This window comes from Rhizobium aethiopicum, assembly GCF_900094625.1.
Taxonomy (GTDB): Bacteria; Pseudomonadota; Alphaproteobacteria; order Rhizobiales; family Rhizobiaceae; genus Rhizobium; species Rhizobium aethiopicum.
Genome location: NZ_FMAJ01000001.1, coordinates 54583 through 110525 on the forward strand (window position 1 = coordinate 54583; position 55943 = coordinate 110525).

Below are 55943 nucleotides of genomic sequence, written 5' to 3' on the forward strand. Positions count from 1 at the left end.
GCGGCAGCTCCTCTGTGCCCTGATGAAAGCGGAGGCTGATGCTGCCGCAGAATTCGCCATCCCAGATCCAGAAGAGAAGAACCGCCAGTGGCGACCCGGACACAGTGCGCTGCCTGTCGCCTGGACTAAGATCGTCGAGAAATTTCGATTTGTCCTGGCGCAGCCGCTGGAGTTCTCCACGGATATAGGCCTGGTCGCCGCTACGACGCGGGTCGGGAGACCAACCGGCCGCAAGCGCCGCTTCGAAGCCCGACAGGTTTTCCAGATCCGGTGTTAGTAGGACCACGCGGTCGGAGGGTGTCGGGTCGTCTCCCGATGTCATAGGTCACCTTGCAAATGCAGCCGCTCGGAAGCGCGATCCTGGCTAAACAAGCACGACCGGGAGCCGCTGGGAAGCGGTTTGCGACAGCAAAACGCCCCGCACGGTGATGCGGGGCTGAGTGCAGTGCCGCGGGCTGGATTTAGCGGCACTGACGGCGCGGGCCGTAATTCGGCTGGTAGGTGTTGTCCCAGGCGCGGTATGACCGGTAGCGCGCGTAGCAATATTCGGCATGCGAGCTATAGGCACGCGAACGATAGGCGGCGCGCGGCTGGGAGGCGATGATGCTGCCGATGATGGCGCCGGCCGCCAGGCCGCCAATAATGGCGCCCGTATTATCGTGCCGCCGCCATCTGCGATCATAGCGGCGGTCCCACCCATAGCGGTCATCTCGATAATAGTGGCGGTCGCGGTAGTAGCGCCTGTCACCGTAATATCTGCGACGATCGCCGTAGCGCGAGCAAACGATCGAGAACCTGCTGCACCCGACAGTCATGATCCGGGCATCGGCATTTGCCGGCGCCGGTGCGGCGGCCGATTGAACGGGGCTCGGCACAAATGTCGGGCCTGCCGCAGCCGGCATTCCGGAAAAGGCTGTGGTTATCGACAGGGCGATGATGGCGAATCTGTTCATGTCATTCACCTTGAATCGGATGTACTGGGGGTAACGCTTATCAAGAAAATAGGTTCATTTTGGAGCGAAGGGGGCGGATCTATGTGCGTCTTCACTAACCCAAGCGAGACTCGAGCCCCGGCTCTGACGATTTCAATATATTCATGGCTGCGGGTTTGGCAGGGATCGAGATTTACTGAGGGCGCGCGCGGGAAGGGTGACGTCACGATATTTCCCTCAAAAGATGCGGTTAGCGTAGCCTCCGGCTCTTCGCCAGTGTCGAACGACCCCGGATTCCGCAGGAAGTTCAAATTGCAAATAGATCTTAAACTGGTTCTTATGGAGCTGCTGCTTCAATGCCTGACAGATAACGGCGTCACCTCTAATGTCAGAAAGACTACCATGCAGCTCTCCAGAATTATCGGCCTTCTCTGTCTCTCCACGACCCTGGCGCTTGCGCCCCTGAACATCGTCCTTACCGATACTTCGCCAGCCTTCGCAAAGGGCGGTGGCGGCGGTGGCGGCAACGGAGGTGGCGGTGGCGGCGGTGGCGGCGGCGGGAACGGTGGCGGCAACGGCGGCGGGAATGGAGGCGGAAATAGCAGCGGCAGCCAAAGCAGCGGCGGCGGCAAAGGAAATTCCAGCTCGGGAGGAAAGGCTGAAAGCGGCCGCGGTGCAAACAAGTCCACCGGCAAGAGCGGCAAAGCGAATACGACCAAGCAGGGAGCCACCACGAAGGGCGCCGCCAAGAAGACGACCTCCGTCAAAGCGCCGGCGGAAAAGCTGGCAAAGAAACCCGCAGCGCAGCTTGCCGGTCTCAATTCCTTGAAACGCAATTTCCATGCCCTCATGAAGACGGCGGATCCGCGCATGGCTGCGATCGCGGCGTTCAGTACCGCTTACGCCCAGTATGAGCTGACCAACGGGGTGGCTCCGCCAGCCGACGATCCGCTGCTGGGTGATGCGGCGCTGTCGGCAGCGCTTGCCGCCGCGACCAAGACGGGCACGCTCACTCCGGAAACTTTGAGCTGGGCAAAGGACACACTCGGAGTCGGAACGGCCGTTGGCACGATTGACCGGATGAGGGAAACCATGGCGGCGCAGGCGCCGACGGAGGAGACCCCTGCAACGGAAACTACGACCGGCGATACCGTCGAGCCGGGCGAGACGACAGATCCTGCCACGACTGCGGAAACGGTTGAAACCGGCACGGGCAGCACGGAAGAAGCATCGGCAACCACCGAGCCCACGCCGGCTGTCGATCCAACCGAAACCTCCGCCGCAGCGACGAGCACCGAGGAAACCGGTCTCTGAGTCAACGGAAGGCGTGAATGACTACGCCGATCGTGAAGAGGATTAGGGCAGGTGCGGCTAAGGGAAGAAAGCCACGGAGGGTCTGACGCGCGCCGTCAGACTCGCTTCCCGCCGGCAAGCAGACGAAGCTGGTTTTCATCATGCACGCCCTGCCGATAAAGCTCGATGATCAGGGCGCCGAGCCGGTCGGCTTCCCCGCCTGATCTATCGATATTGAGTCCGCTGCACAGGGTTTCGTGCACACGCCTGCAAATATCGAGATCTTCGGAGGCGAGTGGTTCGTCACGTGTACTGAACAGCTTGTCTGACATCGCAACCAGCCCTTTTTGGGATGCCGTGAATCGCTATTGATTGGGCAAAAAGATAATTTCGCTGCCTTTGCTCTGCAAGATGGGCGAACGTCCGAAATCAAAACAATATGGGACCGGCACCAAGACGCGGGGCCAGGGGGATGGGGTGGTCAGTGCCTCAGCCCGAAGGAACAGGCGGGGCGGAGATCTATTTGGCCGCGGGATCCTTGCCGCCCTGCTGCGACAGGCGCAGCTCTTTCAGCCGTTTGGTTTTCTCCCGGCGAGCCCGCTGCTCCGCCTCGATCGTTTCCTTTGCGGCTCGCTCGGTATTTTCGAAACGATCCTGCCGGTAAGCCTTTGATGAGGGTTCACGTTCTCTTTTCATGGCCGCTAAACGCAAATCGACGAAAACGGTTTCATATTAAAGCGGTTTTCACGGAAAGCGGCGCGGCCGGCGGGCGCCTCGTAGCGCCCGGCGACCTGTCAGATCAGCCCTTGATAAAGGCAAGGATGTCCGGGTTTATGATGTCGGCATGGGTGGTGCACATGCCATGCGGGAATTTCTCGTAGACCTTCAGCGTCGCATTCTGCAGGAGCTTGGACGAAAGCAGCGCGGAGTCGGCGATCGGCACGATCTGATCGTCGTCGCCATGCATGACGAGGGTCGGGACGGTGATGATCTTCAGGTCTTCGGTGAAGTCGGTTTCCGAGAAGGCCTTGATACCGTCGTAATGCGCCTTGGCGCCGCCGATCATGCCCTGGCGCCACCAATTGTTGATGACCGGCTCCGACACTTTCGCATCCGGCCGGTTGAAGCTGTAGAAGGGGCCGGCCGGCAGGTCATGATAGAACTGGGCGCGGTTGGCGGCGAGCTGCCTGCGCAGGTCGTCGAAGACCTCGATCGGCAGGCCGCCCGGATTGGCTTCGGTTTTCACCATGATCGGCGGTACGGCGCCAATGATGACGAGCTTGGCGACCCGGCCCTGTGGCTGGCCGTGGCGGGCGACATAGTGGGTCGCTTCGCCGCCGCCGGTGGAATGGCCAACATGGACGGTATTCCTGAGATCGAGCTGCTCGACGACAGCGGCGGCATCGGCAGCGTAATGATCCATGTCATGGCCGTCGGCCACCTGGGTGGAGCGGCCGTGACCACGCCGATCATGGGCGACGACCCGGTAACCCTTGTCGAGGAAGAACAGCATCTGCGCGTCCCAGTCGTCGGAACACAGCGGCCAGCCGTGATGGAACATGATCGGCTGGGCAGTCTTCGACCCCCAATCCTTGTAGAAGATCTCGACGCCGTCCTTAGTTGTGACTGTGCTCATCTCATGGCTCCTTGTGGGTTGCGCTGACTAAACAGGCTGCTACAGGCGGGATTGGTCGCGCCACGAGCGCTGACGCCGATGGCGGGCATAGGAAAGTCGCGCCTGGGGGATGGAATCAACAATATGATGATGTGCTTATTAAATGCCTCGTTCTACTCTATTGATATGACAGAAAAATCGGCTAGCAGGAGGCTCAGTGCCCTGTTAACCGGTAACGGCGACGCAATATGGTGAGGATTTACCCGACTGCTTCGCACTGCGACATTCCTTGATCACGGTACCTCGGCAGCGCAGTGAAGGCGGCCGAGCTAACGGGCAATGTCCGCAATGAGCCACGTTATTCCCGTTTGTGCAATCTATACGTTCGGCTAGGTGTGTTTCTCCTTCGATTATGTTGTGCCGGACGCAGCGCGCTGGCGCTCACTTGAACGGGGATCGACGCCCAACCATCTATCCCTCACAACAACGTCATGGCGACGATCGCATCCGCGATTGCTTTGCCGGCGGTGGGACGGCCGTCTGCCGCCTGAGGATCAAATCATGGGTTACATGGATAAGGATATAGTGCCCCAGAATGATGGGGCGTTGATCGATGCCTATTCGCTATCGATCGCAGCAGCAGTCGACACGGTCGGGCCGGCGGTCAGCCGGATCGAGCGGGTGGGAGGTCGGCAGGGGCACGGGTCAGGCTTTGCCATCTCGCCCGACGGCCTGATCATTACCAACAGCCACGTCGTCGACGACGCCAAGCTTGTTCGCATCACGACGCCTGATGGGCTCATCACCGAAGGCCGGGTGCTCGGCCGGGATGTCGATACCGATATCGCTCTTATCCGCGCCAATTCCAGCACCGGCGCGTGGGCGAGGCTCGGCGATTCCCAGCGTCTGCGCAGGGGCCATATCGCAATCGCGATCGGAAATCCGCTGGGCTTCGAATGGACTGTCACTGCTGGTATCGTCTCGGCGCTCGGCCGCTCGATGCGGGCGGCCAGCGGCCGGCTGATGGAGGATGTCATCCAGACTGACGCCGCGCTTAATCCCGGCAATTCGGGCGGGCCGCTGGTGTCTTCCGGCGGCGAGGTCATCGGCGTCAACACCGCCGTCATCCAGGGCGCACAGAGCATCGCCTTTGCCGTCGCGTCGAACACGGCCAATTTCGTGGTGTCGGAGATCCTTCGCTATGGCCAGGTCAGACGCGCCTTCATCGGTATTTCAGGCGACACGATCGTGTTGCCGCGCCGGGTGGCGCTTGCGGCAGGCACGGTTCAGACGACTTCCGTTCGCATCCGGCGTGTCGAACCGGAAGGCCCGGCGGCAAAGGGGGGATTGCAGGAGGGCGATTACATCCTCGCCATCGACGCCAGCCCGGTCGGCGGCGTCGACGATATCGTCAGGTTGATGGATGGCAGCAGGATCGGCAGAGAGACGGAAATCCTGGTGTTCTCGGTGGCCGGCCGCATCGAAAAGAAGATGCTGCTGCCGATGGCGCGGTCATAATGGCTGTTGCCATGACAGGTGCTGACAGCTGCGACTTACCGAATGAGTGCGCCAGCCATGACTTGCATGCTTCTGCCGGCGTAAGGAGAGCCGAATTCCCCTACGTCAGGCGCTGACCGCCTCCGGCTCCGTTCCGGAAAAATCCACTGCGGCAAAGGCGGCCGCCAGAACTTCCGGTCCGGCGCCGCTTTTTGCCGCGTCGGTGGAGAGGATCTGACGATAGCGCCGGGCGCCGGGCAGGCCGGTGAACAGGCCGACCATGTGGCGTGCCACATGCTGCAGCCGGCCGCCGGCGGCGATATGGCGCTCGGCATAGGCCATCATCCTGTCACACAACGCCTGCCAGTCGGGTTCGGCCGCCGCCGCACCGAAGAAGCGGCGGTCGACGTCAGAAAGGATCGCAGCATTCTGATAGGCGGCCCGGCCGAGCATGACACCGTCGACATGGGCGAGATGAGAGTCGGCCTCGTCGAGCGTGCGGATGCCGCCGTTAATGCCGACAAACACATCCGGCCAGCGCTGTTTCATTCGGTAGACGATCTCGTAATCGAGCGGCGGGATCTCACGGTTTTCTTTAGGGCTCAGGCCCTTCAGCCAGGCCTTGCGCGCATGGATCCAGATGGCGTCGGCGCCTGAATCGAGGACGCGGGCGATGAGCGCGGGCAGCGCCTCTTCCGGCTCCTGCTCGTCGACGCCGATCCGGCATTTCACCGTCACCGGCATGGTGGCGACCGCCTTCATTGCCGCGACGCATGCGGCCACCGTCTCCGGCGTCAGCATCAGGCAGGCGCCGAAGGTTCCCGACTGTACACGGTCGGAGGGGCAGCCGACATTGAGGTTGATTTCGTCATAGCCATAGGGTCCGGCGAGCTTCACCGCCTCGGCGAGTTTGGCCGGGTCCGAACCGCCGAGCTGCAGCGCAAGCGGATGTTCCGCGGCGTCATGGCCGAGCAGGCGTTCCCGCGGTCCGTGGATGATCGCGTCAGCCACCACCATCTCTGTATAGAGCAGCGCCTGCCGGCTGATCTGGCGGTGGAAATAGCGGCAATGCCGATCCGTCCAGTCGATCATCGGGGCCACCGCAAATATCGGCCTCTTCTCTGTCATCGACGGTTTCATTTGTCCTTGTAGCCGTGGCGCCCAATGGCGGCGCCGCATCGCCCGGCGGGCGAGATCATCATTAAGGGTGCATATAACACCTGGCCGTGCGATCGACAAATGCAAGCGCCGCAAACAAAAACGGCGCCCCTTTCGGAGCGCCGTTCCTGCCGCCGAAGCGATAATCTAGCTTACGAAGCCGAGATGTTGACAGCCTTCGGGCCCTTGCCCATGCGGTCCGGCTCGGTGTCGAAGGTAACCTGCTGGCCTTCGCGCAGCGACTGGATGCCAGAGGCCTGCAGCGCAGAAATGTGGACGAAAACGTCCTTCGCGCCGCCGTCCGGCGTGATGAAACCAAAACCCTTGTCCTGGTTGAAGAATTTTACAGTGCCTTTGGTGGCCATTGGGAGCGTCCTTTTCCCTTAGTCTGTGTAGTATCCGCGCCCCCGAGAGGAAGCGGACGGCTTTAGCTTTCGCCCCGAATCGATGGGACGAAGGGTCAGTCGGAGAAGTCACGTACGGGGAAAGAACGTCTACGCAGGCGGGTATTCCCGCGCCCCTTCCATAAAGGAAGAGATACCACATCAGTCCAGTCACCGGCATGCAAATGCCCGAGTAGGTGGATTGGTGCCATCATTTCGGTCAAAATGCAAGCGACATTATTGTGGCATGTCCTTTATCGCGACAGGAAATGCCGAAGATTCAGATACTTGACCAAAAGTTAGCAGATACTTTCACAGGTGTTCCAAATCGGGATTGTGTGCCGAAATGGGATGAGAGGCCGGAGCTAGGGGAGAAAGGGTCGGACTGTCTCCTACCGGGCCTCATCCAGCAGTCCACTCAGGCTCCAGGGATTGTCGCCCTGCTGATTGGCGATATCGTCGACCTTCCAGCCGCCGTGCTCGCGTACCAGGCTGTAGAAAAGCGTCACCTCTTGGCCGTTTTCGAACTGCACCTCCACCTCGGCCTTGCCGTCCAGCAGGATCGGCTGGCCGATCCTGACGTTGCTCGCTTCACCATCCTGGCCTGATATAACCGGATCGAAGTCGACCGCGCCGACATCGCCCTCCGGCGTGTTGTCGAGGTCGGCCTGGAGAAGCTTGTTCAAACGGTCGGAAAAGAAGACTGAGTAGGGCGAGGGCGCCTCGGCGTCGCTCCTGTCGGTGTCGTAGCTGTAAAGCGCCTTGAGCAGCGCCTTCGGTGTCTTGTAGGTCTCGGCCAAGGCGGGCAGAGCCGCGAACGCCGAGATGGCAAGGGCGAGGATGACAGTGGGCAGGCGCATGCAGACTCTCCTCGGATAAGCAGGGAATCATAGCCGAAACAAGCGTCGAGGTGGAGCGGCATTTTATGCGGTGGCCGACGTAGCTGCCGGCCCCGCCATCTCCCGCGGGTCCTCTAGGCGTCGCCAAAAAATTGCCGCCGGTGGGCTTGCAAGACCGCAAGCCCACCGGCGCTGAAGATCGATCATGACGCATCTCGGCGTCCGTCAGCAGTGCTGCCGCGACTAGATCAGAGTGTCATGCAGCAGACTAGAAGACGACAGCTCGAACACGTCCTTCACGGCAAGGGTGAAGTCGCGGCTGGTGGTGTTTCCGGCCGCGTCATAGGCCTCGGCGGTGAAGGTCAGGCTGTGGGTGCTTTCGTAGTCGATCGCAGCCTTGGTCTGGATCTTGTTGCCGACGAGCTTGAAGATGCCGTCGGCATCATCCGTCAGCCGCCACTTCACCGTGCCGCCTTCCGGATCGACGGCGGAGAGAAGGCCGACCGAGGTGCCGATCGCGACATTCTCGGAGATCGAACTGCGCGAGAAGGAGAGCTTGATCGGCGCCTGGTCGACCGGGGCTTCGTTGACGTCGAGCACGTTGATCGTGATGTCCTTTTCGACCGTGACCTTACCGTCGGAGACGGCCACCTTGATCGTGTGCGACTTGGCCGTCTCATAATCCAGCGCCTTCGAGGTGACGATGCGATTGCCCTTCAGCCGGAAGTGATCATCGGCACCCTCGAGCAACGTGTAGGTGAGGGTGTCGCCGTCGGCGTCCTTGGCGCTGAGCAGACCGACCGTGGTCCAGATCGGCGTGTCCTCGGAGAGGGCGGTTTTCGACAGCTGGATATTGGTCGGGGCGGAATTGTTGGGTTTAAAGGTCTCCGTGGCGAAATCATAGACGCCATCGGCAAACCGTGCGAATTCGACGTCTGTCAGCGTATCCGTCCCGTCCTCGGCGCTCGTCAGGATGTGATCGCCATTGTCCAGAGCGAGGGAATAGGTGGCGAAATTGCCGGAGAAGACGGCAGTGTCGTCTCCTGCGCTGCCGTCGAAAATGTCGTTGCCGCCAGTGCCTGTAAAGACGTCATTGCCGCCACCGGTCTTGACGTCGATGCCGAAAACGGTGCCGCTGATGGAGGCCGAGCGGTTTGCCAGTTCGTCTGATAGATCCGCATGGGCCGAGTCAGCCAATCTCAAGGATATGACCTCGCCCTCAGAGGCTGTTCCATTGGAAACGACGATCTGCTCGAAATCTTCGAACTGAGCGGCGGAACCTACAGCATAGGCTCCCAGCGTAGCCAGGATTTCGAAATTCTTGACCGTAAGCCCGACAAGGATGCCGGATTGCAGCGTATCGATGTCGGCGCCGCCGTCGATCGTTCCTGAGGAGGTAAAGCTGGCTCCGGTGATGTTCACCGTATCGTCGCCGCTGCCCGCGTCAATATCGAAGACTTCAACGTGGGTGCGCAAGTCGCCATCGGTTATGGTATCGTCGCCTGTGCCGCTTTTGATGATGTCGTTGCCGGCAGCGGCATAGATCCAGTCGTTGCCAGCGCCACTGTCAAAGACGTCGTTGCCATCGGTGCCTTGAAGGTCGTCGTTCCCGCTGCCGGTCTTGACGTCGATGCTGGACCCGTTGCCAACGATGTAGGCCGAGCGGCTTCCCAACTCGTCGGAAAGATCGGCATGCGCACTATCCGTCAGTACCAAATTGACGCGATAGTCTTCATGGCCTGGTTCATTGTCGACGACGATCCTCTCAAAGCTCTCGAATTGCGCTGCAGTACCAACCACGTTGGCTAGACGCGTTTCAAGGATTTCGAAGTTTTGGATCATTATGCCAGCAAGGTTATAGGCCTGCAGCGTGTCGGTGCCGGCGCCGCCGTCGACTATTCCTGAATTCTCGAAATCGTTAGCATTGGCCAAAGTTACGGTATCATTGCCGTCGCCCGCGTCGATATTAAAGACTTCCGTGTCGGCGTAAAAGTCATTGCCATCCACTATCGCATCATCGCCTGCGCCGCCCGTGATGACGTCGTTGCCGATATCGTCATAGATTTTGTCGTTGCCTTCGCCACCAATCAACATGTCATTGCCGGCATGGCCGTAGATCGTATCGTTGCCGGCGTTGCCGTCAAAAATGTCGTCGCCGTCGGTCCCAGTCAGTTGGTCGTCGCCGCTGCCGGTCGCGACGTCGATGCCAGATGCGGTTCCCGTGATGTAGACCTCCCGGGTCGCCAGCTCGTCGGAGAGATCGACATGAACACTGTCCGTCAAAGTCAAGGAGATGTGGTAGGCCGGATCGTCATAGGTGACGATCCTGTCAAAGCTTTCGAACTGGGCAGCCGAACCCGCAACGTCGCCCCCCTGCGTTTCAAGGGTCTCGAAATTCTGGATCGTCAGACCGGTCAGATTGTAGGCTTGCAATATGTCGTCGTCGGCGCCGCCGTCGATTGTTCCGGTGTCCTGCGCAGCGTAACCATTGTCCAGAGTCACGATGTCATTGCCGTCGCCCGCATCGATAGCGAAGACTTCGGTGTCGGTGTAAAAATAATCGCCGTCGAGGATCGTGTCGTTGCCCGCTCCGCCCTCGATGACGTCGTTCCCGACGGCGCCGTAGACTCGGTCGTTACCTTCGCCGCCGATTAACTGGTCATTTCCGGCATTGCCACGGAACGTGTCGTCGCCGGCGCCGCCGTCAAAAATGTCGTTACCATCGGTGCCATCGAACCGGTCGTCACCGCCTCCGGTGGCTACGTCGATGCCGGAGGCCGTGCCGTTGATGTGGACCCGGCGGACTCCCAGTTCATCGGAGAGGTCCGCATGAGCGCCATCCGTCAACGTCAACTCGATGATAAAATCGTCGTAGGCCGGATTGTCGCGGACAACGATTTTGTCGAAGCTTTCGAATTGCGCTGCTGATCCGGCAAGCGCTAATCCCGCTTCGAGGATTTCAACGTTCTGAATCGTAAGATTGGCAAGTTTGGTCCAGGGGGAGAGCGTATCGGTCCCTTCGCCACCATTGATCGTGCCTGTCAGCGTTCCGTCGTTCGACCCCAGAATTATCTTGTCGTAACCTTCCCCAGCGTCGATCGCCGTTGCCGGTATGGTGGTGGAATAGTAGTAATCGGTTATCGTGTCGTTGCCAGCGCCGCCGTTGATTGTGTCGTTGCCGGTGCCGCCGTCGAGCGTGTCGTTGCCGTCGCCGCCATTGATCGTATCATTACCGGTGTCGCCGAAGATCGTGTCCTCGCCGGCACCGCCGCTCAGCGTGTCTGTGCCGCCGCCACCCGATATAGTGTCGTTGCCAGTCCCCGTTGTGATCGCATTGTCGCCGTTCGATCCCGTCACGTTTGCGGAGACCGAGCCGAGTTCATCCGCGAGGTTTGCCGTGCCGCTACCTGAGACGACGAGAGTGACCGCATCGAGAGGGTTTTCAGCGGAATAGCGGATGACGTCGTACGCTTCGAACTGAGCGCCGCTCTTGGTGATCGATGCACCGTTCGTGTCCAGAATATTCAAGGCCATCTTTAGACTTCCAATAGATGTGTGGTACCGAAACAGAAAAATCCCCGCTTTCACGGGTTTCGCGAATCCAACCTTCAGATATCTATCCCTTTGCTACATGAGCTTGCGGCAAGGGCTTCAATATCCTCCGAATGCCGCCACAGGGCGACAATCCACGGCGAAGGTCCGACCGATGGGACTTGTAAGGCTGCAAGCCCCATCCTTCCATGGTTAGCGGCTAGATCAGCGCCTCATGCAGCAGACTAGAAGACGACAGCTCGAACACGTCCTTCACGGCAAGGGTGAAGTCGCGGCTGGTGGTGTTTCCGGCGGCGTCATAGGCCTCGGCGGTAAAGGTCAGGCTGTGGGTGCTTTCGTAGTCGATCGCAGCCTTGGTCTGGATCTTGTTGCCGACGAGCTTGAAGATGCCGTCGGCATCATCCGTCAGCCGCCACTTCACCGGGCCGCCTTCCGGATCGACGGCGGAGAGAAGGCCGACCGAGGTGCCGATCGCGACGTTCTCGGAGATCGAGCTGCGCGAGAAGGAGAGCTTGATCGGCGCCTGGTTGAGCGGTGCCTCGTTGACGTCGAGAACGTTGATCGTGATGTCCTTTTCGACCGTTACCTTGCCGTCGGAGACGGCCACCTTGATCGTGTGAGACTTGGCCGTCTCGTAATCCAGCGCCTTCGAGGTGACGATGCGGTTGCCCTTCAGTCGGAAGTGATCTCCCGCGCCGTCGAGCAGCGTGTAGGTGAGGGGATCGCCGTCAGCATCCTTGGCGCTGAGCAGACCGACCGTGGTCCAGATCGGCGTGTCCTCGGAGAGGACGGTTTTCGAGAGCTGGATATTGGTCGGGGCGGAATTGGCGTCGGGTGTGAAGCTTCCCTTGGCCAGATCGTAGATGCCATCGGCAAAACGCGCGAATTCCATACTATTCAGCGTGTCCGTCCCTTCCTTCGCGCTCGTCAGGATATGATTTCCATTGTCGATCGCGAACGAGTAGTTGGCGAAATTGCCGGAGAAGACCGCCGTGTCGATGCCCGCGCCGCCAAGCAGCACGTCATTGCCGGCGCCGCCCTCGAATCTGTCGTTACCCTCAGTCCCGAAGAAGTAATCGTCGCCGCCGCCGGTCTTGACGTCGATGCCGAAGGCGGTGCCGAAGATGTGGACGTGGCGGTTTGCCAACTCATCGGAGAGATCGGCACGGGCGCTGTCCGTCAGCGTCAGTGCAAGCACATCATTCTCGTAGCCCGGCTCGTCGTATATGACGATCTTGTCGAAGCTTTCGAACTGGGCGGCCGAAGCAAGAACCTCGGCTCCGGCCGTTTCAAGGACTTCGACGTTCTTGATCGTCAGGCCCGCAAGACCGATGAATTCCATGCCCGGAGCCAAAGTCGGCTCGATGACGCGCAACGTGTCCGTACCGGCTCCGCCGTCGACTGTTCCGGAAAGTGCGGAAGAGTGTGACTGCAGGTTGATGGCATCGTTACCATCGCCGGCGTCAATATCGAAGGCTTCAGGGGCGGTGGAAACATTATCGCCATCGGTGATCGTGTCGTCGCCCGTTCCACCCCTGATGACGTCATCGCCGGCCTTGCCATTGATGATGTCGTTGCCCCCATTGCCGTGGAAAACGTCGTTGCCGTCCGTGCCCGTAAAGTCGTCGTTGCCGCCGCCGGTCTTGACGTCAATGCCGGAGACATAACCGGTTATGAAAGCCCCGCGATCTCCCAATTCGTCGGAAAGATCGAGGTGGGCGCTGTCGGTCAATGCCAATGAGGGGCTATAATCGTCGGCCGGATTGTCCGAGTAGACGATCTTATCAAAGCTTTCGAACTGCGCGCTCGAACCGGCAACCAACCATCCCGCCGTTTTAAGGACTTCGATGTTGTCGATCGTCAGGCCCCTGAGCGAGGAGGCTTGCAGAGTATCAATCCCAGCACCTCCATCGATTGTTCCGGAAACCTGTGGAGTGAACGTCTCCACGGTTATGGCATCGTCGCCGTCGCCTGCATCGATGTCGAAGACTTCCGGGAGAAAGCCGCCAAATCCACCATCGGTGATTGTATCGTTGCCGTCGCCGCCGATCAATTTGTCGTTGCCGCCATTTCCAATGATCGTGTCATTGCCGGCGCCGGCGTCGAAAATGTCGTGGCCGTCGGTTCCCGTGAATTGATCGTCGCCGCCGGCGGTCTTGACGTCAATGCCGGAAACGGTGCCGCGGATGCTGGCCGCGCCGTTTCCCAGTTCGTCGGAAAGATCGAGATGGGCGCTGTCCGTCAATGACAATGCGGCGGGAAGGTTCTCGCTCGGATCGTTCGAGTAGACGATCTTGTCGAAGCTTTCGAACTGCGCTGCCGAACCTGACACCAACGATCCCGCCGTTTCAAGGATTTCGATGTTCTTGATCGTCAGGCCGCTTAGCCAGGGCGCTCGCAGAGTATCAATCCCGGCGCCGCCATCGATTGTTCCGGAGAGCGCCGGGGTCTGCAAGGTAATGACATCGTCGCCGTCGCCCGCGTCGATGTCAAAGACTTCAGGGGAAAAGCCGAATGAATCACCATCAAAGATGATGTCGTTGCCCGCTCCAGCCCTGATGACGTCATTGCCGGCATCGCCGAAGATTTCGTCGTCGCCCTTGCCAGCGTCCAACCTGTCATCGCCGGTATTACCGTTGATGTAGTCGTTGCCATCGCCCGTGTCGATAATGTCGTTGGCGGCGGTGCCGATCACGTTGTCCTGAGTGCTTCCGGTCGTGAGGTCGATACCGGATACGTCGTTGTTGCCAGAGATGTAGTTTCGGTCGCCTGCCAGCTCGTCGGAGAGATCGAGATGGGCTCCGTCCGTCAAGACCAAGTTAACGGAAGAATCGGAGCTCGAACCGGTGATCTTGTCGAAGTATTCGAGCTGCGCGGTCGATGCGAAAGTTGCGAATACCCCAGTTTGGAGGATCTCGACGTTTTTGATCGTCAGGTCGTTCAGATTTGTGGCTTCCAGCGTGTCGTTGCCATCGCCGCCATCGACTGTTCCTGATATCTGGAGGAAAGTGTCGTTGAACAAAATCAATTTGTCGTTGCCATCGCCGGCATCTATATTGAAGGTTTCAGCGACATCGGAAAAATAATCTCCGTCGCTAATCGCGTCATCACCCGCGCCGCCCTTGATGACGTCGTTGCCGACGCCGCCGTAAATCTTGTCATTGCCATCGCCGCCATTGAGCAAGTCGTTGCCGGCTTCGCCATTGAGCAAGTCGTTGCCGGCGCCGCCGCTCAGCGTGTCTGCGCCACCACCACTCACTATGGTGTCGTCGCCGGCGCCCGTCGTGATCGTATTGGGGCCGCTCGAGCCCCTGACGCTCGCGGAAACCGAGCCCAACTCGTCGGCGAGGTCTGCCACGCTGGAATCTGAGACGGTGAGGGCGACGGCGGAGAGAGGATTCGCGGCGGAGTAGCGGATAACGTCGTAAGCTTCGAACTCAGCGCCGGTCTTGGTAACTGTGGCGCCGTTCGTGTCGAGAATGTGCAAGGCCATATTCAAACTTTCAAAAGATGCGTTGCATTCAAAACCAGATTCCCCAGAAGAACGGCGGCCGCTGCTCTAGGGAACAACAACCAATTGGGGAATATTTCCTATCTATGTCGGTATTAACAGCTTTTTCAATGCAGAATTGTGACTTTTAAAGGATTTTTAAGGACGACGAATTCGGTTGCCGGAATGCGGAGCGGGAAATGCCCTTCCCGAAAACCGTTCTATATTTTTCGACTGTATGTTTTCGGATCAGCAGACAGACTGCTCGCAGTATAAGGCAACGAAAATCATCTTCCGGGTAAGATTATCTGCCGTTATCGCCGAGCCCGGCCGTCGGCGTTGTTTGTCCTTGGGTGGTGACAAGCTTTGGCTTGTTTTTGACGGAGGCCGCCGCTCCGGAGCGAAAGGTTTCATGCGAGCTTGATGAGACCCGCCGCGGTAGGGGTAAAACCGCAGGCGCGGTAGAGGCCGGTCAGGTGCGGCTCGAAATCGACATGCAGCCACTCGGCGCCGCGCTCGCGGGCAATCCGCGTGGCTTCCCTGACCAACTGCGTGGCGATGCCCTGCCGGCGCATGTCCGGGCGAACGCAGGTGTCGAGGAGGAAGGCATGAATGCCGCCGTCCCAGGCGACATTGACGAAGCCAACGAGCCGGTCGTCGTGATAGGCGCCGATATGGGCGAGGCTGCGGGAGAGGACGGCGGCGAAATCGCGGCTGTGCGGACTGCCCCAGGCGGCGGAAAAGAGGGCGTTCAGTTCGCCGGCGGCGGGGAAGGGGTCGGTGCGTAGTTCCAGCATGGGCGGTTCCTCCGTTCAGCGGGCTTGAAGGATGGAATGGCAGCGCAGGCACATACCGCGACGGCGAAGAGAAAATCCCGTCGAAGGAGAATTGATGCCACGTTGCTTGGCTACGTCGACCGGCCGATGGGCGGTGACGAGCTCCGTCCGTTCCGCGTGCCCGGCGGATCGCCAGCGGCTCGCCGGTTACCGCCCCGGCCGCCCGGTCTTGCCTTTCGTCCGCCCCTTGCGCTTCTGCTCGCCTGGCTCCTCGTAACTCCCGGCGCCAACCCTACCGCGCACAACCGGCCGCACACCGTCATCACGTTCCGGCTGGCCTTCCAGTAATGGCGAGAACCGCTTCGTGCCTTTGGCGGCGTTGGGCTTGTCAGGCACATGGCCGGTCACCGGCTTTTCCGTGCGGCCGACGGTCATTTCGTCGAGGGTGTTGCGGCGGAAGAGGCTTTTGTTGTCGGCGGGGGTGGCGACGTGGCGGCCCATTTCGTCGAGTTCCGGTTTGGCGAAGTAGGTGGCTGTGGCCCCCTCATCCGCCTTGCCGGGCACCGACCGGGGTCGAGCCGCTTGTCTCGACCCTTCCTCCGGACCCCCGGCGGGGAGAAGGGACTCGCGGGTCGCTTGGGCGTTCCGCCTGATGCCTTCCATCGCCTTCGACTCTTCACGCGCCATCGGGTCGTCCATGACGGCCAGCTCGGCAGCCTTGAGGCGTTTGATTTCGTCGCGGAGGCGGGCGGCCTTTTCGAAGTCGAGGTCGGCGGCGGCGTCGCGCATGCTCTTTTCCAGCGCGTTGAGGTGGGCCTGCAGGTTGTTGCCGACCAGGTTGCCGCCGTCGGCGAAGCCTTTGCCCGAGACGCCCGAGATATCGGCGCGGACGTGGTCGCGTTCGTACACGCTGTCGAGGATGTCGGAGATCTTGGCCTTGACGGATTCCGGCGTGATGCCGTTTTCGAGGTTGTAGGCCATCTGTTTTTCGCGACGACGCGCGGTCTCGTCCATGGCACGCTGCATGGAGCCGGTCACTTGGTCGGCATAGAGGATGACCTTGCCGTCGACGTTACGCGCTGCACGACCAATGGTCTGGATCAGCGAGGTCTCGGAGCGCAGGAAGCCTTCCTTGTCGGCGTCGAGAATGGCGACGAAGCCGCATTCGGGAATGTCGAGACCCTCGCGCAGCAGGTTGATGCCGACGAGCACGTCGAAGGCGCCGAGGCGCAGGTCGCGGATGATCTCGATACGCTCCAGCGTGTCGATGTCGGAATGCATGTAGCGCACGCGCACGCCCTGCTCGTGCAGATATTCGGTCAGGTCCTCGGCCATGCGCTTGGTCAGCACGGTGCAGAGGGTGCGGTAGCCCTTGGCCGCGGTCTCGCGGATCTCGCCGAGCACGTCGTCGACCTGGGTGCGGGCCGAGCGGACCTCGACCGGCGGGTCGATCAGGCCTGTGGGGCGGATCACCTGTTCGGCGAAGACGCCGCCGGACTGTTCCATCTCCCAGCCGCCCGGTGTGGCCGAAACGGCAATCGTGTCGGGGCGCATGGCGTCCCATTCCTCGAAGCGCAGCGGCCGGTTGTCCATGCAGGAGGGCAGGCGGAAGCCGTACTCGGCCAGCGTCGCCTTGCGGCGGAAGTCTCCGCGATACATGCCGCCGATCTGCGGCACGGTGACATGGCTCTCGTCGATGAAGACGATGGCGTTGTCGGGTATGTATTCGAACAGTGTCGGCGGCGGATCGCCGGGATCGCGGCCGGTGAGATAACGCGAATAGTTTTCGATGCCCTGGCAGGAGCCTGTGGCTTCCAGCATCTCGATATCGTAGCGGGTGCGCTGCTCCAGGCGCTGGGCCTCCAGCAGGCGGCCGGCCTTCTCAAGCTCGGCGAGGCGCAGCCTGAGCTCCTCCTTGATCGCCTTGATGGCGCCGTTCAGCGTCGGCCGCGGCGTGACATAGTGCGAGTTGGCGTAGATCTTCACCGATTTCAGGTCGCCGGTCTTCTGGCCGGTCAGCGGGTCGAACTCGGTGATGGCGTCGATCTCGTCGCCGAACATGGAGATGCGCCAGGCGGCATCCTCCAGGTGGGCGGGGAAGATCTCAATGGTGTCACCGCGCACGCGAAAACTGCCGCGGGTGAAATCCATGTCGCGGCGCTTATATTGCTGGGCGACGAGATCGGCCAGCAGCTGGCGCTGGTCCAGCCGATCGCCGACATTCATCTGGAAGGTCATGGCCGTATAGGTCTCGACCGAGCCGATACCGTAAATGCAGGAGACCGAGGCGACGATGATGCAATCGTCGCGCTCGAGCAGCGAGCGCGTTGCCGAGTGGCGCATGCGGTCGATTTGCTCGTTGATCGAGCTTTCCTTCTCGATATAGGTGTCGGAGCGCGGCACATAGGCTTCCGGCTGGTAATAATCGTAGTAGGAAACGAAATATTCCACCGCATTGTCGGGGAAGAAGTTCTTGAATTCGGAGTAGAGCTGGGCGGCCAGCGTCTTGTTCGGCGCCAGGATGACGGCCGGGCGCTGCGTTTCCTCGATCACCTTGGCCATGGTGAAGGTCTTGCCGGAGCCGGTGACGCCGAGCAGCACCTGGCTGCGCTCGCCGCTCTGCAAGCCCTCGACGAGATCGCGGATCGCCGTCGGCTGGTCACCGGCGGGCTTGTATTCGGAGTCCATGCGGATGGTGATGCCGCCTTCGGATTTATCCGGGCGGGCAGGGCGGTGCGGCGTCCAAATCTTGCCGTTCTTGTGCAGCGGGTTGCCGCTTTCGATCAGCTTCGACAGCGCCTCCACCGTGGCGGTGACGCCGCCGGGCGCCAGATTGCCGGCATCCTCCAACGAGATGTCGAGACCGGCCACCGGGTTGAGACCAGCGGCGGCGCGGGTCTTCGGGTCCGAGGAGCCGCCGATCGAGACTCCGCGCGCCGTTTTGCTCGCCGTAGCCTTCTTGTTGACGCTGACGGCTTCCGAATGTTTGCGCGCCTGGTTTTCCACCGCCTTGCGGTGCTTGCCCGCTTTCGAGGCGATTTCGCGCTGGCTCTCGACGCCGGAGGCTTCGGCATCCGCCTCCAGCTGCTTCACCCAATCGGCAACGGAGCCGGAAAGCGGGGCGCCTTCAAAGGACGATTGCGGGGCTTCCTCGAAACCATTCGAGGTCGGAGATTTTTTCGGAGATCTGGCCATGGCGCGAATATGGAGAGAGTCAGCGCGAAAGGGAAGAGGGGAAGAGTACAAAAGGGAAACGAATGAATCGTTCGGATTGGCTCAACAATTGCCCCGGCACCGGGTCGCAAGGCCGGCGCACCGCCCCCGCCCTTCAAGGCCTCTGCGCGGCGCATTCAGGGTGAGGCCCTCTTGGGCGCGGGGGCCCCACCGGCCGTCCGCGGGACCCGCACTGGAACCGTGATTGGCCTTTAGCAGTTAGTCAGATACCCTTTCAGCTTCAGGTGTGACTACCATTATCGACCATTCCGCGTTCTGGAAGAAACCGATCTCGATCGATCTTGATACTGGCGAACGGCTGGTTCTCCGCTCACCGCAGGATGCACTTTACGCACTCATTTCCGACTGGCCGGTCAATGGCGGCGTCCATCAGCAGAGGGCGATCGATTTCTGCCGGGCTTGGCTTGCCGGGCGTATGCCGGCTGAAACGGTGCGGCAGGCCTTCATCCTCGCGGCCTTGGAGGCGGGGGTGGCGATCGACGAAAATGATGGGAATGGGGGGGCAAACTCCTCTTCAGATCGTCCGGTATAGATGGAGTGGCGCGGTCACATGCGCGGTGTCGACAATGTCTATTTTCATGTATTGCAAATATTGTTCCCGTTGTGTTTGTAGGAATTCGCAGCGTTGGTCGCGGCGATTCTTTGGAGATTCATCTTAATGAGAATAAAAGTGCTTGCTTGTGCTGCCCTGCTGATGCTGGCGGGCTGCAACGCCCCCGTTTCGCAATCCGTTGCAGATTCCCAGCGTCCTCCCTCCAGTGACATCAGGCAGAACTTCATCGATATCGTATTCAAGAGAAGTTATAGACACGAAGCGGGCGAAGTCGTCTGGGCTCGGATTTCAAGCGTGGTGCTGCTCGAGCCCGAGAAGAAGATCTATGCTTATTGTGTGCGGGTGGTGCCCAAGCGCAGCTGGGGCGACTGGGCCTATCTCGGCGTTTCCTTTACGGAAGCCCAAATCCTCGGCGCAACGGCGAATGACTATCGTTGCAAGGACAAGCGGCTGCGCTACTACCCGTTTCCTGAGCTGACCGGCATGAAGACCTGACGCAGGACAAGGGCTTCGGCCGCGTCGCCGTTCAAGCGCTCGTTGAGCCGCGGCTCGCATCTGCGCGGCCTGAGAGGGGGGAGCCGCGAAGCACAGGCTTACAGCCACCAGCTTCTTTAAATCCCATTTGTCGGCCTTTGGCAAAGCGAGATCAACTGAATGAAGATTAGATCCCTTGCTTACGCTGCCCTGATGCCTCTGGCGGGCTGCCAAACTCCGGCGCCGCAATCCGTCGCAGATTCGCAGCGCCCGCCGTCCAGCTCCGTCCGACGCGAGTACGTCGACGCTCTGCAGCGAACGATAAAGCCGGGGAACTTCGTAAAGGCCGAGATTTCCCAGCGTGGTTCTACTTAATCCGGAAAAGCAGATATATGCCATTGCACGCGCACGACGGAACGCAGCAACCCGAACTGGTCCTATATCGGCCTGGGCTTGCAACACGATATGATACTGTACCTGAAAAAGAACGACCATCGCTGCCACGATAAGCGACTGCGGTACCATGATTTTCGGGAACTGCGGAACATGAAGCACTAGGCACAGACGGGACATTTGCCGGCCTCGCCAGCAACCGTCCGGGCGCCGTCAAAACCAGAGATTCCTCACACATCGGCCGTCGGAAGGAAGGCCGTTGGGCGTGTCCAATCAATCGAAATCGTCGATCGGCAGGTCGGCGACGAGCTATCGGGCGCGCGCGATCGATCCCTCAGACGCATGGTCCGCAGCATCGATCCATCTCCGGCAAGTTGAATGCATGCGCCGTGAATAAAAGTCTGTGGTTGAAGGCTCACCCATCTCCCGCAGTGCGGGCGGCAATGTTACAGCTGCCGCGGGAATTGGGGACCATTCATGAAAAAGATCATTATTGCACTCGTGGCCGCCGCGGCACTGGCCGGCTGCGCCAAACGTCCTGACGCCATCGTTCAGGTGGATATTCCGATGGCGGCCTATACGAACCTTAGCTGCCAGGCGCTCGCCGTTGAACTCAAGAAAGAGAGGGCCAAGCTCGATGATCTGTCCAAGCAGCAGATCAGCGCGGCGAACGGTGATGCGTTCGGCGTCTTCCTCGTCGGCGTACCAATCGGCAGCGTCGCCGGCGGAGACAAGGAAGGGGAAATTGCTGCGTCCAAAGGCAAGGTCTCGGCTATGCAGTCGGCCGGCATGAGCAAGGGCTGCAAGCTGCCCGGGTGATAGCGCGTTCGTCAGGACCACTAGGATCTCTAGGCATTGCATCAGTTTATGCTCAGGAGATACTTGGTGTTGGAGGCGGACTGCGCATTCCGCAGTCCGCGCAACGGATAGGCCGTGCCAGCGAAGTTAAGCCGCGAGGACCGTCCTCACAGTTTGCTCAAGCAAAGACGGCTTCCCTGGAATCATCCGCTGTCGACGCCCTGCAGTACCATGCGAGGACGACAACCGTTCCAATGGGAAATAATAGTCCGAGAAGCTGCCACCATCCGCTGCGGTTGGTGTCGTGAAGGCGTCGGGCGGCCATGGCGATCGACGGAAGAAACGTAGCCAGCGACCAGATCAGGTTCAAGGTTTCGGTCCGATCCACGACGTACAAAGCGATCGCGACGAGAAGGACGAAGAGCACCGAATACCAGAATTCCGATCGGCTCGCTCTGCCGCTGAAGTTCACGTAGTTCTTGAAAAAGCTTCCGATCGCCTGGACGAAACCCATGGCTTGCGGCAAGCCGCCGAAGCGGTTCGGCCCGGGCAGCGGTTTTCTGAAGACGAAGATCAATGGTACGCCGATCAGGATCAAGACGATCAACCAGTGAAACAAAGAAAAGCTGCCCATTAGATACCCCACTGTTGAAACAGCTCAGAGATAAGCGATGTTCGTTTCCGGAGGATTAACCGGCTTGTAATCCGATGTCTTGACAATCACAGCGTGAGAAAACTGCAGCTGCCATGGGGGCGGCGGGATGATGCTTTAAGAAGGCCGCAATCGCCGTCGTTTAGCGCTTGACCAGAACGCGTGCCTGCACCGGCTGTTCGATGCCCTTCAGCGTCAGCATTCGCGTCTCGGCGTCTGCCGCGAGTTCGGGAGCCTTCGCGGCTGTTTCGGCCGAGATCAGGATTTCGCCGGCAGCCGCCTGGGATTCGAGTCGTGCGGCCTGGTTGACGACGCCGCCGATCGCGGTGAAATCGCTGCGGAAGCTCGAGAATTCGCCGATCTGGACTTCGCCGGAATGGATGCCTACGCCGACGCCCAAGGGCAGGGCGTCAAGTGTCAGTCCGCCTAGCGCCGCAGCGCAGTTCCGCTGGATCTCCCGAGCGGCGCCGATCGCGGCGCTGGCGTGATCCTTGCGGATGATTGGGAAATTGAAGATCGCCATCAGGCCGTCGCCCATCTGTTTGTTGACGATGCCGTCATGTGCCCAGATCGCCTGGGCGCAGCGATCCTGGAACAGGCTGACGATTTCGCTCAAGCGCACCGCCTCGATACGCTCGGAAAGATCGGTAAAGCCCCTGATGTCGGCGAACAGGATGGTAGCGTCGACGGTGATCTGGCGCTGCTTCTTCACATATTGGAAGGAGCGCTCGCAGATGGTGCAGATATCGGGGTTCATCTTGCTGCGGGTAATGCCGAGGGCGCGGAAGGGAAGCGCGAGCGGGCCGCCGATCGGGATCGGCATATGCATCTGATCCCAGCAGCCGCGGCAAATCCTGGCGCTGCCGTGCCTTGCCTGCTCCGTGAAGGTGAATTCTGTCGTCATGTCGCGCGATCCAGTGGTCGTGGTGAAGCTTCCGTCAACATGTGGGTTTTGGCAACTGTTGTGTTGGTCGAGGAGATCTCATCTGCGCACCAGCTGCGTTGGCCTACGGACCAACTGCGTTGGCCGTGGGATGACAGACACACTTGTTACTCCCACTGTTCGATGCCCGATGCGAAACTATCTCCGACCAATCGCGATGCACCGGCTTTCGGACAGGAAGCGCGGGAACTCGCCCCATAGAGGAGATCGAAGCAATGACTGCAACAGCCGAGAATGGAAAGGGCGGACAGGCCATGCAGAGGCCGCCCGTTGTCTCGCAGGATGCCTGGGAGGCGGCTCACAGGCAGCTTCTCGTGAAGGAAAAGGCGCATACGCGCGCCCGTGACGCGCTTGCCGCCGAACGGCGGCGTATGCCGTGGATGGCGGTCGAGAAGAACTATGTCTTCGAGGGGCCGAAGGGCAGTATGAGCCTGCTCGATCTATTCGAGGGGCGGCGTCAGCTCATCCTCTACCGCGCCTTCTACGAGCCCGGCGTCTTCGGCTGGCCCGAGCAAGCATGCCGCGGCTGTTCGATGGTGGCCGATCAGGTCGCCCATGTTGCCCATCTCAACGCTCGCGATACGACACTGGTCTTCGCCTCGCGCGCGCCGCAGGCCGATATCACCAGGCTGAAGGCGCGGATGGGCTGGACGATGCCGTGGGTGACGGTCACCGACGACTTCGACAAGGATTTCGGCGTCGACGAATGGCACGGGACCAATGTTTTTTATCGCGACGGCGAGCGCATCTTCCGCACCTATTTCGTCAACAATCGCGGCGACGAGCAGATGGGCGGCACCTGGAACTATCTCGACATCACGCCGCTTGGCCGCCAGGAGGTCTGGGAGGATTCGCCAGAGGGCTATCCGCAGACTGCGACCTACAAATGGTGGAACTGGCACGACAGTTACGTTGCCGATGCCGAGCCTGATAAGAAATGGGTCGAGGTCTCCGACGCCGGCGAGGCGGCGTTCCGGGAGGAAAGCACGAAGGCGAAATCGTGAGCGTTGGCGCGACGATTGAGATCTGAATAGCCCAGTTGCCTTGCCGGCCACTGACCATTCATAGTGGCCGGCGAAGCGGAGGGGGTGATGATGAGATTGCATGCGTTTGTTTTGATGATGCTTCTCGCACCTGCGGCGGCGCATGCCGAAAGGCGCTGCGGCTGGCTGGAAAATCCCTCGATGCGGAACTGGTCGCTCCTAGATGCCGACGGCGGCTGGATCATCATGGAGAATGGCAGCGGCTACAAGGCCGAGGGAATGGACAAGATTCCCGACCTTACGACCGGCGAATATGTCTACACCTATGCCGCGCACGGCTATGGCTGCGCCTGCATGGACGTGGAGACGGACGGCGAGGAAGGGATCAGCCGCATCCATTCCGTGCGGCAATTGCCGCTTTCCCGATGCCGGAGCGATCCCGCCATTCGCTGGTTCCTCGATAGGGACGAGTGATCGGGCAGGTGATTCCTTCGGCGTTGAGGGCTGCATCTTAGAGACATGTGACAAAATTTCGTCGGTCATCGTACTGGGGCACGGCTGGAACTTTGTCGTCTGCGCTGTGTTTGAGGTCGGCTCACAGGAGACGACGATGCCGTTCTTCACGCAACCGCACCCGGCGCCGGGCAATTTCCAGTTCCCCAGCGAACAGCGGCAGGGCGACCCGATGATGGGCACCATCAATGCCGAGCTTGCCGACAAGGGTTTTCTCGTTACCAGCACCGACGAACTCATTACCTGGGCGCGCACGGGTTCGCTGATGTGGATGACCTTCGGTCTTGCCTGCTGCGCCATCGAGATGATGCAGATGTCCATGCCGCGCTATGACATAGAGCGCTTCGGCGTCGCCCCGCGCGGAAGCCCAAGGCAGTCGGATCTGATGATCGTGGCGGGTACGCTGTGCAACAAGATGGCGCCTGCGCTGCGCAAGGTTTACGACCAGATGCCTGAACCGCGCTATGTCATCTCCATGGGCTCCTGCGCCAATGGCGGCGGCTATTACCACTATTCCTATTCGGTGGTACGCGGATGCGACAGGATCGTGCCCGTCGATATCTATGTTCCCGGATGTCCACCCACGGCCGAAGCATTGCTCTACGGCATCCTGCTTCTGCAGCGGAAGATTCGGCGCAACGGCAGCATCGAGCGATAGCTGCCGGTGCCTTTACGGGTTTGCTTACCATTTTTCGAACGGCCGTTTTTTAGCGGAAACTTTCGAGCCGCGAGTTGCGTTAGGAAGGTGGCCGTAGATTGTGCCCAGCGGCGAGCCTGCCATGGGAGGAGAAGTATCCATGAAAGTCATGATCGTCGAAGATGAGAACTTCATCGCTCTGGAACTGGAACGAATCGCGCAGGATGCGGGACACCAGACCGTCGGGCCGGTTTCGACGATCGAACAGGCGCTGGCCTATGCTCCGAAAAGCGACGTCGCGCTTGTCGATCTCAGCCTCGCCGACGGCCTCAGCGGCGCTCAGCTCGCCCGTCGGCTGATCGACCGCTTCGGCGTCGACGTCATCTTCGTCACCGGTAGTCCGGAGAATGTCGGAAACGGCATCGAGGGTGCGCTCGACGTCATCCCCAAACCCTTTACCGACGACAGGATCGCCGGCGCGCTCTCGCGGGCCCAGGCGCTGCGCAGAGACTACGAAGGCAAGAACGCTGTTTTCTGAGCAAACAGAGTCGTGTTCTTCCGTTGCTGTTGTCGCCGGGAGGAGACGCCAGGATGAAGCATGCGCTCATTGCCCTTTTCTTCGTCCTCACGGCCTGCGCCAGCACCGCCGGCGAACCGCAGCCTCTCCCGGGCAGTCTCACCTATGGCGGCAAGACCATCCATTCGCCCTATCGCCCGGGAACGGCGGTCCAGCACACCTTTCTCGGAGCGTTCGGAGATCGGGTCTTCGAGACCTATGTCGTTCAACCTGATGGGACGCTCAAGCTGACCTCGCAGAACATGGGGCCGGATTTTCTCTGGCGGTGAGCAAGGTCGGGCCGGCGGTAAACTTCTCTCGATACAACCGCGCCCCCTTGCTGATCCACGACAGATATCATGGTGCTCCCAAGCTGGTCCGTCGTCCCGACTGCATCCTGCTTGCGACGGCTGCCACGTGGAACCATAATCATAGGCGCACACGTGGTCCTTGAACGGGGAGGCTTCGATGCCGTCGAGTTTCAATGTCGAAAGTGCCGATGGTTACGAACAACTGATGGGGCGATGGAGCCGGAGGCTGGCGCCGATGCTGATCGATTTCGCGGGGTTGGCGGATGGGGATCACGTGATCGATGTCGGCTGCGGCACCGGCAGCCTGGCATTCACACTGGCGGAGAGGCCAGGCCTGCGGGAGATCGCGGCGATCGACTATTCGCCGGTTTTCGTCGCGGCGGCGCAGGCGCGCAACACTGATCCCAGAATCACGATCCAACAGGCGGATGCCTGTGCGCTGCCCTTCGAGAATGACCGTTTCGACAGGGCGATATCGCTGCTCGTGCTGCATTTCGTGCCGGAGGCGGGCAAGGCGGTGGCCGAGATGGCGCGTGTCGTGCGGGCCGGCGGCGTGGTCGCGGCCGCCGTCTGGGACCATTACGGCGGCATGTCGGGCATGCGGATGATGTGGGATACCGTCGTCATGCTCGACGAGAACGCGCTGCCGCTGCGTCGCAAATATTGTTTTCAGCCGATGATGCGCCCGGGGGAGATGAAAAATAGCTTCATCGCCCGGGGTCTTGCCGATGTCGAGGAGACCTCGCTCCTGATCCGGATGGATTACCTTTCCTTCGACGACTACTGGCAACCGATCGCGGCCGGCGAGGGGCCGCTTGGAAGGTATGTTGCCGGATTGGAGCCGGAGAAGCGAAAGGCCGTCGATGCTGCCGTTCGGGCGGCTTACGAGGCGGGGGAGCCCGATGGACCACGGTCATTCGCGTCGGTGGCATGGGCGTGCCGGGGCAGGGTGCCGGAGGCCGGTTAGGCGCAGTGTGCCGGCGACAGTGTGCATCGGGAAGCGTAATTGGACTCGATGCATGGTTCCGTGAGGAAAATGTTCGGATTATCGCGGGAGCCTCTTCGATCTGGTTTCCGCAAGGCCAAACTATGCCTGACGGGATCAAAGCTTTTTGCCGGATCTGTGGTGGGCGGATTTCGAAATCTGGAGCATTGGTGGGACAGCCGCCCGCATTGGATCGACCTCGCCGCGGCGATCGAGCGTCATCGCGGAAATTGAACTCTCAAGTATCGGCCGTCGAAGGTAGCTGGCTACCTCGATACACGCTGGCTGCAGCACCTCGAATGGGTGCGACATAATGCGCCCGCGATCACGTTGAACGTGATGGAACGAGGGCAGCATCGCTGACGTTCCGTGCCGCTATCCCCGGACCGCAGTCCCCGGCAGCGCAACCCGCCCGTTTCGGGCACCCCTTCCGACGGCATCCGGAACTGCCCGCCTCGCCGCCGCTTTCGGACGGAGGAATTCATATGTCCGCTTTGGAAAGCCTGCGCCTGTTGACGCCGCAGCAGCGCAACACCGTCATTGCCAGCTATCTCGGCTGGACGCTCGATGCTTTCGATTTCTTCATTCTCGTCTTCGTTCTCAAATATATCGCCGAGGAGTTTCATACCGACATCCCCGCCGTCTCGGCGGCGATCTTCCTGACACTCGCAATGCGGGCGTTCGGCGCACTGATCTTCGGACTGGCGGCCGACCGTTACGGGCGGCGCATCACGCTGATGGCGGACGTGCTGCTCTACTCCGTTTTCGAGTTCCTGACCGGTTTTTCCACGGGGCTGACCATGTTTCTGGTGCTGAGGGCGCTCTACGGCATCGCCATGGGCGGCGAATGGGGCGTGGGCGCATCGCTGGTCATGGAGACCGTGCCGGAAGAGAGCCGCGGCATCGTTTCGGGCATCCTGCAGGCGGGGTATCCCTCGGGCTATCTCATCGCCTCGATCGTGTTCTTCCTGCTCTTTCCCGTCATCGGCTGGCGCGGCATGTTCTTCGTCGGCGCGGCTCCGGCGCTGCTCGTACTCTACATCAGGCGCAATGTGGAAGAGAGCCCGGCCTTCCTGAAGCGGCAAGCCGAGGGGCGCCGGCCGTTCCTCACCGTTCTGCGCGAAAATACTCCGCTGTTCATCTGGGCGGTGCTGCTGATGACGGCATTCAACGTCTTCAGCCACGGTACGCAGGATATCTATCCGACCTTCCTCGAAACACAACGCAACTATTCGAGCTACACGGTCGGCGCCATCGCCATCGTTTATAATATCGGGGCGATCTGCGGCGGGCTGTTCTTCGGGGCGCTGTCGCAGCGGATCGGCCGCAAGCGGGCGATCGTCACGGCAGCGCTGATCGCCGTGCCTGTCGCGCCGCTCTGGGCCTATGCGCCGGGGCCGGTTCTGCTCGCCATCGGTGCCTTCCTGATGCAGTTCTTCGTGCAGGGCGCCTGGGGCATCGTGCCGGTGCATCTGAACGAGCTGTCGCCGGACGAGGTGCGCGGCACCTTTCCGGGCTTCGCCTACCAGCTCGGCAACCTGCTTGCATCGGGCAATGCGACGCTGCAGGCGGGACTTGCCGCCCGCTGGGACGGCGACTACGCCTATGCGCTGCTGATCGTCGCTGCGGTGGTGGCGCTGGTCGTCGCGGCTCTGGCGGGCTTCGGCTATGAGAAGAAGGATGTGCGCTTCGGCACGGAGGAGGCCGAGGGACCGCATGGCGCGATGCGAATCTAACGCTGCTGGGCGGTCAAAGAGGCCGGCGGCAGGTGTCGCCGGCCACATTTTTATCTGCCTCAGGAACTTTACCTCTCCACCACTTTAATGGGGTCGATGCGGAAGGGGTCGGCCTCAGCAATCGGAGCATCGTCAGATTCCTTGAATAAATGTGAGCGTTTTCAGTGGATTACAAATCGTCCATGTCGTGATATCGCCGCATTTCCTACAGAATCCCGTCGCATTCGACTGCCAGCCTGTCACCATCAAGTGATCAGGAGTTGATCGGCAATGAGCCTCTCTTTCCCGACGATGGCGGCGATCCGGTTCGGTTATGGTTTCCGGCCGGGCGAGGCGGCGCCCCAGAGCAAGGATGAGCTGATCGGGCAGCTGTCCAAGGGGGCGGCCGCGACGCCGGATTTCCCGCTCGGCGGCCCCGACATGCGTCACCGGGCGATCCTCAGCCTGCAGGCGCAGTTGAAGCAAATTCGGGAGGATGCCAAGACGGTGACCGACGATTCGGCGCGGCGCGAAATGCGCAAGGGCGTGCAGCGCCAGGCGCAGCAGCAGTTCCAGCACGATGTAAACCTGCGGCTGATGCAGACGGTGCTGTCACCCTACGGCTTTTACGAGCGGCTTTCGACCTTCTGGACCGATCATTTTTCCACCAGCGCCAACAAGAGCCTGCTGATGCGCCTTATTGTGCCGCTCTACGAGGCCGAGGCGATCCGGCCGTTTATGTCGGGCAGGTTCGGCGATCTCCTGCGCAGCGCCACCGCGCATCCCGCCATGCTGATCTATCTCGACCAGGCGGATTCGCTCGGGCCCGAGTCGGCCGGTGGCATCAAGCGCAACAAGGGGCTCAATGAAAACCTCGGCCGCGAACTTCTCGAACTGCACACGCTCGGCGCAGGCAGCGGCTACACCCAGGCGGATGTCACTGCTGCGGCCATGGTGCTGACGGGGCTCACAATCGATCGCAAGGAGATGGACATCGCCTTCCGGCCGAACATGTCCGAACCCGGTGCGCATGAGGTCCTCGGTGTCAGCTACGGTGGGCGCCGGCGCTCGCGCGACGACTATCTCGACATGCTCGACGACCTCTCGGTTCATCCGAAGACGGCGGCGCATATCAGCCGAAAGCTCGCGGTGCATTTCGTCTCCGACCAGCCGGACGAGGGCATGGTGTCCGATATGGCAGCGGCCTGGAAAAAGACGGATGGCGATCTCACCGCCGTCTACACCGCCATGCTCGACCATCCCGCCGCCTGGCAAAACGAAGGCGCCAAGGCGCGCCAGCCTTTCGATTTTGTCGTCGCAGGTCTGAGGGCGCTGAATGCGGGGCCGGTCAACGGCGTCGTCGGCAGTTTCCTGGCGGCCAACCAGCAGGGCACGGACGAGGGCGACATGGCGGCGAACACGCCTGGATTGGCAGGGGCGCCGGTGACGACGGATCCAGCCGGCGAGGCGAGAGACAAGCGGCTGAAGGCTTTCCGGACGGCGCGGACGTTGGGGCAGGGGGCGCTGCAGCGCATGGGCCAGCCGACCTGGCTGCCGCCGAGCCCGGCCGGTTTCGAGGAAGGTTTTTCCGCCTGGATCACCGGCAGCCAGCTCGCTGAGCGGCTGGCCTGGGCCAGGCGGGCTGCGGCACAGTTCGGCCGCGACGAGGATCCGCGCGAGTTCCTGAGATCGACGCTTGCCGATGCGGCGCGCGACGAGACGATCCGCGTGGTGTCGCAGGCGCCGAACAAGATCAGCGGCCTGACGCTGGTGCTGGCATCGCCGGAATTCAACCGCCGATAGGAGGCTCGCAATGAACCGGATTTTGCTTTCGCGCCGCGGCTTTCTGACGTCGGCCTGCTGTCTGGCCGCCGCCCCCGTCTTCACGCCGGTCACCTTCGCGGCGATGCCGGGCGAAAACCGTTTCGTCACCATCGTTTTGCGCGGCGCGATGGACGGGCTTGACCTGGTGCAGCCCTATGGCGATGCCGGTTTTGCGGCGCTCAGGCCGACCTTGGCGCTGACGCCGGATACCGCACTCCTCGACCTCGACGGGCATTTCGGCCTCAATCCCGCCGCCGCCGAACTGATGCCGCTCTGGAAGAGCCGAGAGCTCGCCTTCGTACACGCGGTGTCGACGCCCTATCGCGACCAGCGCAGCCATTTCGACGGGCAGGACATGCTGGAATCCGGCGGCGAACATGTTGCCGGGGAAAAGACCGGCTGGCTGAACCGGGCGCTCGCTGTCATTCCGCGCTCAAATGCGCGCAAGGCGATCGACGTCAACACCTCGACGGAGCTGATCCTCTCCGGGCCGAACAATGTCGACGTTTGGTCGTCGGATGCCAATCTGGCGCCCGCACGTGACGAGATGCAGTTCCTGGCGCGGCTCTATGCCGGCGATCCGCCTTTCGCCGAAGCTCTCGCCGAGGCGACGCGGGCCGACGCCGCCTCGATGATGGTCGAGCCGGATGGTCAGCGCGGCGGAAAGATCGCCGACGTTGCTGCGCTCGCAGCCAAGATGCTGAAAGGCGATTACCGCATCGCCAGCTTCTCGATCACTGGCTGGGACACTCATATCGGCCAGGCTGGCCAGTTCAAGCGGCCGGCCGGCGATCTCGCGCAGGCGATCAACACACTGAAGGCGACGCTCGGCTCCGAGATCTGGGCAAAGACGGTGGTGCTCGCCATGACCGAATTCGGCCGCACCGTCCGCCAGAACGGCTCCGCTGGCACCGACCACGGCACCGGCGGCTGCGCCGTCCTTGCCGGCGGCGCCATCAACGGCGGCCGCATCCTGGGCCGCTGGCCTGGAGTCGGTGATGGCCAGCTGCTCGACGATCGCGACCTGATGCCGACGGCGGACGTGCGCGAGGTGGCGGCGGCGATGCTGTATCGGCAGTTCGACGTCAGTGCCGACGATCTGACGGGGAAGATATTTCCGGGGCTGGGGTTCGATAAGGCGTCACAGTTTTTGAAGGTGTGAGGAGTGGTGCGAAGCCCGAGCACTCCTCACTCTAAAACATCGTAAAGGCGGAAGATGAAGCTCACTTGGTACGCCAGGTTGGCGATGATGAAGATCGTGTGGAAGCGGCGGTTGGGGGTCCAGGCGGCGATGGCGCAGAGCAGGATGTAGGCGATGTTGCGGGCGGGATATTCCCAGCCGAGCGATAGGATGCGCTCCGGTCCCTTGATCGCGGTGTCGAGGGTATCGACGGCATAGATCAGGCCGAGAACGCCGAAGAACCATTTGCGCCGTGATATGAAATATTCCTCGTAGCCGCCATATTCGTCGAGGCTCGCTGGGAAGAGCAGGGCGCAGAGCAGGAAGAACAGGCTGCAGAAGCAGACAAGGAAGAGATAGATGCCGAAGCCGATGACGGGCACGGCCTGCAGGCGATATTCCCACCACCAGATGTGGATGATGAAAAGGAACAGCGATAGCGCCCAGCCGAGGTGGACGGCATAGACCCGCGCCCTACCGGGATGCTGGACGATGCCGGCAACGCCGGTGAGCAGCCTCGCAAGGGAGAGGCTGATGACCATGCCCATCACCACCTTTATGTGAAGGAAGACCTCCGGCGAGCTGACCGTTTCCATGCCTTATCCCCTCGGATTCAAGCTTGTCACTCCGCGGGGACTGCCTTGGGCTTTCCCTCTTCGTCGAGTGCCACCATGATAAAGGTGCCGGCAGTGACCTTTTCCATCTTGGCGTAGCGCGAGCGATGCGCCCAGGCTTCGACGATGAGCGTGATCGAGGTGCGTCCGACGCGCTCGACATCGGTATAGACCGACAGCGTATCGCCGATCTTGACCGGCAGCTCGAAGGCCATTTCCTTGACCGCGGCGGTGACGACGCGGCCCTTGGCGCGCTCGGCGGCGCGGATGCCGGATGCAAGGTCCATCTGGGCCATGACCCAACCGCCGAAGATATCGCCGGCCGGATTGGCGTCCCCCGGCATGGCAAGTGTACGCAGCGTCAGTTCGCCTCTCGGCTTGGCGGCTTCGGTCATCAAGGGCTCTCCATCTGGTGTGGCTCACGAGGGCGGCGATTCATTGATGAGCACCCTAGTGCAAAGGCTGGAGGCTGTAAAAGACGGCAAGGCCAGGCGCGACACTTTGCTTTGCGTAAGCGGCGGTCGAAAATGTCGGTGTCAGAATCGATCTGAATTCCGTGCCATTTCAGTCGTTTGAATTTGGCAACCGACTCCCAGCCTCTCATTGTTTTAGATGTTTCTAATTAAGCTTTACGCTCCAGTAATTCAGATGGTCCAGTATGGGACTTATCTCCATACAAGAATCGCCGGGAACCTCATGCGCAACGTCAAGATTTCCACCCGTTTGTATTGCCTCGTCGGCTTTACCCTTGCCGTGCTTGCGGCAACGATGGTGTTTTTTCTCAATTATTCCTATTCCGAGCTGGAAGAGGAGCGGAAGGCGGGGCTCGCGCAGCTGGATGCGACGGCGCTCGGCATCTTCGAGAAATATTACAAGCTGGAACAGTCGGGAACGATGACCCGTGAGCAGGCGCAGGCGGCGGCCAAGGATGTGATCGGCGCCATGCGCTACGGCGCCGACGGTTATTTCTGGATCAATGACATGCATCCCAAGATGGTGATGCATCCGATCAAGCCGGCCCTTAATGGAACCGACATTTCGCAGATGAAGGATCCGACCGGGAAATTCCTGTTCGTCGAATTCGTCAACAAGGTGAAGAAGGACGGCAAGGGCTTCGTCGATTATTACTGGCCGAAGCCGGGCGCAGACGAGCCAGTGCTGAAATATTCCTATGTCGCCGGTTTCGAGCCCTGGGGCTGGATCGTCGGCACCGGCGTTTATGGCGACGACCTCGCGGCGCTCTATCGCCAGAACGTGATCTGGGCCGCCGTGGCTTGCCTGATCGGTGCCGCAGCGACGATCGCGATCGCCTTTGCCATCGTGCGCAGCGTGACGACGCCGATCGCCCGGCTGAAAAAGGCGATGAATGCGATTGCTGCCGAAGAAGCGTCGGTGGAGATTGCCGGCAGCGAGTACCGCGACGAAGTCGGTCAGATGGCCAAGGTGCTGCTGGTGCTGCGCGACTCCGTCGACGAGCGCAGCGCCCTGCGCGGGCGGGAAGACGAGAGGCAACGGCAGATCGAAGAAGAGCGCCGCGGCAACGAGGCGAGCCTGCGGGCCGTCTCCGATCGGCAGAGCCATGCGATGCAAGCGCTTGGCGTCGGCCTGGAGAAGCTGGCGGGCGGCGACCTAACGGTTTCGATCGGCGATATCGGCGAGGATTACGCCAAGCTCAGGAGCGACTTCAACGCCGCCGTCGATGCGCTGAACGGCGTCATCCATGCGATCGCCGAATCGAGCCGTGTCGTCAACGACAGCGCGTCCGACATCAGCGAGGCGACGGGGAATCTGTCGAAGCGCACGGAACAGCAGGCGGCGGCACTCGAAGAGACGGCGGCTGCGCTCGACGAGATCACCGCAACGGTCAAGACCGCCTCCGAGCGGGCCAACGAGGCGCGCGAGATGGTGGCCGAGACCAAGGCGAGCGCCGGCCGCTCCGGCGAAATCGTCCGCAACGCCGTGACCGCGATGGGCAGGATCGAAGAATCGTCGAGCCGCATCAACCAGATCATCTCCGTTATCGACGAGATCGCCTTCCAGACGAACCTTCTGGCGCTGAACGCCGGCGTCGAGGCTGCGCGGGCGGGTGAGGCGGGCCGCGGCTTTGCCGTCGTCGCCCAGGAAGTGCGCGAACTCGCCCAGCGTTCCGCCAATGCGGCCAAGGAGATCAAGGCGCTGATCAGCAGTTCGGCGGCCGAAGTGGAGGGCGGGGTTGCGCTGGTGCGCTCGACGGGTGACGCGCTGCTGGAGATCGAGGCGCTGGTCAACCAGGTCAACGATCACGTCTCCTCGATCGCGACGGCGGCGCGCGAGCAGTCGACCGGATTGAACGAAATCAACAGCTCCGTCAATCACATGGACCAGATGACGCAGCAGAATGCGGCAATGGTCGAGGAGACGACCGCGGCCAGCCGCACGCTCGCCGACGAAAGCACCCAGCTGAAGACGCTGCTTTCGAATTTCCGCCTGCGTGAGGCGGGGCGGCAAGCCGAGGCCAGATACACACGGGCAGCGTGAGAAACGACTGAAATCAAAGGCCGGGCGACCGGCCTTTTTCGTTTCCGCCGCCTTCAGATTGTGCCGGTAAGTTTTCATTCACCGTTTTTAATTAAAATTGGACCGAGTTTTTTCGGTCACTCTGCGGCCGGCCCACGGAAGCGATAAGAGTATGGCGTTTGTTTCCTTTCCTCGGCGAGCCTTCCTGCCCGTGCTGCTCTCGGTGGCGCTGACGACCTGTTCGATCAGCGACGGGCTCACGCCGCCGGCCAATGTCGACAACGGCACCAGGGTCAGTTCGATCTCGCCGGCGCGGGCGCCCGCGCGTATGGCGCCTGCAGTGCGCATGGCGCCGGTGGAGAGCCAGGCCTCCTATCCCGTTTCCGGTGCGCCTGTCGGCAGCAGCCAGGGATCCGTTGATTACCTCGATACGCCGAACCTTGCCGGAAGTGGCCAAGCTGGGCGCGCCGCGTCGGGCAGGCGGTCCGGCCGGCTGCCGATGATCGACAGCGACGAAGCGATGGCGGCAGGCCAGCAGACCGAGAATTGGGGCGGCACGCAGAACCTTGCCATCCCCTCCGGCGGCGTCAACATGGATGACGAGCTCGGGGCCGAGCCGGTCGTCGGGTTGGCGCAGGAGCAACAACAGCAAATCGCCGAAGGCAACGTCACCGAGCCCGTCGTCGATGGCATCGGCACCGACACTCCGACGCAGCTGAACCAGCCCGCGCCGCAGGCGATGCCGCTGCCGGCAGCACAAGCGCAGATGAGCCGGGCGCCGACCTGGAGTGATGGCAGCCCCGTCTTAGCCCCGACCCGTGTTCCAGAAGAGGACGAGGCCGAGGAAGTGGCGATGCTCCGGCCGAACAACCCGATGATGAGCCAGCCCGCAGCACCTGTTGACCCGAGCGTCATGCCGGCCTCCGAGCTCGCCTGCCGGCGCGAGCTGAAGCGCATGGGCGTGCTCTTCGACGAGAAGCCGCCGATCTCGAACGGGCCGGCCTGCCAGGTGCCTTATCCGGTGTCGCTGAAGGGGCTTTCCGGCAATATCGGCGTGAAGCCGGCCGTGACGCTGAACTGCCAGGTGACGCTCGCCTTCGCCAAGTGGGTGAAGAACGAGCTGGCACCATCGGCCCGCTACCGCTACTGGAGCGGCATCAGGACGATCCAGCCGCTCGGCGGCTATTCCTGCCGCCGCATGAACAACAGCCGGCAGAGATATAATCCGATGTCGGAACATGCCCGCGGCAATGCCATCGACGTCGGCAAGTTCGTACTGAAGAACGGCCACGCGATCGATGTGCGCAAGAAGGGTCTCTTCTCGCTGCGCGAGGGCAGGCTCCTGAAGGCGGTGCGCAGCGACAGCTGTCGCTATTTCAATACGGTGCTCGGGCCTGGAAGCAATCCGGAACACTGGAACCACTTCCACTTCGATCTGCGCTCCCGCAAGAGCGGCAAGGTCTATTGCAACTGATGCAGGTCGCCCGCGGCCAAACCTCCGGAAAGGGGTTCATCCCGGCGGCTGGGCGCGCTATAGAGCGGCAAAGCGGATTGCCGTGAGCGAGTTGGAAACATGAGCTATGAATTCCATGTCGGCCAGAAGGTCGTCTGCATCAACGATACCTTCAAACATGTCAGCATCGACCAGCTTATCCGCAAGGGCGAGATCTATACGATCCGCTGGGTGGGCGAATATACCCATTATGTCGACGGCACCTTCATCGGCGTGAAGCTTGCGGAAATCCATCGGGGTAATGATGACGGGCCGGAAGGCTACGGGGCGGCCGACATGCCCTATCGCGCGACGCGCTTCCGGCCACTGGTGAAGGACAAGATCGCATCGTTGCGCAAGCTTTTGGCGCCGACGCCAGATGCGCCGGTGGAACCCAAGGAAAAGACCAGGAAGAAAGAGAAGGTCTGAGGCGACCGCCCGGCGAGAGAGCGTGGATGGCGGGCGCCACGGGTCACGCGGCAGCATGACGTCTTAAGCGGCGTCGAGACAATCTGTCGATCGTCGCCCGAACGTTGCAATCGGTCAGGCCGTCTTCCGGCTGAGAAACAGCCCCGTTTGCTTGCTGACCTCGAGAACGCCATCGCTTTGCGCGAAGGCATCGGCGATCGCCTGACGGAAGCGGGCGAGCTGAGTCTCGCTCGCGCCTTCGCCAGGCGGGTAGGATGTCAGCGCCAGGAACACATCCTCAGGCTCGGTGATCCTGAGGCTTGCCGGGTGCTGCGACATGGTCACGTTCGCGAATTGCGACCGCATCGATTGCTCTGCAGCCTCGTATCCGAAGGCTTCGGCCGCCGGATTGGTCGGCGCACTGCCGAAGACGGTCGTCAGTTGGTAAATCTCGCGCATATCGCCGTCGCCGTTGGTCGTGACCGCGAGAAAACCGCCCGGCTTCAGAACCCTCGACATCTCCGCGATGCCGGCAGCCGGATTCGGCAGGTGATAGAGCATATGCATGGCGATCACGAGATCGAAGGCGCCGTCCTCAAAAGGAAGCGCAGCGGCATCGGCCTGGTGACCCTCAACGGAGGCGAAAGGCAGTGCGCTGCAGCGCGCCACCGCCTCATTGATCATCCCGGGCGAAAGGTCGGCAAGCGTCAGCTGCAGGTTCTCCGGCAGCAGACCTGCCGTTGCCGCCCAGAACCACGCCGGGCCGCAGCCGACGTCGAGTATGCGATCACCCGGTTTCAAGGGCAGCTGCGCTGCCACCCACGGAAACCAGCCGGTCTCGGCTATGGTATATTCGCTGCGAAGTCGTGCGCGGGCGGCGAGCTTGCGGCTGTCGCCATACTGTTCCGCATTGCCTTCCGTTATGGATGACATGTCATCTCTCCATGCATCGAGACGTGTCGGGACTTGCCGGCGGAGCCTATCGCTGGTCTATTTCCCGAACAAGCAGTTCTGCGCGCTGACAGGACTGCTCGTAATCGGCTCCTCGCGCCGAAGCGGGTTGGCGCGACGCGGTTTAATTTTTGCTGCTTTGCTGCACGGTCAGGTTGGTGAGAAATTTGCCGAGTTCAGGCAAAGCCAGCTCCGTTTCGCATTCGATTGCGGCGGCGCTAAACCATCTCAGCTCGGTGTGTTCGCCGCCGAACAGCCGCGGAAAGCCCCGCCATTGATCGACGCGATAGATATGAAACGTGGCGGATGCGTCGGATTGGCCTTGCCGTACGAACTTTGCCGCAAACTGCCAGCGCTCTGGCGTCACGCCTATTTCTTCCATCATCTCGCGGCGCATTGCCGCCTCTGCGTCTTCGCCATCCTCGACATGGCCGCCGGGGAGGCTCCAGCAATCCGGATGCGTCCTGCGCCAAGGACTTCGCCTTGCGAGGAGAACGGACCCATTGTTGGTCAGGGCGCCCATCGCGAGTTCGGGCATGTCGTCTTCTCCCTCATGTCAGCAAATGCCGCTTTCTCCGGGCCGTCGCCCAGGGTGAGGGGCGGCCGCCGGTCTGCGGAATAGCCTAACTGAACTTCTCGGTGCTATCGGCCTTGCCATGCACCCAGTAGCCAGATGCCTTGATCCAGCCGAGCGGGCAATCGCCGCTCATTTTCTACTTTTACACGCAGCGCAAAAGATGACACGTTTGAAGCTAATTTCCGACACTTTCCCGATCGAAGCTCCGCGCCATTGTGACTTGGGGAGACGTGATGTCGGGCATTCTTATCGCTACCTTGTTGGCAACGGCTTCAGCCAAGATTCCTGCCGGATTGTCCGGTGGTGAAGTTCTCTATTCCGATTGCAGCGGGTCCCGGCAGTTTGTCGTCGGATATGTCGCTGGCTGGTTGGACAAATGGAATAGTGACGAGTATCTCGCCCGTCGTATTTTTACCGAAGCCGCTCCCAAGCCCGGCAGGATGGTGAACTCGGCGCATTTTGCAATCGCCGTTGGCGTCAACATCTGTATTCCCGAGGGAACCACGGCGGAAGCAGTCGGGAGCACTCTGTGCACGTTCCTGGAGGAGAATCCGGGCATACGCGAGGCCACCGGCGACGAGCTGATGACCACCATGGCTCACGATAAATATCACTGCCCGATTCCTTAAGGACAGTCACAGCGGCTTATTGGCTTCGATAAAACGGCTTAGCGAGGTGGCGGCATTCAACAGCGAGATCGGAACCGTGCTGACCATCGGCGATGCCGATCCGTTCCTCGACAATAACCGCTATCAGCCGGCTGCTCGGAGAAAAGAACATCCGCCACTAGTTGCATGTCTGGGACGACCGTACCCACCGCGCCGGCGCCTGGCGGAAAATGGCGCCACGCTACGTCTGAACCAGACCCGCCGCCACCGCAAAGGCCGCGGCGACCGCGACCGCGCCGGGATCGGCGACGCCGATGAGATCCCTTTCACTGACATAGGAGGCGCGTCCGGCTCTCGCCTTTGTCATCGTCTTCGTCGATTCCGCGCCTGATGCCGCCGCTCGGGCGGCTGCGGCGATGTCACCGGAGGCCAGTGCATTCAGGGCAGGCGAGAGCGCATCAATCATCGTCCGATCGCCGACCTTAGCGCCGCCGTAGAAGGTCATCCTTTCGAGACCGGCGAGAAGGGCTGCCGATATATCTGCCTTGTCGGCCATTGCCTTGCCTGCGGCGGTGAAGAAGATCGACAGCAGCACGCCGCTTGATCCGCCCATGCTGGCGCCGAGAATGTCGCCGATGGCAGCAAACAGCGCGACCGGCCGGTCGAGCGGCAAGGTGTCGCGACGGGCAAGCAGGCTTCGGGCGCCTGATGCTACCGTCGAGCCGGTATCACCATCGCCGACGCGGCCGTCGAGGCGGTTGAGCTCGCTCTCCAGCGAGATCAGGTGCTCGCAGAGCGCGGTGATCAGGCGGCGGTTGCCGGGGTGATCCGCGGCCGCGGCTTCAGTGATCAAGCCGTCGGCCGCTTTCGGCGCGGCGATGATTTCGATCGCGTTGCGTTCGACGGCCGGCATCCAGGCGTGCGGCTCGACCTCTGCGGTCAGAGCCGTCTCGCGCTCGGCGTCGAGCGGGATCAGCGACAGCGAGAAACCGTTCATGTTGAGCGCGGTCATCATCGGCGCCGGCCCGATGATCAGGCGGACGCGGCTGCCGAGCGGCGAGGCCAGCACCGCATTGGCGATCACGGCCATTTCGAGCGGTGGCACGGCACCGAGATTGTTGATGAGGAGCGCGTGGTCGGCCACGCCGCCTGGCGCTGCCGAGAGGCGTGCAACCATTGTCGCAACAATATCGGCCACGGGCTGCAACGCGATGCGCTCGGCGCCCGGCTCGCCGTGAATGCCGAGGCCGAGCTCGCCCTCGTCGGCGCCGAGCCGGTCCTCGTGCACTTGGCCGGGCACGCTGCAGCTGGACAGCGACATGCCGAGCGAGACGATCTCGCCGGCAGCACTTCTCGCCCGAGCTGCAACGGTTTTCAAATCCGCGCCGCTTTCGGCGTGGTAGCCCGCAATCTTGTGGACGAAGAGCGTGCCGGCCACTCCGCGCGGCTGGTTGATGCCGGGCAGCGCGATGTCGTCAGCGACGATCACCATCGCGACGTCGAAACCTTCGGCGCGAGCCTTTTCGGCGGCAAGGCCGAAATTCAGGCGGTCACCGGTATAGTTCTTGACGATCAGCAGGGCGCCGTTCGGGCCGGTCACCGCCCGGATCGCCGTCAGCACCGCATCGACGCTCGGGGAGGCGAAGATCTCGCCGGAGATGGCGGCAGTCAGCATGCCCCTGCCGACGAAACCGGCATGGGAGGGTTCGTGGCCGGCGCCGCCGCCCGAGATGATCGCGACTTTCGACCTATCCCAGTCGGCGCGAAGGATCACTTTTATGTCGGGAAAGCTGTCGAGGCGGGCAAGGCGACCCTTGCTGCTCGTCAGGAGCAGGCCGTCCAAAGCTTCGGTGACGATGTTTTCCCTGCGGTTGAAGAAGTGTTTCATCGATTGAGCCCGTCCGTTTTTCGCGCTGTCGCTTTGTCTTTTTGCCGATCTCAAGAGGCGCTGTCCACCCGCATTGAAGGGCGCACGGTGTTTGACGAATCGCAAAAATTTCGTTCGCGAGCGTACCGATACGGCGCAAACTGGCCTCGCTGCCGCATGGACAGCAGGATATGGACCTTGACGCCGCTCCTGTTTTCCCGGGAGCGGATCAAACTTGGGCCTCGCTTCGGCGGGGCTTTTTTCTTGGCCGGCCGGGGCGAGCCGCGAATATTTCCGGGTAGTGCAAGATTTAGCCTTTCCGGTCCGATGCAACGGGCGTATTCAGCCAACGCGTGGTTCATATCCGCGCTCCCTCGCGCGGCAGATCTCCGATTGGCTTCCTTCCCGTTTGCCTGCCGCGTCATCCGGAATTTTCGTTGGCAGGTTCATGACCACGGCAGAGACGAGCGAGCAGGGGCAAGAGGCAGCGGGTGGCCGGCAGGCGAAGATCGTGGCGCTGGTCGTCGCCGTTTCCTTCTTCATGCAGATCCTCGACGGCACGATCGTCGCCACCTCGCTGCCGCAGATGGCGGCAAGCTTCGGCGTGCAGCCGGTGTCGATGAGCATAGGCATCACCATCTACATGCTGACGATGGCAGCCTTCATTCCGCTGTCGGGCTGGCTTGGTGACCGTTTCGGCGCGCGCCGCGTCTTCCTGGTGTCGATCGGCGTCTTCACCGGCGCCTCGCTCTTCTGCGGGCTCTCCGGCAGCCTTACGGAATTCGTGCTGTGGCGTGCGCTGCAGGGAGCGGGCAGCGCGCTGATGACGCCGGTCGGGCGCATCATCGTGCTGAAGAACGCCCGCAAGTCCGAACTCGTTCAGGCAATCGCGCTGATCACCTGGCCGGCGCTGACGGCGCCCGTGGTCGGCCCCGTGCTCGGCGGCTTCATCACCACCTATGCCAGCTGGCATTGGAACTTCCTGATCAACATCCCGATCGGCATCATCGGCATGGGGCTTGTGCTGCGTTTCGTGCCCGAGCAGCGCGAGGCCGATCCCGGCCGGCTGGACATTCTCGGCTTCGTACTGAGCGCGACAGGGCTGACCTTCCTGCTCGCCGCGCTCGAGCTTTCGGTCAAATGGGAAGGCGGGCTTTGGCCCGTCATATCCATGCTGGCCGCCGGCGTCGTATTATCCATCATGGCGACGCGGCACTTCCTCGCCGTCGACAATCCGTTGCTCGATCTCTCGGCCTTCCGCGTCCAGACTTTCTCGATGTCGACGCTCTCGGCGGGCACGGCCTGCCGGACGGCGATCAATGCGACGCCCTTCCTGCTACCCCTCCTGCTCCAGCTCGGCTTCGGGCTGAGCTCGATTGCCGCCGGCACCTATCTGCTCGTCTATTTCCTCGGCAATCTCAGCATGAAGACGGTGACGACGCCGCTCTTGCGCTTCTTCGGCTTTCGCACCGTCCTCGGGATCAACGGGCTGATCGCGGCGTTTTCGATCGTCGCCTGCGGTTTCCTGACGCCGGACACGCCGCTGTTTCTCATGCATGCGCTGCTTTTTCTCGCAGGCCTGTCGCGGTCGATGGAGTTCACGGCGCTGAACACGCTCGCCTTCGCCGATATAGGCCCGGCACAGCGCAGTTCGGCCTCGACGCTGTCGAGCATGCTGCAGCAGGTATCGATGCTGCTCGGCGTCGCGGTGGCTGCTGCCGTGCTCAACATTTCCTCGGCTTTGAGAGGCGCCGACAATCCCGTGCTGGCCGATTTCCGCTGGGCCTTCGTCGTGGTCGGCGCGATTGGCATCGTCTCGTCGCTGCGCTTCCTGCAACTGCCGAAGGAGGCGGGCGCCGAAGTCTCGGGCCACCGCAGATTCCAGAGTAATTAGCATAGCCCCGGAACCAATCGGACGGTTCTGCGTTGAAGGGCCGTTAATTCGCATTTTCACCTCCCTCCTGTTTGACGGCCTCCGAAATGCCGGTTCTCCGACATCCTGCTTCCGCGCCGCCTGCGACAAGAGCGAGGGGCAGGCGCTGTTTACCTCAGGCAGTCAATGCAATACGACATTGCCATGCCGACGACTCGGACGCTTGCGGGCGGTCGTTGCTTAGAGAGAACGCCGGGAGATGGAATGAGCAATTCTAGCGGCGATGCGGATGCCCTGATCCACATCCTCTATATCGACGATGATGAGGGGCTCGCCCTCCTGATGCAGAAGAACCTTGCGCGGCGCGGTTTTTCGGTCGAGTGGGCGCAGAATGGTGCTGCCGGCCTGGAGCGGCTCGGCGAGGGCGGCATCGATGCCGTGGTGCTCGATCATCTGCTAAGCGGCGAGACCGGGCTCGATATCCTGCCTTGCATCACGGCAATGACGGATCATCCGCCTGTCATCTATGCTACGGGTTCGGACGACACCAGTATCGCGGTCGCGGCGCTGAAGGCCGGTGCCGACGATTATATGCTGAAGGGAATTTCGGCCGACTATTTCGATCTGCTCGCCGCCGCCCTCGAACAGGCGTTGGAGCGGGCGCGTTTTCGTCGCGAGACAGCGCACGCGCAGGAGGTGATCCGCCAGCAGCGCGATCTCGCGGAAATGCTGCTTGCCGAGGTCAATCACCGTATTGCCAACAGCCTCGGCCTCGTCGGCGCACTGATCCGCATGCAATCCTCGATGACCCAGGACCAGGTGGCGATCGATGCGCTGCACGAAACGCAGATGCGGATCAACGCCATCGCCAGCGTCCACCGCCGGCTCTACACCAACCGGCAGGTCGGCTCGGTGCAGGTCGACGAATATCTGGATAGCTTGCTCACGGAACTCGAAGCTTCGATGCGTGACGACAAGCGGCCGCACCGCATCGTACTCGCCGCAAAACCGGTCAATCTGGCAACCGACAAGGTGATCACGCTCGGGTTGATCGTCAGTGAACTCGTCACCAATGCCTTCAAATATGCCTATCCCGACAACGTCTCTGGCGAGATTCGCGTCTTCGTCGACCAAACGGAAGAGGCGTTGCGTGTCATTGTCGAGGATGATGGCGCTGGCTTCGATCCGTCGAGTCCGGCGCGAGGAACCGGTCTTGGCACGCGGATCCTGACGGCCATGGCCGCCAGCTTGAAATCGGATTTCGCCTACGATCCTGAGCATGACGGGACGAAGGCGACGCTGGTATTTTCGTTGCATGAGGGGAAGTAAATAAAAGGGGAAAGCAGGCCGTGCGGCTCACTTATCCGGCTGCCGCCCCTGACCCGTCCTCCGGCGGAGGTGCCGCCCGCGAATCTCCTCTCGCGGCCTGGAGAAGGTGGCGGCAGGCGGATGAGAGCGCGAATGCACGGTAATATGTATTCTTCTACAATGGCTTACCGAACTCGTATCATCAAACCTCACGCTAAGGGAGGCAGGACATGAAGACGATCCGCACACCTCGGGAGGTTTATGAATTCTGGTTCGTCCGATGTGGCCGGGAGCTCTGGTTTCGTCCGCCGCCGGAGCTCGATATCGAGATCCGCGATGTTTTCCGCGATACGCATCTGGCGCTTGCCGCAGGTATCGGCGATGAATGGCGGGCCGACCCGGTGAGCCGGCTGGCGGCCGTCATCGTGCTGGACCAATTTCCCCGCAACATCTATCGCGGCACGGGGCTTGCCGTTGCCACCGATGGGCTGGCGCTTCGGGAAGCCAAGCTGGCGCTTGGCGTCGGCGCAGACCAGGCCGTTGACCATGCATGTCGAACTTTCTTCTACCTGCCGTTCGAGCACGCAGAGAGCCTCGACGAGCAGGAGCGTTCGGTGGCCCTCTTCACCGCGCTCGGCGACGAGGAATATCTGGATTATGCGGTTCGCCACCGTGAGGTGATCGCCGCCTATGGGCGTTTTCCTCACCGCAACGCCATGCTCGGGCGGGAATCGACGGCCGCGGAACTTGATTATCTCGCGAAGCCCGGCGCCGGCTTCTGAACGCCTCGCTTAAAGCGCGCAAGGGTTTCGGGGAGGTGACCTGAGCGCAGGAACAAGCTCGGTGCAAGGCGCATTAGGCATCTTCCGCCTTTCTGTCGCCTTTCTTTGCGATGAAAAGCGAGCATTCAATTTCGACGACAACCTTTCCGGAGGCCTTTTTGCGGCTGAGATCCATCCTGCTTCGCACCATTCTCCTCGTGACGCTGACGCTTGCCGGCGCGCATTTCGAGAGCGCAGCAGCCCTCGCGCAGGAACCGCAGTTGCAGTCAGCGGCAGGAGAGACGCCGCTTGTCGATACGCCGTCTGCCCAGGCGGCGAAGGAGATTGACAAGGCGAAGGTCCAGCTTGGCTCGCTTCAAGACAGCGTCAAGGAAAATGCCGACAATGACGATGCGCTGGTCGGGCTTGCGGCTAAGGCAGACGAGCTCAGCCGTGCGGTCATCGCCATATCGGTGAATCTGAGGCCGCGTTTCGACCAGATCAAGAACCGGCTGACCGAGATAGGCGAGCCGCCAAAGGACGGGCAGCCGCCTGAGGCGCAGATCGTCACGGACGAGCGTAACGCGCTCGGCGCCGAGCGCGCGCAGATCAACGCCGTGACCGGCGACGCCGAAAACCTGTCGATCGCCGTGACAAAACTCGTGAACGAGATCATCGCGATGCGGCGGCAGCTGTTCGCCGACACGCTTTTCAGGCGTACGGAAATCTCCGTCTCGGTGCTCGACGATGCCGCCAGCGCCTTTGTGCACGAGGTCCGCGAATTCTCGCACGCTTTAGCGAGCTGGGCCTCCTTCGTCTGGAAATTCAAGCGGTTTCCGCTGTTTGCGGCGATCTTTCTGTCGCTCGCCTCCGCCCTTATCCTGCTTTCCGGCAGCTACCGGCTCTTCGGCTCCTATCTGCGCCGCGACGAGGCGGTCGAGAACCCGTCCTATATCGGCCGGCTGTCGATCGCCTTCTGGTCGACCTTGATCCGCACGCTGGCACTTGCGGTGCTGCTCGTCACCTCCTTTTTCTTCCTCAACAGTTTCAACGTGCTGAGACCCGACATCGCGCCGGTCATCGGCGCGCTGTTCGGCACGATCGGGCTCGTCTATTTCGTCGGCCGCTTCGTCAACGCCATCTTCGCGCCGCGCGAACCGCACTGGCGGCTGGTGAAGCTTTCCAATCTCGGCGCCCGCTCGATCGGCTACTGCCTTTCGGCGATGGCGGTCGTCAACGGGCTCGACTATCTCTTCGGCACGGTCAGCGAGGCGATGGGTTCGCCGCTTGTACTGACCGTCGTCCGGAGCCTGATTGCTGCGCTGATCATCGGCATCATCCTGATCGCCGTCTCGTTCAGCAAGCCGATGCTGGCGCGAAACGGCGATCCCGACGCGCCGGGCAGACATTGGCCGCGCGGCATGGCAATCATCCTGCGCGTGGTCGGCGCCGCCTTGATCGTCACGGCGCTTGCCGGTTACGTCGGGCTTGCCCGTTTCGTCGCCACGCAGCTCATCATCACCGGGGCTGTTGTCGCCACCATGTATGTCGGCCTGCTCTCCGGCAAGGCGATCTCGCGGCAGGAAAGCTTCGGTGACACCTTCTTCGCCCGCTTCCTGACGCGGCGCTTCAACCTCGGCCCGGTGGCGATTGATCAGGTCGGCCTGCTCGTCGGCCTCGCCATCTATGCGGTAGCGCTGTTCGTCGGCATCCCGCTGATCCTGCTGCTCTGGGGTTTCCATGTGCAGGACCTGCAGCTTATCGCCTTCCGGCTGTTTACAGAGGTCAAGCTCGGCGGCATCAGCATCTCGCTGCTCGGCATCTGCACCGGCATCCTGCTCTTTGCCGGCGTTTACCTATTGACGCGCTGGCTGCAGCGCTGGCTCGACGGCAATGTGATGGCGCGAAGCCATGTCGATCTCGGCGTACGCAATTCGGTCAAGACGGGCATCGGCTATCTCGGCGTCGGCATTGCCGCGATCATCGGCGTTTCGGCGGCCGGTATCGATCTGTCGAGCTTCGCGCTCGTCGCCTCGGCGCTATCGGTCGGGATCGGTTTCGGCCTGCAGAACATCGTCTCCAACTTCGTCTCGGGCCTGATCCTGCTCGTCGAGCGGCCGTTCAAGGTCGGAGACCATGTCGTCTCGGGCACGGCCGAAGGCATCGTCAAGCGCATCTCGGTACGCGCCACCGAGATCGAGACCTTCCGCAAGCAGTCGATCATCGTGCCGAATTCGGAGCTGATCAACGGCCTCGTCGGCAACTGGACGCATCGCAACAAGATCGGCCGCTCGGAAATCCCGGTCTCCGTCAGCTACGACGCCGATCCGCAGAAGGTGATGGACATCCTGCTGGAGCTGACAGCCAAGGTGCAGCTTGTCATGCGCAATCCCGAGCCGCATGTCGAATTCCTGCGTTTCGGCCCCTATTCGCTGGATTTCGAACTGCGCTTCTTCCTCGCCGACATGGGCGACAGCATGACGGTGCGCAACAATCTCAGGATCGAGATCCTCAAGCGCTTCAAGGCAGAAGGCATCGAGATCCCGCTGCCGCAGAGCGACCTTACGATCCATCGTGAGGCTGCCCCGGTCCTTCCCCATGCGGTCAAGGAGCATGTGGACGACCACGAAAATTCCCGGAACAGACCGGAGGAGGAAGACGAGCGGCCGGTGCGGCAGCTGCGAGGTCGGGCGGCGGAGAGCTGAACGCCTCATTCAGCCATCATTCACAGGTGTATGTGCATGATCCCTTCCATCGGGATCGCTGCCGAGGGCAGCACCGGTTTTTCGAGGGGAGGGCGCGCTAGCGCCGCCGCACATGATGGCAAAATTTGCCGCCGTTCTGCTTGTCCCGCTGCTTGCCGCGTCGGCGGTCAGTGCGGCGTCCGTCACAAACACCGATCCTGCAGCCGTGGTGCTCGTCATCACAGAGGGCGGACAGCGCATCGAAGTCGTGGTCGATGCCGGCGCTTCCGAAAGTCTCTGCTCCTCCGGCTGCTTCATGACGACGCCAGATGGCGATCGGATCGGCCTCGATGGCGGCGAGACGATCGACATCGTCAAGGGCTCTGCCGTCGTCAAGTAAGGCTGCGGCCCGCCCCCGGCTAAGGTTCTCCCCGCGCCAGCGCCGTTTGCACCGGCACCGGCATCCGCATCAGCGGCCGGACGGCGAGGAATGCCGCCACGGCTGCGGCACCGAGCGCGGCCGTGATCGACAGCGACAAGGATACGCCGATATTGCCCATCAGGAAGGCCAGCGCGAACGGCGCCGTCGAAGAGACGGCGAGGCGGACCGACGTCACTTTTCCCTGCCGCTGGCCATAGCCCTCGCTTCCGAAGAGCTCCAAGGGCAGCGTTCCCTGCACGATGCTACTGAGGCCGGAGCCGAGGCCGAAGACCAAAGCGAAAACCATTGCACCGGGAATCGACGGCGCGGTGAGGAGGAGAATGACAAGGGCCGCCGGCAGGAGCACGGCCGAAATGACGGCGAGCACGAGCTGCGGCAAGCTGCCGCCGAAGACCATGTTGATGAAGCGGCTCAGCACCTGCGAAGGTCCGAAAAGCGTGCCGACGATGACGGCCGTGGCGCCAAGTCCAAGCGCCGACATGATAGGCACCATATGGACCAGAAGCGCAGCGTTGACGAAGCTTTCCAGCGCAAAGCCGGTGACCATTAGGATGAAAGCCGGGGTGCGCGCCGTGGCGGGAAGGCTGGGTTCGATGCGCCTCGTCGCGCTGCTCTTCTCGCCCGTGCCGCTATGGCCCGTACTGCGCGCCAGCCAGGCATGAATCGGAAGGCAGACGAGCAGGTTGATCGCGGCGAAGATGAGGTAGACGCTCTGCCAGGAGAAGTGGGCATGCAGCGCCGTGGTGATCGGCCAGAAGATGGTCGAGGCGAAACCGCCGATCAGCGTGAGATAGGTGATGCTGCGCTGGGCCACCTGCGGCCTTACCTGAACCAGCAGGGCGAAGGCCGCGCCATATTGCACCAGGTTCGATGCCGTTTCGATGGCGATCAGGGCTATGACGAAAGCGATCTTGCCGGGAGCGAGGGCGCAGGCGGCAAGCGCGGCTGTCGCGATGGCCGAGCCTAAGGTCATGACCCGGCCAGCGCCGAAATGATCGATCCATTTGCCCATGGCGGGTGCCGCCAGACCGCCGATCAGCAGCGCCGCCGACAGCGCGCCGAAGATCCATTCAGCCGACCAATCGAGCCCGCGCGCCATGTCGGGCGCGAGGATACTGAAGCTGTAATAGAGGGTGCCGTAGCCAATGACCTGCGTCAGGCCGAGCGCGAGGATGGCGGCAACGGGCGGCCGTTCGGAGGCGGCGGACGTCATATGGATTTCAGGCCTACGCGTCGTTCAAGCTTTGCGGCTTCTTCCCTGCGCTCGCTGTAGCGATCGGTGAGATAGGCCGAGGCATCGCGCGTCAGCCATGTGAATTTCACCAGTTCCTCGCAGACGTCTACCACACGGTCGTAAAAGGACGAAGGCTTCATGCGCCCATCGCTGTCGAACTCCTGGAAAGCCTTTGCCACCGACGACTGGTTGGGAATGGTGATCATCCGCATCCACCGGCCGAGGATGCGCATCTGGTTCACAGCATTGAACGACTGCGAACCGCCGGACACCTGCATGACGGCAAGCGTCTTGCCCTGCGTCGGCCGGACTGAACCCACCGATAGCGGTATCCAGTCGATCTGCGCTTTCATTATGCCGCTCATTGCGCCGTGTCGCTCGGGGCTGACCCAGACCTGGCCTTCCGACCAGGCGGAGAGCTCGCGCAATTCCTGCACCTTCGGATGGGCGACCGGCGCTCCGTCGGGAAGCGGAAGGCCTTCGGGATCAAAGATCCGCACCTCGCAGCCGAAGTGCTCGAGCAGCCGTGATGCCTCATGCGCAAGCAGACGGCTGTAGGATACGGTCCTCAGCGAGCCGTAAAGGATGAGGATGCGCGGCTTATGGGTGGAGAAGGGCGGTCGCAGGGCCGCCAGATCTGGCTGGCGCAGATGCGCCGGCGAAGTCGCTGGCAGGTCAGACAATGCGTTTGCCTTCGGCATCGAGCACCTTCTCGCCGTCTTCCTTGGTGAAAGCGCCCTTGTGCGTCTCCGGCAGGATTTCCAGGACCAGCTCGGAGGGGCGCGACAGGCGCGTGCCGAGCGGGGTGATGACGAAGGGCCGGTTGATCAGGATCGGCTGGGCGAGCATGGCGTCGAGCAACTGGTCGTCGCTCAAATCTGGATTGCCGAGGCCGAGTTCGGCATAGGGCGTGTCCTTCTCACGCAGGGCCTGACGCACGGTTAGGCCGGCATCGGCGATCATCTTGACCAGCTCTGCGCGCGACGGCGGCGTGTTGACGTATTCGATGATATCGGGCTCGATACCGGCATTGCGGATCATCGCCAGCGTGTTGCGCGAGGTGCCGCAAGCGGGATTGTGATAGATGGTGACGTTCATAGCTTGGCCTCGGATGATAGGGTTGACGATGTCTCGGCTGTCTGCAACAGCCAGTTGAAGAGGAGGAGGGCTGCGACCGCGCCAGCGATTTCGGCAAGCCAGAACCCCGGAAGGTCGATCGGGCGGATGCCGGAGAAAGTGTCGGTGAGGGAGCGGGCGAAGGCCACCGCCGGATTGGCAAACGAGGTCGATGCGGTGAACCAGTAGGCGGCGGTAATATAGAGCGCGACCAGCCAAGGGACGGCCTTCTGCTCGAAGCGGATGCCGGCGAGAATGACCGCGACGAGGCCGAAGGTGGCGATACCCTCGGAAAACCATTGCGCGCCGCCAGTGCGGACTTTGCTCGACAGTTCCAGGACCGGGAGGTTGAACATCAGATGAGCGCAGATCGTTCCGGCCACACCGCCGGCAACCTGTGCCAGCACATAGAAGCCGAGGTCGCGTCTCCGCAGCGAGCCCGACATCGCGAAGATCAATGAGACGGCCGGGTTGAAATGGGCGCCGGAAATCGGCCCCAGCACGGTGATCAGCACGACCAGGATCGCGCCGGTCGCGAGTGTGTTGCCGAGCAGGGCAAGCCCGACGTCCTCGGTCAGCGATGCCGCCATGATGCCCGAGCCGACCACGGTGGCGACCAGCATCGCGGTGCCGAGCGCCTCTGCAACGAGGCGGCGCGTTAGATCGTAGGAAGCCATCAGCCAGCCCCTGCGGGTTTTGCGGTCGTGCCTTCCATGGCGCCGATCTGGCGCAGGTGCTGCTCCAGCGCCAGCTTGTCGACCGAGGCGAGCGGCAGGCTGAGGAAGGCCACGATCCGGTTTTTCAGGAAACGGGCGGCCTGTGCGAAGGCGCGGCCTTTCTCGACCTCGCTGCCCTCGACGGCGGCCGGATCTTCGACGCCCCAATGGGCGGTCATCGGATGGCCGATCCAGACAGGGCAGGCTTCGCCATGGGCGGTGTCGCAGACGGTGAAGATGAAGTCCATCTCCGGTGCGTCGGGCTTTGCGAACTCGTCCCAGCTCTTCGATCGGAAGCCGGTCGCGGGGTAACCCAATGCCTGCAGCTCTTTCAGCGCCAGCGGATTGACCTCGCCTTTCGGCTGGCTGCCGGCTGAATAAGCCTTGAACCGACCTTTGCCCTCGGCCTCCAGGATGGACTCAGCGAGGATAGAGCGGGAAGAATTGGCAGTGCAGAGAAAGAGCACATTGTATACGCGATCTGTGGTCATTGCAGTTCCTCCTTGGTTGCAGGTGTACAGCATACGGCAATAGCGGCGGCGGGCGCGCAGATCTCGGCGTTCCCCCCGCAGCAATCCTCCATCAGGAAGCGGATCAGGTCACCGAGCGCTTCGTAACTGGCGGTGTAGATGATCGAGCGGGATTCGCGCTGCTGAGTGATCAGCCCGGCTCTTTCCAGCTCCTTTAGATGGAAGGAGACGTTGGATGGGGAAACCTCCGCTTGTTGGGCAATGGAGCCTGCCGCCATTCCGTCAGGACCCGAAACGACGAGCATGCGGATGATGTGAAGGCGCGTTTCCTGCGATAGCGCGCCGAATGCGGCGAGGGCTTGACGTCGATCCATATTTCAATAATCCTTGAATAGTTGAAACGAGGATTAGCGCAAATGAACGCTATCGACAACTCAAAAGTTCAGGCGGAGGAGATCAATCTCCGCCTGCTGCTCAATGTGCTCGCCGGCGACAAGGACGCGCCACTGGTTTTCTATTACGACGGCCAGCCGGTGAAGCCGGGCTACCATATCACCGAGGTTAAGGCGGGCCGATTCTCTGCGCTTGATTGCGGCGCCAATCCGGAAGATTGGACTGAGATCTTCATCCAGCTCTGGGATATCGACGAGGGCGAGCGCACGCACATGCCGGCCGGCAAATTTCATGCGATCATCCGCAAGGTGACGGAGCATGTGGAGTTGGACAGCAACGCCAAGCTCACTTTCGAAGTCAGCGACGGCGTCCGGCCGATGCAGCTTTATTGTGCGGGGATGCCGGTCTCGCGTGGCGGGGCTGTCCTTGTTGCGCTTTCGCCGCGCCCCGCAAGCTGCAAGCCGCGCGACCGCTGGCTGGCGGAGGAGAACAGGAAGGCGGCTGCCTGCTGCGGCCCGTCGGCGGAAAGCCGCTGCTGCGCCTAAAGTCACATAAGCCCGCCCGGACGTCTTTCCTGCCAAAGGCGTGGATCAGACCACCATCGAGGAAATCACGACCCGGGGCAGGCGTGGCCAAGGGCACCTTCTACCTGCACTTTTCCTCAAAGACCGATGTTCTGATGCGCTGCGCGCGCTTCGTCGAGCGGCTCGACGGCATCGTTGCAACGGTCGAGGGGCAGAGGCAAGAGGATTGGCGCGGCGGTCTGGCGGCCTTGGTGGCCTGCGCCGCCGGCTATCTTCATGCAGTCGGCTCATCATCTCGCCAGCCAGGCATCGGCGAGACGCAGTCCGTGCATGATCGAGGCGCATTTCCTGCGTTCGCTCGGTCTGCCGTCAGGTTGTGATTGATGCCTGAGTATCCCACCACCTGAGCACCCGCATCGCCCGCAGCGTGATCCAGCGCGAAGGCTGGCCTTGCCCCTCGTCGATTTCGAACCAGACGCGCCCCGGCAGGCTCCAGTCGAGCGGCCATCGGCCGTCTTCCATGCGCCTGGAGCGGAGATGGTCGATCGCCTCGCAGAGGCGCGGATCGCGATCGGCGTCGGTCAGGATGGCACTTGACCTGAAATAATCGAGCGCGCGCAAGATGTCGTAGCGCCAGCGGTTGGGGTGGAGGAAGTGCAGGAAGCGTCCGTCTGCCGGTTCACCGGTGCCGAGGCGGCGGAAGAGATTGCGTTCGAGCAGGAATTCCTCGCCCGTGCTGCGCGCCTCGCGGGAGCGAGGCGTGCCGCCGGTCGTTCTTTCAAATTCCAGCAGGCCTTCCAGCACGTTGATCGTGCTGGCGAAGGAGGAGCGAAGGGAGCCGCGGGCTCTTTCGCAGTTCCAGCCGCCATCATCGAGGCGCTCGCCGGTGAGCCTCTCGACGATGGGGGAGACGTCGACGCCGAAATAGGCGCCGTCTGAAACGGTTCGGCCATTGATGCATTCCTCGACCTCCCCCTCCCAATAGGCTTGGCCGCCTTCTTCCCAGCGGGCGCTGGTGCCGATCGCTGCGACGGTGCGTCTGGCGCGCTCCGATGAAGGGTCGAGGCCGAACTCTCGCAACTGTGACAGCGAAAATGTCGTGGCCGTCCAGGGCTGGCCGTGCTCGCGCCATTCATGCGGATCGAAACCAGTGGGCAAAAAGGCGCCACCGGCCCATTGTCCGTCTTCGTCCTGAAAGGAGAGGAGCTTCGCCCCCCAGCCTTCGGTCTCCACTTTGGCCCGCTCGGCCATCCATTCCGGTTCCGGGGCGTCCATGAGGTCGCGCATCACCTGCCAGCGGATCGCCGGGTCGGAATCGAGAAGCCATTCGATCACGCTATCGGACCCGATCATGGCGGACCTTTGTTGCTAGGGCGGCCGATGGCTCTTTTATAATCTTACCGAAGGAACTCTGCCAGCGGTTGTCGGCGAAAGCGGATGGTGAGAATGCGGCGCTTCTCGTCTGATTTCTTAATCATATCGGCAAGAAATCGGAAGCAGTTCCGCCTAGCGGCTTCTTCGTTTCCTATCCCCGGCGCTGATTAATAATTACTCAAATCAATTGATGTATCAGTTTGAGCTGGGGATAGATTTTTTATTGAAGGCTTACCAATGGCGTTTTTAGGTATTTCGGGAATGCAATATTCCGGAGAGATGTTTGCCGGCGCGCGTATTATTGTCGCGGAAGATTCAAACGTATTCACCTCGATGATCAGCAAACGCCTCAAGGAGTTGTTCGACATAGATGTCGAGATCTGCCGCAACTTCGAGGACCTGCAATTTTCTTACGACAAATCGTCCGATCCGATCACGCTGGCGATCTCGAACATCAATCTGCCCGGTGCCGAAAACGGCGAAGCGCTTGAATATCTGGTCGATCTTTCCATTCCCACCATCGTCTTCACCGGCACCTTCCACGATAGCATGCGCGACAAGCTGATGGCCAAGGACATTGTCGACTATATCCTCAAGGACAATATCTTCGCCGTCGATCTTCTGGCGGAGTCGATCTGCCGGTTCCTGACCAATCATCGCCATCATGTGCTGATCGTCGACGACAGCGCGACGGCGCGCGCCCTGCTGTCGAGCCGGCTGAAGCGCTATAATTTCCGTGTCAGCGTCGCCGAGAGCGGCAACAAGGCGCTGGAAATCCTGAAGGCCAACCGCGACATCGGCCTGATGATCACCGACTACAACATGCCTGACATTGATGGCTTCGAACTGACGCGGCGGATTCGCGCCAATATAGGCTCGCATGAGCTGCGCATCATCGGTGTTTCCTCTTCCTCGAACCGGTTGCTTTCGGCGCGGTTCCTGAAGGCCGGCGGGAATGATTTCATGCTGCGCCCCTTCATCGACGAGGAGTTCTATTGCCGCGTCAACCAGAATCTCGATACGCTGCTGCAGATCCAGTCCATGCGCAAGGAGCGGGCGGTTGCCTGACGATTCTCCCAGAATCCGGGTCGCGAGGAAGCTGGGGCCAACAGTTGGCGCCGGCCGCCGAATTTTTGCAATTACAGGTAATCGCGCTCTTTGTCCTCTTCACGTAGACGGGCCTCTCGGCTATCGTCCCCCGCGCCGGGGGGAGGGCCGAGTCGAGCCCGCAAGGCGCATGGGGGAGTAGCAACTGTGGCTTTTCAGGGGGATTTTCAGCGGGATGGTCTCGGTCTGCGCTCAAGCGGCCTCAAGATACTTCTGGTTGAAGATTCCCGGATGTTTTCCGCCGTGCTCTGCCACCGGTTCCAGACGGAACTCGGCCTTGCCGTCAAGTCCTGTCCATCGCTGAAGGCGCTTCGCAGGGAGCTCGCCGACGACGGTCACGGCTACACCATGGCCGTCGTCGATCTCAACCTGCCGGATTCGCCCTATGGCGAGGCGCTCGACTGTACGATCGAACATGATATCCCTGCGATTGTCTTCACTGCGACATTCGATCTCAACACGCGCAACAGGATCATGGAGCGCAATGTCATCGATTATGTGTTGAAGGATAACGAGTTCGCGCTCGACAATCTTGTCGCCACCGTCCGCCGCGCGATCTCAAACCGCAAGACGCGGGTGCTCGTTGTCGACGATGTCGTCTCGGCACGCCAGGTACTCGTCGATCTCCTGAAGGCGCAGCAATATCTTGTCGTAGAAGCGAGTTCCGGGCTGGAGGCGCTGGCTGCGCTTGAGGCTTATAGCGATATCGAACTCGTCGTCACCGACCATCATATGCCCGACATGAGCGGCTACGAGCTGACGCGGCGCATCCGCCACCGCTTCGGTTCGGACCGGCTGCGCGTCATCGGCGTTTCCTCCTCCAACGACCGCATGTTGTCCGCGAGCTTCCTCAAGGCCGGCGCCAGCGATTTCCTCTACCGGCCTTTTGTTGCCGAAGAGCTGCAATGCCGCATCGCCAACAATGCCGAAACACTGGCGCAGATGCGCCAGCTGAGGGCGGCCGCAGCCTGCGACTATCTGACCGGCCTCTATAACCGCCGCTATTTCTACGACAATGGCCCGAAGCTGGTGAACGAGTGCCTGCGGCTGAAAGTGCCGAGCTCGGTTGCCATTCTCGATATCGACCATTTCAAGCGGCTGAACGACACATACGGCCACGAGATCGGCGACAAGGTGCTGAAGGCGGTTGCGAACAGGCTTTTCACGATCTTCGAGGGCAGCGACAACCTGCTCTCGCGCCTTGGCGGCGAGGAGTTCGCGATCCTCTTCCCGCAGATGGATTCAACCGCCGCCACCAAGCTCTGCGACGAGATACGGTCGGATATTTCGCGGCTGAAGGTAACGGCCGACGACGAGGAACTCGGCGTCACCGTCTCGATCGGAATCGCCGAAATCGGCAGCTATGAAACCTTCGAGAATTATCTCAACGCCGCCGACCAGTTCCTCTACATGGCCAAGCACCGCGGCCGCAACCAGGTCTATTCCGACGCCAAGATGACGGAGGAGGCGGCGCAGTAGGGCTGCTTCCGGCTGCCGGTGTTGTCAGTCGCCGCACCTGCCACTCATCCGGCTATTGCTCGTTTTAGTACCCGGTAACGGAGTGACGTTTCGATCCCCTCTTCTCCCGAGGGGAGGAGAGGGTATGCCGCGCCGGCTTCGTTACTTGGCCGCTGTCGAATAA

The 55943-nt window shown here is 61.5% G+C and carries 54 protein-coding genes and 2 pseudogenes (1 of these 56 running past the window's edge); 29 read left to right on the plus strand and 27 right to left on the minus strand.

Translation table 11 applies throughout. The annotated features are described in order from the left end of the window. From GA0061105_RS00320 to GA0061105_RS33155, 3 genes are all read right to left on the minus strand, one after another. Window positions 1–322, minus strand: partial view of a GNAT family N-acetyltransferase gene (locus tag GA0061105_RS00320; protein ID WP_092747268.1) — the 5' portion only. Its footprint begins 266 nt before the window's first position; only the first 322 of its 588 coding nucleotides appear in the window; the start codon lies at window positions 320–322; its stop codon lies beyond the left edge, outside the window. A 139-nt stretch (window positions 323–461) separates the two neighbouring features. Next, window positions 462–953, minus strand: a complete 492-nt coding sequence (locus tag GA0061105_RS00325; RefSeq protein ID WP_092747270.1) for a BA14K family protein — start codon at window positions 951–953, stop codon at window positions 462–464. A gap of 216 nt (window positions 954–1169) precedes the next feature. Next, window positions 1170–1775 (minus strand): hypothetical protein, encoded by a 606-nt coding sequence (locus tag GA0061105_RS33155; RefSeq protein ID WP_167358494.1) that lies wholly within the window; start codon window positions 1773–1775, stop codon window positions 1170–1172. A gap of 27 nt (window positions 1776–1802) precedes the next feature. Between GA0061105_RS33155 and GA0061105_RS33160 the strand changes: the two genes are divergently transcribed. Continuing rightward, window positions 1803–2246: a hypothetical protein gene (locus GA0061105_RS33160; protein ID WP_141130172.1), complete on the plus strand. Its 444-nt coding sequence runs from the start codon at window positions 1803–1805 to the stop codon at window positions 2244–2246. Window positions 2247–2341: 95 nt separating this feature from the next. Here GA0061105_RS33160 and GA0061105_RS00340 read toward each other — a convergent pair whose 3' ends face one another. From GA0061105_RS00340 to GA0061105_RS00345, 3 genes are all read right to left on the minus strand, one after another. After that, entirely contained in the window at window positions 2342–2557 is a 216-nt protein-coding gene (locus tag GA0061105_RS00340) for a hypothetical protein (RefSeq protein ID WP_092747275.1), read from the minus strand. A 187-nt stretch (window positions 2558–2744) separates the two neighbouring features. Beyond that, entirely contained in the window at window positions 2745–2921 is a 177-nt protein-coding gene (locus GA0061105_RS32695) for a hypothetical protein (RefSeq protein ID WP_167358499.1), read from the minus strand. Window positions 2922–3024: 103 nt separating this feature from the next. After that, window positions 3025–3861, minus strand: coding sequence for an alpha/beta fold hydrolase (locus GA0061105_RS00345; RefSeq protein WP_092747276.1), 837 nt, complete (start codon window positions 3859–3861; stop codon window positions 3025–3027). 540 nt (window positions 3862–4401) lie between these two features. On the opposite strand from GA0061105_RS00345, the gene GA0061105_RS00350 reads away from it, so the two are divergent. Further along, a complete protein-coding gene (locus GA0061105_RS00350) occupies window positions 4402–5358 on the plus strand; it encodes a S1C family serine protease (RefSeq protein WP_092747278.1) in 957 nt (318 codons plus the stop codon). Window positions 5359–5463: 105 nt separating this feature from the next. Here GA0061105_RS00350 and dusA read toward each other — a convergent pair whose 3' ends face one another. From dusA to uvrB, 7 genes are all read right to left on the minus strand, one after another. Further along, window positions 5464–6465 carry a tRNA dihydrouridine(20/20a) synthase DusA gene (gene dusA / locus GA0061105_RS00355; RefSeq protein ID WP_092747280.1) on the minus strand — a complete coding sequence of 334 codons (1002 nt, stop codon included), beginning with the start codon at window positions 6463–6465 and terminating at the stop codon, window positions 5464–5466. Window positions 6466–6647: 182 nt separating this feature from the next. Then, window positions 6648–6860, minus strand: coding sequence for a cold-shock protein (locus tag GA0061105_RS00360; protein ID WP_003540801.1), 213 nt, complete (start codon window positions 6858–6860; stop codon window positions 6648–6650). Window positions 6861–7270: 410 nt separating this feature from the next. Beyond that, window positions 7271–7738, minus strand: coding sequence for a DUF3828 domain-containing protein (locus tag GA0061105_RS00365; protein WP_092747282.1), 468 nt, complete (start codon window positions 7736–7738; stop codon window positions 7271–7273). 222 nt (window positions 7739–7960) lie between these two features. Next, window positions 7961–11251 (minus strand): metal-binding protein, encoded by a 3291-nt coding sequence (locus tag GA0061105_RS00370; RefSeq protein ID WP_092747284.1) that lies wholly within the window; start codon window positions 11249–11251, stop codon window positions 7961–7963. Between the two features lie 217 nt (window positions 11252–11468). Beyond that, window positions 11469–14762: a metal-binding protein gene (locus tag GA0061105_RS00375; protein ID WP_092747286.1), complete on the minus strand. Its 3294-nt coding sequence runs from the start codon at window positions 14760–14762 to the stop codon at window positions 11469–11471. 407 nt (window positions 14763–15169) lie between these two features. Beyond that, window positions 15170–15556, minus strand: a complete 387-nt coding sequence (locus GA0061105_RS00380) for a GNAT family N-acetyltransferase (RefSeq protein WP_092747288.1) — start codon at window positions 15554–15556, stop codon at window positions 15170–15172. Window positions 15557–15742: 186 nt separating this feature from the next. Next, window positions 15743–18730: an excinuclease ABC subunit UvrB gene (uvrB, locus tag GA0061105_RS00385; protein WP_092747290.1), complete on the minus strand. Its 2988-nt coding sequence runs from the start codon at window positions 18728–18730 to the stop codon at window positions 15743–15745. Window positions 18731–18995: 265 nt separating this feature from the next. Between uvrB and GA0061105_RS00390 the strand changes: the two genes are divergently transcribed. From GA0061105_RS00390 to GA0061105_RS00405, 4 genes and pseudogenes are all read left to right on the plus strand, one after another. Continuing rightward, complete coding sequence (locus tag GA0061105_RS00390) at window positions 18996–19301, plus strand: DUF982 domain-containing protein (RefSeq protein WP_245304188.1); 306 nt, start codon at window positions 18996–18998, stop codon at window positions 19299–19301. A 126-nt stretch (window positions 19302–19427) separates the two neighbouring features. Next, window positions 19428–19817 carry a hypothetical protein gene (locus tag GA0061105_RS00395; protein ID WP_092747292.1) on the plus strand — a complete coding sequence of 130 codons (390 nt, stop codon included), beginning with the start codon at window positions 19428–19430 and terminating at the stop codon, window positions 19815–19817. Between the two features lie 159 nt (window positions 19818–19976). Beyond that, a pseudogene (locus GA0061105_RS33165) lies at window positions 19977–20354 on the plus strand (hypothetical protein). Between the two features lie 312 nt (window positions 20355–20666). Then, window positions 20667–21008 carry a lipoprotein gene (locus GA0061105_RS00405; RefSeq protein WP_092747294.1) on the plus strand — a complete coding sequence of 114 codons (342 nt, stop codon included), beginning with the start codon at window positions 20667–20669 and terminating at the stop codon, window positions 21006–21008. A 157-nt stretch (window positions 21009–21165) separates the two neighbouring features. Here GA0061105_RS00405 and GA0061105_RS00410 read toward each other — a convergent pair whose 3' ends face one another. Further along, the gene (locus GA0061105_RS00410; RefSeq protein WP_092747296.1) at window positions 21166–21621 is read right to left on the minus strand and encodes a DUF805 domain-containing protein; all 456 of its coding nucleotides are present in this window, start codon (window positions 21619–21621) and stop codon (window positions 21166–21168) included. A gap of 160 nt (window positions 21622–21781) precedes the next feature. Further along, window positions 21782–22543, minus strand: a complete 762-nt coding sequence (locus GA0061105_RS00415; RefSeq protein ID WP_092747298.1) for an adenylate/guanylate cyclase domain-containing protein — start codon at window positions 22541–22543, stop codon at window positions 21782–21784. Between the two features lie 254 nt (window positions 22544–22797). On the opposite strand from GA0061105_RS00415, the gene GA0061105_RS00420 reads away from it, so the two are divergent. The 9 genes from GA0061105_RS00420 to GA0061105_RS00460 all read left to right on the plus strand — a co-directional run bounded on the left by GA0061105_RS00420 (window position 22798) and on the right by GA0061105_RS00460 (window position 31268). Continuing rightward, entirely contained in the window at window positions 22798–23586 is a 789-nt protein-coding gene (locus GA0061105_RS00420) for a DUF899 domain-containing protein (protein ID WP_092747300.1), read from the plus strand. A gap of 87 nt (window positions 23587–23673) precedes the next feature. Further along, complete coding sequence (locus GA0061105_RS00425; RefSeq protein WP_092747302.1) at window positions 23674–24039, plus strand: DUF4087 domain-containing protein; 366 nt, start codon at window positions 23674–23676, stop codon at window positions 24037–24039. Between the two features lie 136 nt (window positions 24040–24175). Beyond that, entirely contained in the window at window positions 24176–24736 is a 561-nt protein-coding gene (locus GA0061105_RS00430) for a NuoB/complex I 20 kDa subunit family protein (RefSeq protein WP_092747304.1), read from the plus strand. A gap of 139 nt (window positions 24737–24875) precedes the next feature. Then, window positions 24876–25253, plus strand: a complete 378-nt coding sequence (locus tag GA0061105_RS00435; protein ID WP_064691987.1) for a response regulator — start codon at window positions 24876–24878, stop codon at window positions 25251–25253. A 53-nt stretch (window positions 25254–25306) separates the two neighbouring features. Beyond that, the gene (locus tag GA0061105_RS00440; protein ID WP_092747306.1) at window positions 25307–25561 is read left to right on the plus strand and encodes a hypothetical protein; all 255 of its coding nucleotides are present in this window, start codon (window positions 25307–25309) and stop codon (window positions 25559–25561) included. A 178-nt stretch (window positions 25562–25739) separates the two neighbouring features. Continuing rightward, window positions 25740–26549 (plus strand): class I SAM-dependent methyltransferase, encoded by an 810-nt coding sequence (locus GA0061105_RS00445; protein WP_092747308.1) that lies wholly within the window; start codon window positions 25740–25742, stop codon window positions 26547–26549. 503 nt (window positions 26550–27052) lie between these two features. Further along, window positions 27053–28303, plus strand: a complete 1251-nt coding sequence (locus tag GA0061105_RS00450; protein ID WP_092747310.1) for an MFS transporter — start codon at window positions 27053–27055, stop codon at window positions 28301–28303. A gap of 270 nt (window positions 28304–28573) precedes the next feature. Then, on the plus strand, window positions 28574–30085 hold the full coding sequence (locus GA0061105_RS00455) for a DUF1800 domain-containing protein (protein WP_092747312.1): 1512 nt from the start codon (window positions 28574–28576) through the stop codon (window positions 30083–30085). Window positions 30086–30095: 10 nt separating this feature from the next. Further along, complete coding sequence (locus GA0061105_RS00460; RefSeq protein ID WP_092747314.1) at window positions 30096–31268, plus strand: DUF1501 domain-containing protein; 1173 nt, start codon at window positions 30096–30098, stop codon at window positions 31266–31268. Window positions 31269–31294: 26 nt separating this feature from the next. Here the strand turns inward: GA0061105_RS00460 and GA0061105_RS00465 are convergent, their stop codons facing one another. Next, window positions 31295–31882 (minus strand): hypothetical protein, encoded by a 588-nt coding sequence (locus GA0061105_RS00465; RefSeq protein WP_092747316.1) that lies wholly within the window; start codon window positions 31880–31882, stop codon window positions 31295–31297. A gap of 26 nt (window positions 31883–31908) precedes the next feature. Then, window positions 31909–32295 carry an acyl-CoA thioesterase gene (locus GA0061105_RS00470; protein WP_064691979.1) on the minus strand — a complete coding sequence of 129 codons (387 nt, stop codon included), beginning with the start codon at window positions 32293–32295 and terminating at the stop codon, window positions 31909–31911. 301 nt (window positions 32296–32596) lie between these two features. Between GA0061105_RS00470 and GA0061105_RS00475 the strand changes: the two genes are divergently transcribed. The 3 genes from GA0061105_RS00475 (at window position 32597) to GA0061105_RS00485 (ending at window position 36317) form a co-directional block, all read left to right on the plus strand. Next, the gene (locus GA0061105_RS00475; protein WP_092747318.1) at window positions 32597–34417 is read left to right on the plus strand and encodes a methyl-accepting chemotaxis protein; all 1821 of its coding nucleotides are present in this window, start codon (window positions 32597–32599) and stop codon (window positions 34415–34417) included. A 151-nt stretch (window positions 34418–34568) separates the two neighbouring features. Then, the gene (locus tag GA0061105_RS00480; RefSeq protein WP_092747320.1) at window positions 34569–35870 is read left to right on the plus strand and encodes an extensin-like domain-containing protein; all 1302 of its coding nucleotides are present in this window, start codon (window positions 34569–34571) and stop codon (window positions 35868–35870) included. 99 nt (window positions 35871–35969) lie between these two features. After that, window positions 35970–36317 (plus strand): CAP-Gly domain-containing protein, encoded by a 348-nt coding sequence (locus GA0061105_RS00485; protein ID WP_008535048.1) that lies wholly within the window; start codon window positions 35970–35972, stop codon window positions 36315–36317. A 114-nt stretch (window positions 36318–36431) separates the two neighbouring features. Here the strand turns inward: GA0061105_RS00485 and GA0061105_RS00490 are convergent, their stop codons facing one another. Together GA0061105_RS00490 and GA0061105_RS00495 are read right to left on the minus strand one after the other, a co-directional pair. Further along, the gene (locus GA0061105_RS00490) at window positions 36432–37229 is read right to left on the minus strand and encodes a class I SAM-dependent methyltransferase (protein ID WP_092747322.1); all 798 of its coding nucleotides are present in this window, start codon (window positions 37227–37229) and stop codon (window positions 36432–36434) included. A 142-nt stretch (window positions 37230–37371) separates the two neighbouring features. Then, window positions 37372–37785 (minus strand): NUDIX hydrolase, encoded by a 414-nt coding sequence (locus tag GA0061105_RS00495; protein ID WP_092747324.1) that lies wholly within the window; start codon window positions 37783–37785, stop codon window positions 37372–37374. Between the two features lie 272 nt (window positions 37786–38057). Here GA0061105_RS00495 and GA0061105_RS00500 point away from each other — a divergent pair, with 272 nt between their 5' ends. Both GA0061105_RS00500 and GA0061105_RS33170 read left to right on the plus strand, forming a co-directional pair. Next, window positions 38058–38453, plus strand: coding sequence for a Rap1a/Tai family immunity protein (locus GA0061105_RS00500; RefSeq protein WP_092747325.1), 396 nt, complete (start codon window positions 38058–38060; stop codon window positions 38451–38453). Window positions 38454–38529: 76 nt separating this feature from the next. Beyond that, window positions 38530–38683 (plus strand): annotated as a pseudogene (locus tag GA0061105_RS33170) (esterase); the annotation flags it as partial. Here the strand turns inward: GA0061105_RS33170 and GA0061105_RS00510 are convergent. Next, on the minus strand, window positions 38674–40320 hold the full coding sequence (locus GA0061105_RS00510) for a dihydroxyacetone kinase subunit DhaK (protein ID WP_092747327.1): 1647 nt from the start codon (window positions 40318–40320) through the stop codon (window positions 38674–38676). The pseudogene GA0061105_RS33170 and the gene GA0061105_RS00510 sit on opposite strands and share 10 nt — an antisense overlap. A 427-nt stretch (window positions 40321–40747) precedes the next feature. On the opposite strand from GA0061105_RS00510, the gene GA0061105_RS00515 reads away from it, so the two are divergent. The 5 genes from GA0061105_RS00515 (at window position 40748) to GA0061105_RS00535 (ending at window position 47325) form a co-directional block, all read left to right on the plus strand. Continuing rightward, complete coding sequence (locus GA0061105_RS00515) at window positions 40748–42193, plus strand: MFS transporter (protein WP_092747329.1); 1446 nt, start codon at window positions 40748–40750, stop codon at window positions 42191–42193. A gap of 243 nt (window positions 42194–42436) precedes the next feature. Then, on the plus strand, window positions 42437–43501 hold the full coding sequence (locus GA0061105_RS00520) for a sensor histidine kinase (protein ID WP_092747331.1): 1065 nt from the start codon (window positions 42437–42439) through the stop codon (window positions 43499–43501). A 209-nt stretch (window positions 43502–43710) separates the two neighbouring features. After that, window positions 43711–44262 (plus strand): DUF924 family protein, encoded by a 552-nt coding sequence (locus GA0061105_RS00525; RefSeq protein ID WP_064691971.1) that lies wholly within the window; start codon window positions 43711–43713, stop codon window positions 44260–44262. Between the two features lie 158 nt (window positions 44263–44420). Further along, complete coding sequence (locus GA0061105_RS00530; protein ID WP_092748247.1) at window positions 44421–46946, plus strand: mechanosensitive ion channel family protein; 2526 nt, start codon at window positions 44421–44423, stop codon at window positions 46944–46946. Between the two features lie 112 nt (window positions 46947–47058). Further along, window positions 47059–47325, plus strand: a complete 267-nt coding sequence (locus GA0061105_RS00535) for a hypothetical protein (protein ID WP_064691970.1) — start codon at window positions 47059–47061, stop codon at window positions 47323–47325. A 19-nt stretch (window positions 47326–47344) separates the two neighbouring features. Here GA0061105_RS00535 and arsK read toward each other — a convergent pair whose 3' ends face one another. Genes arsK through GA0061105_RS00565 form a run of 6 tightly spaced genes read right to left on the minus strand, consistent with a single transcriptional unit; the run spans window position 47345 to window position 51277 of the window. Then, window positions 47345–48580, minus strand: coding sequence for an arsenite efflux MFS transporter ArsK (arsK, locus tag GA0061105_RS00540; RefSeq protein WP_092747333.1), 1236 nt, complete (start codon window positions 48578–48580; stop codon window positions 47345–47347). Next, window positions 48577–49302: an arsenical resistance protein ArsH gene (gene arsH / locus GA0061105_RS00545; protein ID WP_167358500.1), complete on the minus strand. Its 726-nt coding sequence runs from the start codon at window positions 49300–49302 to the stop codon at window positions 48577–48579. Before arsH ends, arsK begins: the two co-directional genes overlap by 4 nt. Beyond that, the gene (gene arsC / locus GA0061105_RS00550) at window positions 49277–49699 is read right to left on the minus strand and encodes an arsenate reductase (glutaredoxin) (RefSeq protein WP_064691967.1); all 423 of its coding nucleotides are present in this window, start codon (window positions 49697–49699) and stop codon (window positions 49277–49279) included. Before arsC ends, arsH begins: the two co-directional genes overlap by 26 nt. Next, window positions 49696–50394 carry an MIP/aquaporin family protein gene (locus GA0061105_RS00555; protein ID WP_092747335.1) on the minus strand — a complete coding sequence of 233 codons (699 nt, stop codon included), beginning with the start codon at window positions 50392–50394 and terminating at the stop codon, window positions 49696–49698. Before GA0061105_RS00555 ends, arsC begins: the two co-directional genes overlap by 4 nt. Further along, window positions 50394–50924: an arsenate reductase ArsC gene (locus GA0061105_RS00560; protein ID WP_064691965.1), complete on the minus strand. Its 531-nt coding sequence runs from the start codon at window positions 50922–50924 to the stop codon at window positions 50394–50396. Before GA0061105_RS00560 ends, GA0061105_RS00555 begins: the two co-directional genes overlap by 1 nt. Beyond that, complete coding sequence (locus GA0061105_RS00565) at window positions 50921–51277, minus strand: ArsR/SmtB family transcription factor (RefSeq protein ID WP_092747337.1); 357 nt, start codon at window positions 51275–51277, stop codon at window positions 50921–50923. The genes GA0061105_RS00560 and GA0061105_RS00565 overlap by 4 nt, the downstream gene beginning before the upstream one ends. Window positions 51278–51319: 42 nt before the next feature. Between GA0061105_RS00565 and GA0061105_RS00570 the strand changes: the two genes are divergently transcribed. Then, window positions 51320–51841 (plus strand): DUF6428 family protein, encoded by a 522-nt coding sequence (locus GA0061105_RS00570; RefSeq protein WP_092747339.1) that lies wholly within the window; start codon window positions 51320–51322, stop codon window positions 51839–51841. Between the two features lie 83 nt (window positions 51842–51924). Beyond that, a complete protein-coding gene (locus GA0061105_RS00575; protein ID WP_245304191.1) occupies window positions 51925–52200 on the plus strand; it encodes a hypothetical protein in 276 nt (91 codons plus the stop codon). On the opposite strand, the gene GA0061105_RS00580 is transcribed toward GA0061105_RS00575, so the two are convergent. Continuing rightward, complete coding sequence (locus GA0061105_RS00580; protein ID WP_092747341.1) at window positions 52190–53173, minus strand: squalene cyclase; 984 nt, start codon at window positions 53171–53173, stop codon at window positions 52190–52192. The genes GA0061105_RS00575 and GA0061105_RS00580 overlap by 11 nt on opposite strands. A 258-nt stretch (window positions 53174–53431) precedes the next feature. On the opposite strand from GA0061105_RS00580, the gene GA0061105_RS00585 reads away from it, so the two are divergent. Next, the gene (locus GA0061105_RS00585; RefSeq protein WP_064691960.1) at window positions 53432–54262 is read left to right on the plus strand and encodes a response regulator; all 831 of its coding nucleotides are present in this window, start codon (window positions 53432–53434) and stop codon (window positions 54260–54262) included. 186 nt (window positions 54263–54448) lie between these two features. Beyond that, entirely contained in the window at window positions 54449–55780 is a 1332-nt protein-coding gene (locus GA0061105_RS00590) for a GGDEF domain-containing response regulator (protein ID WP_092747343.1), read from the plus strand. The last annotated feature ends 163 nt before the right edge of the window (window positions 55781–55943 follow it).

Coding starts and splice junctions, on each gene's coding strand:
- arsH (WP_167358500.1), bottom strand. CDS start 49,302: ATGCCGAAGGCAAACGCATTGTCTGACCTGCCAGCGACTTCGCCGGCG.
- GA0061105_RS00480 (WP_092747320.1), top strand. CDS start 34,569: ATGGCGTTTGTTTCCTTTCCTCGGCGAGCCTTCCTGCCCGTGCTGCTC.
- GA0061105_RS00410 (WP_092747296.1), bottom strand. CDS start 21,621: ATGGGCAGCTTTTCTTTGTTTCACTGGTTGATCGTCTTGATCCTGATC.
- GA0061105_RS00470 (WP_064691979.1), bottom strand. CDS start 32,295: ATGACCGAAGCCGCCAAGCCGAGAGGCGAACTGACGCTGCGTACACTT.
- GA0061105_RS00340 (WP_092747275.1), bottom strand. CDS start 2,557: ATGTCAGACAAGCTGTTCAGTACACGTGACGAACCACTCGCCTCCGAA.
- GA0061105_RS00565 (WP_092747337.1), bottom strand. CDS start 51,277: ATGGATCGACGTCAAGCCCTCGCCGCATTCGGCGCGCTATCGCAGGAA.
- GA0061105_RS00345 (WP_092747276.1), bottom strand. CDS start 3,861: ATGAGCACAGTCACAACTAAGGACGGCGTCGAGATCTTCTACAAGGAT.
- GA0061105_RS00465 (WP_092747316.1), bottom strand. CDS start 31,882: ATGGAAACGGTCAGCTCGCCGGAGGTCTTCCTTCACATAAAGGTGGTG.
- GA0061105_RS00500 (WP_092747325.1), top strand. CDS start 38,058: ATGTCGGGCATTCTTATCGCTACCTTGTTGGCAACGGCTTCAGCCAAG.
- GA0061105_RS00475 (WP_092747318.1), top strand. CDS start 32,597: ATGCGCAACGTCAAGATTTCCACCCGTTTGTATTGCCTCGTCGGCTTT.
- uvrB (WP_092747290.1), bottom strand. CDS start 18,730: ATGGCCAGATCTCCGAAAAAATCTCCGACCTCGAATGGTTTCGAGGAA.
- GA0061105_RS00515 (WP_092747329.1), top strand. CDS start 40,748: ATGACCACGGCAGAGACGAGCGAGCAGGGGCAAGAGGCAGCGGGTGGC.
- GA0061105_RS00420 (WP_092747300.1), top strand. CDS start 22,798: ATGACTGCAACAGCCGAGAATGGAAAGGGCGGACAGGCCATGCAGAGG.
- GA0061105_RS00485 (WP_008535048.1), top strand. CDS start 35,970: ATGAGCTATGAATTCCATGTCGGCCAGAAGGTCGTCTGCATCAACGAT.
- GA0061105_RS00585 (WP_064691960.1), top strand. CDS start 53,432: ATGGCGTTTTTAGGTATTTCGGGAATGCAATATTCCGGAGAGATGTTT.
- GA0061105_RS00350 (WP_092747278.1), top strand. CDS start 4,402: ATGGGTTACATGGATAAGGATATAGTGCCCCAGAATGATGGGGCGTTG.
- GA0061105_RS33160 (WP_141130172.1), top strand. CDS start 1,803: ATGGCTGCGATCGCGGCGTTCAGTACCGCTTACGCCCAGTATGAGCTG.
- arsK (WP_092747333.1), bottom strand. CDS start 48,580: ATGACGTCCGCCGCCTCCGAACGGCCGCCCGTTGCCGCCATCCTCGCG.
- GA0061105_RS00405 (WP_092747294.1), top strand. CDS start 20,667: ATGAAAAAGATCATTATTGCACTCGTGGCCGCCGCGGCACTGGCCGGC.
- GA0061105_RS00365 (WP_092747282.1), bottom strand. CDS start 7,738: ATGCGCCTGCCCACTGTCATCCTCGCCCTTGCCATCTCGGCGTTCGCG.
- GA0061105_RS33155 (WP_167358494.1), bottom strand. CDS start 1,775: ATGGAAATTGCGTTTCAAGGAATTGAGACCGGCAAGCTGCGCTGCGGG.
- GA0061105_RS00490 (WP_092747322.1), bottom strand. CDS start 37,229: ATGTCATCCATAACGGAAGGCAATGCGGAACAGTATGGCGACAGCCGC.
- GA0061105_RS00325 (WP_092747270.1), bottom strand. CDS start 953: ATGAACAGATTCGCCATCATCGCCCTGTCGATAACCACAGCCTTTTCC.
- GA0061105_RS00450 (WP_092747310.1), top strand. CDS start 27,053: ATGTCCGCTTTGGAAAGCCTGCGCCTGTTGACGCCGCAGCAGCGCAAC.
- GA0061105_RS00440 (WP_092747306.1), top strand. CDS start 25,307: ATGAAGCATGCGCTCATTGCCCTTTTCTTCGTCCTCACGGCCTGCGCC.
- GA0061105_RS00460 (WP_092747314.1), top strand. CDS start 30,096: ATGAACCGGATTTTGCTTTCGCGCCGCGGCTTTCTGACGTCGGCCTGC.
- GA0061105_RS00445 (WP_092747308.1), top strand. CDS start 25,740: ATGCCGTCGAGTTTCAATGTCGAAAGTGCCGATGGTTACGAACAACTG.
- GA0061105_RS00495 (WP_092747324.1), bottom strand. CDS start 37,785: ATGCCCGAACTCGCGATGGGCGCCCTGACCAACAATGGGTCCGTTCTC.
- GA0061105_RS00425 (WP_092747302.1), top strand. CDS start 23,674: ATGATGAGATTGCATGCGTTTGTTTTGATGATGCTTCTCGCACCTGCG.
- GA0061105_RS00525 (WP_064691971.1), top strand. CDS start 43,711: ATGAAGACGATCCGCACACCTCGGGAGGTTTATGAATTCTGGTTCGTC.
- GA0061105_RS00510 (WP_092747327.1), bottom strand. CDS start 40,320: ATGAAACACTTCTTCAACCGCAGGGAAAACATCGTCACCGAAGCTTTG.
- GA0061105_RS00435 (WP_064691987.1), top strand. CDS start 24,876: ATGAAAGTCATGATCGTCGAAGATGAGAACTTCATCGCTCTGGAACTG.
- GA0061105_RS00570 (WP_092747339.1), top strand. CDS start 51,320: ATGAACGCTATCGACAACTCAAAAGTTCAGGCGGAGGAGATCAATCTC.
- GA0061105_RS32695 (WP_167358499.1), bottom strand. CDS start 2,921: ATGAAAAGAGAACGTGAACCCTCATCAAAGGCTTACCGGCAGGATCGT.
- GA0061105_RS00555 (WP_092747335.1), bottom strand. CDS start 50,394: ATGGCTTCCTACGATCTAACGCGCCGCCTCGTTGCAGAGGCGCTCGGC.
- GA0061105_RS00395 (WP_092747292.1), top strand. CDS start 19,428: ATGAGAATAAAAGTGCTTGCTTGTGCTGCCCTGCTGATGCTGGCGGGC.
- GA0061105_RS00560 (WP_064691965.1), bottom strand. CDS start 50,924: ATGACCACAGATCGCGTATACAATGTGCTCTTTCTCTGCACTGCCAAT.
- GA0061105_RS00455 (WP_092747312.1), top strand. CDS start 28,574: ATGAGCCTCTCTTTCCCGACGATGGCGGCGATCCGGTTCGGTTATGGT.
- GA0061105_RS00520 (WP_092747331.1), top strand. CDS start 42,437: ATGAGCAATTCTAGCGGCGATGCGGATGCCCTGATCCACATCCTCTAT.
- GA0061105_RS00360 (WP_003540801.1), bottom strand. CDS start 6,860: ATGGCCACCAAAGGCACTGTAAAATTCTTCAACCAGGACAAGGGTTTT.
- GA0061105_RS00375 (WP_092747286.1), bottom strand. CDS start 14,762: ATGGCCTTGCACATTCTCGACACGAACGGCGCCACAGTTACCAAGACC.
- GA0061105_RS00580 (WP_092747341.1), bottom strand. CDS start 53,173: ATGATCGGGTCCGATAGCGTGATCGAATGGCTTCTCGATTCCGACCCG.
- arsC (WP_064691967.1), bottom strand. CDS start 49,699: ATGAACGTCACCATCTATCACAATCCCGCTTGCGGCACCTCGCGCAAC.
- dusA (WP_092747280.1), bottom strand. CDS start 6,465: ATGACAGAGAAGAGGCCGATATTTGCGGTGGCCCCGATGATCGACTGG.
- GA0061105_RS00415 (WP_092747298.1), bottom strand. CDS start 22,543: ATGACGACAGAATTCACCTTCACGGAGCAGGCAAGGCACGGCAGCGCC.
- GA0061105_RS00370 (WP_092747284.1), bottom strand. CDS start 11,251: ATGGCCTTGAATATTCTGGACACGAACGGTGCATCGATCACCAAGAGC.
- GA0061105_RS00380 (WP_092747288.1), bottom strand. CDS start 15,556: ATGCTGGAACTACGCACCGACCCCTTCCCCGCCGCCGGCGAACTGAAC.
- GA0061105_RS00430 (WP_092747304.1), top strand. CDS start 24,176: ATGCCGTTCTTCACGCAACCGCACCCGGCGCCGGGCAATTTCCAGTTC.
- GA0061105_RS00535 (WP_064691970.1), top strand. CDS start 47,059: ATGATGGCAAAATTTGCCGCCGTTCTGCTTGTCCCGCTGCTTGCCGCG.